The organism is Streptomyces justiciae (assembly GCF_015163075.1).
GTDB classification, from domain to species: domain Bacteria; phylum Actinomycetota; class Actinomycetes; order Streptomycetales; family Streptomycetaceae; genus Streptomyces; species Streptomyces justiciae.
Map to the genome: position 1 here is coordinate 1 of NZ_JADDXU010000022.1, position 57,671 is coordinate 57,671.

Sequence of the window (57,671 nt, forward strand, 5' to 3'; positions counted from 1 at the left end):
TCCAACAGTCCCGTCTCCCGCAGCTCCTGCCAGAAGGCGTCGGGCACCGGCGTCGCGAACTGGTCGGCACAGTCGTGGACTTCGGCCGCCGAGCGGGCGCCGACCAGCACGCTCGTGATGGCGGGGTGGGCGGCGCAGAAGGCCAGGGCGGCCGCGCGCAGACTGATGCCGTGCCGCTCGGCGGCCTCCTTCATGCGCAGGGCCCGGTTCAGCAACTCCTCCGGCGCCCGGGTGTAGTTGTACGTCGCTCCGGGCGTCGGGTCCGCCAGCAGACCGGAGTTGAAGGCGCCGCCGACGACGACGGAGGTGCCCTTCGCGAGCGCGGCGGGGAGCAACTCGGTGCCGGCGCTCTGGTCGAGCAGGGTGTAGCGGCCGGCGCACAGCACCACGTCGACGTCCGTGTCACGGACGAAGCGGGTGAGCATCTCGGCCTGGTTCATGCCGGCGCCGATCGCGCCGACGACGCCCTCCGCGCGGAGCTTCTCCAGGGCCGGGTAGCCCTCGCGGAAGGCCTGTTCAGCGTGGTCGTCGGGGTCGTGGAGATAGACGACGTCGACGCGGTCGAGGCCGAGGCGTTCCAGGCTCGCCTCGAGGGTGCGTCGTATGCCGTCCTCGGTGAAGTCCCAGACCCGGCGGTGGGTGGCGGGGACGGCGAAGCCGTGCGCCAGGTCGTCGCCGCCAGCGGTCGACGGCTCCAGGCGGCGGCCGACCTTCGTCGAGATCAGGTACTCGTCGCGCGGGTGCTCGCGCAGGGCCGCGCCGAGGCGGCGCTCGGACAGGCCGAGGCCGTAGTGGGGGGCGGTGTCGTAGTAGCGGATGCCGCGGTCCCAGGCGGCTGTCACCGCCGCGTGCGCCTGCTCGTCGGAGACCTCCGAGAAGAGGTTGCCCAGGCCGGCGGCTCCGAAGCCGAGCCCTCGCGGGGTCCTCACCGGCCCGCCGGGCGCAGGCGCAGGCCCTGCATGCCGCCGTCGACGGCGAGGGAGGTGCCCGTGGTGGCACCGGAGAGCGGGCTCGCCAAGTAGGCGATGGCCCCCGCGACTTCGTCGGCCGAGACCAGGCGGCCGGTGGGCTGGCGGGCCTCCAGGGCGGCGCGTTCGGCGGCGGGGTCCGGGGCCTTGTCGAGGAGGCGGCCGATCCACGGGGTGTCCGCCGTACCGGGGTTGACGCAGTTGACGCGGATGCCCTCGCGGACGTGGTCGGCGGCCATGGCGAGGGTCAGTGAGTACACCGCGCCCTTGGTCGCGCTGTAGAGGGCGCGTTGCGGGAGGCCCGCGGTGGCGGCGATGGAGCAGGTGTTGACGATCGCCGCGTGCGACGACCGGCGCAGGTGCGGGAGGGCGGCGCGGGCGGCGCGGACCATGCCGACGACGTTGACGTCCAGGACGCGGTGCCATTCGGCGTCGTCGTTGTCCTCGACGGTGCCCTGGGCGCCGATCCCCGCGTTGTTGACCAGGACGTCGAGGCCGCCGAGTTCGGCGACGGCGGCGGCGACCGCCTCGCGGACGGAGGCGTCGTCGGTGACGTCGGCCTGGTAGCCGAGCAGGGGCTTGGTCACGGACGACGGGTCGAGGTCGAGGACGGCGACCTGGGCGCCGCGCGCGGCCAGGAGTTCCGCGGTGGCCCGGCCGATGCCGGAGGCGCCACCGGTCACCAGGGCCCTGAGGCCCTCGAAGTCGGTCATGCCGCGTGTCCCTTCTTGTTCGCTTCGTCGGCGAGATCTTCTGCCCAGAAGGCGCCGTCCGGGAACGTGTAGCGCGCGATCGACTCGGGCCGCATGGCGGCCGAGAAGCCCGGGGCGGTGGGTGCCGTGTAGTGACCCTCCCTGATCACCACCGGGTCAAGGAAGTGGTCGTGCAGATGGTCGACGTACTCGATGACGCGGTCCTCGGTGGTGCCGGTGACGGCTACGTAGTCGAACATCGACAGGTGCTGGACGAGTTCGCACAGGCCGACGCCGCCCGCGTGCGGGCAGACCGGGACGCCGAACTTGGCGGCGAGCAGCAGGATGGCGAGGTTCTCGTGGACGCCGCCGACCCGGGCCGCGTCGATCTGGACGACGTCGAGGGCGCCCGCCTGGAGGAGCTGCTTGAAGACGACCCGGTTCTGGACGTGCTCGCCGGTGGCGACCTTGACCGGGGCGACGGCCCTGCGGACGGCCGCGTGGCCGAGGATGTCGTCGGGGCTGGTGGGCTCCTCGATCCAGTACGGGTCGAACTCGGCGAGGGCCTTGGTCCAGCGGACGGCCTCGTCGACGTCCCAGCGCTGGTTGGCGTCGATCGCGATGCGGATGTCGGGACCGACGACGGCGCGGGCGACCCGGCAGCGCCGGATGTCGTCGTCGAGGTCGGCGCCGACCTTCAGCTTGATCTGCCGGAAGCCGTCGGCGACGGCCTCGGTGGCGAGGCGGGTGAGCTTGGCGTCGTCGTAGCCGAGCCAGCCCGGGGAGGTGGTGTAGGCGGGGTAGCCGCGTTCGAGGAGGCTGCTGATTCGTTCCTGCGCGCCCTCCCGGCCGCGACGGAGAAGGGCCAGCGCCTCCTCGGGCGTCAGCGCGTCCGTGAGGTACCGGAAGTCGATCTGACGGACCAGCCACTCCGGCTCGGCGTCGGCGAGGAACCGCCACAAGGGCTTCTCGGCGCGCTTGGCGGCGAGGTCCCACACGGCGTTGACGACCGCGCCGATCGCCATGTGCATCACGCCCTTCTCGGGCCCGAGCCAGCGCAGTTGGCTGTCGCCGATCAGGTCGCGGTTCAGGGTCCCGGGGTCGGCGCACAGCTCCTCGACGGACCGTCCGACCACGTGGTGCCGCAGCGCGTGGATGGCGGCCACCTGGACCTCGTTGCCCCGCCCGATGGTGAAGCTGAAGCCGTGCCCCTCGTGCCCGTCCCCGGCGTCGGTGCGCAGGACGACGTACGCGGCCGAGTAGTCGGGGTCCGGGTTCATCGCGTCGGAGCCGTCGAGCTCGCGTGAGGTCGGGAAACGGATGTCGTGGGTGTCGACCGCGGTGATGCGGGCGGGGGTCGGTGACACGGAGGGCCTTTCAGTAGGTGACGGGGTCAGTCCTGGGCGCGGCCGGTGGTGACGCGGGCGATCATGAGGGCGAGGAGGATGATTCCGCCGTAGATGGCGTCGATCCAGAAGGACGGCACCTGGGCCATGGTGAGCATCGTCTTGACGACGCCGAGCAGGAGTACGCCGGTCAGGGCGCCGAACATGGTTCCCCGGCCGCCGTCGAGGCTGATGCCTCCGATCACGGCTGCGGCGAACACCGTGAAGATCATGTTCTGGCCCTGGTTGGCGCCGATCGCACCGACGTAGCCCGTGTACATGAGGCCACCGATCGAGGCGAGCACTCCGGCCACGACGTACACCCCGAGCCGGACGCGGTCGACGCGGATGCCGGCCGCGCGGGCGGCCTCCAGGTTGCCGCCGATCGCGTACAGCGCGCGGCCGATCCGGTGGTACTTGAGCACGAGTCCGGCAATGGCGAAGGCCACGGCAGCCACCCACACCGACATCGGGACTCGCAGGAAGGTGGTGGTGGCCAACGAGAAGAACGAGTCCGGCATGCCGAACAGCGTCTTGCCCTTGGTCGCGCCGACCAGAAGACCACGCAGGATGATCAGCATGGCCAGGGTGACGATGAAGGCGTTGAGCTTCACCTTCACCACGAGAATGCCGTTGAACGCCCCGATGACCGCTCCGACCAAGGGGATGGCCAGCAGGGCGACGGCGGCGGGCAGCTCCGTACCCCATCCGGCCTGCGCGGCGGGCAGCACCAGGAGCGCCGCCACCGCCGGAGCGATGCCGACCACCGACTCCAGTGACAGGTCGAACTTGCCGGTGATGAGCACCAGCGACTCGGCGAGCACGACCATCGCCAGCGCGGCGGACGAGGCCAGGATGGAGACCAGGGTGGCTTCGGTGAAGAAGGAGTCGTTGAGCACGGCGCCGAGCACGAGGAGCAGCAACAGCGCCGGTACGAGCGCCAGTTCGCGCGCCCGGCGCAACAGCACCGCACGAGCCGCTCCCGCCTCGGGCAAGCGCACCTGCTTCACCGGCGGAGCCTTGGTGTCAGCCATGGTGGTCCACTCCTTCGATGGAGGCGATGAGCTCGTGGTCGCGCCAGCCGGCCGGGTGCTCGGCGACCACGCGGCCGTGGAAGAGGACGAGGACGCGGTCGCAGCGGCGCAGGTCGTCGAGTTCGTCGGAGACGACGAGGACGGCGGTGCCCTCGTCGCGGGCGCTGTCCACGTGGGCGAGCAGTGACTCCTTGGACTTCACGTCGACGCCCGCGGTGGGGTTGATGAGGACGAGGAGACGGGGGTCGGAGGCGAGGGCGCGGGCCATGACGACCTTCTGCGCGTTGCCGCCGGACAGGTCGGAGACGGGCTGGTCGGGGCCCTCGGTGTGGATGTCGAGGCGGTCGATCAGTTCGGCGGCGAAGCCTCGTTTGCGGTCGCTGCCGACGAAGCCGAAGCGGCCGAGCCGGTCGAGGACGCTCATGGTGGCGTTGTCGCCGATGCTCATGCCGAAGACCAGGCCCTGGCCGTGCCGGTCGCGGGGGACGCAGCCGACGCCGGCCTTCAGGGAGGCCTGCACGTCACCGAACGGCAGCTGCTCGCCGTCGAGTTGAGCGGTACCGCTCGTCGGTGTGTGCAGTCCCGTGAACGACTCGGCGAGCTCGATCTTGCCGCTGCCGCTGATGCCGGCGAGCCCGACGACCTCGCCGCGCCGGACGGTCAGGTCGATGTCCTGGTAGGCGTCGGAGGTGAGGCCGCGGGCGTCGAGCAGGACGGGGGCCTTCTGGTCGACGTCCCTGCCGCGCACGGCCTGTTCGGCGACCGTCTCCCCCGCCATGGCCTCCACCAGCGCGGCCCGCGGAAGGTCCGCCACGGGTGCCGTGGTGATCCAGCGGGCGTCGCGGAGGACGGTGACGGTCTGGCAGACCTCGTAGACCTCCTGGAGGTGGTGGGAGATGAACAGGAAGGTGACGCCGGACTCCTGGAGGGCCCGCATCCGGGTGAAGAGCCGTTCGATCTCCCGGTTGTCGAGCTGGGCGGTCGGCTCGTCGAGGACGATGAAGCGGGCGCCGAAGCTCAACGCCCGGGCGATCTCCACCATTTGGCGGTCCTCGACCTTGAGGTCGGAGGTGCGCGCCTCCGGGTCGACGTGGACGTCCCAGGTGTCGAGGAGTTCGGCGGCATCGGCGCGGAGTCTGCGCCAGCTGATGAAGCCGCGGTGCAGGGGCTGGCGGTTGATGAACAGGTTCTCGGCGACGGTGAGTTCGGGGACGACGGTCGGCTTCTGGTAGACGCAGGCGACTCGGCGCCGCCAGGCGTCCCGGTCGGTGAGCGCGGGCGCCGGTTCGCCGTCGAAGCGGACCGTGCCCTCGTCGGGTGACTGGAGGCCGGTGAGGATGTTCACCAGCGTCGACTTGCCGGCGCCGTTGCGGCCGACGAGGGCGTGCGACTCGCGCGGGAGGACGGTGAGCCGGCCGTCGGCGAGGGCGGTCGTGGGGCCGTACCGCTTGACGATGCCCTGGGCTTCTACGAGTGCCGTGGTCATTTGACGGTGTTGCCCCACAGGTCGGGGTCGTCGACGTTCTCCTTGGTGACCAGCGGCGCGGGCAACTGGTCCTCCAGGATGCCGCTGGGCAGCTTGACGATCGTCGAACCGTGGTCCGTGGGGCCGGGCTTGAACGTCTTCCCCTGCATCGCGGCCTTGATGTAGTACATGCCGTACTTGGCGTAGAGGTCCGCGGGCTGGGAGACGGTGGCGTCGATCTCGCCCTTGCGGATGGCGTCGTACTCCTGCGGGATGCCGTCGTTGGAGACGATCGTGATGTGCCCGGACTGCCCGGCCGTCTTCAGCATGCCCTTGGACTTCAGGGTCTGGAGGGTCGGCGCGAGGTAGACGCCGCCGGCCTGCATGTAGATGCCCTTGATGTCGGGGTTGGCGTTGAGCAGGGTGTCGAGTTTCGAGGCGGCCGCGTCGGACTCCCACTTGGCGGGGATCTCCAGCACCTTGAGCTTGGGGAAGTTCTTCTTCACACAGGCGCGGAACGCCTCCGAGCGGTCACGGCCGTTGACCGAGGCGAGGTCGCCCATGATCTGCACGACCTTGCCGGAGGGGATCTGCTTGCCGAGGTACTGGCAGGCCTTCTCGCCGTACGCGACGTTGTTCGCGCGGACGACCATGGCGACCTTGCCCTTGTCGGGGGCCACGTCGACGGCGACCACGGGCACGCCCTTGCGTTCCGCCTGGTCCAGGCCGGCTTCGATGGCGGCGCTGTCCAGCGGGGCGACGACCAGGCCCTCGACGCCCTGGTTGAGTTCGGTGTTGATGTCGGTGATCTGCTGCGACGGGTCGCTGTTGGAGTTGACGGTCTTGAGCGCGTCGACTCCTTCGGACTTCGCCATCTTGGGGACGTAGTCGTTGTACGACTGCCAGAACGGCGAGGTGAGCAGGGGCAGGATCACCCCGACCTTGCCGTCCCCGTCGCCTCCGGCGCTGGTGGAGCCGCCGGTGTCCTTGGTGCTGCCGCATGCCGTGAGCGCGAGTCCGGCGCAGGCGGCCGCAGCCGCCGTACGCACCGCCCACGCGGATATTCGCCTGTTGTGCCGTCCGTTCCGCACTGTCCAGCCGGCCATCTCTCAGCTCCTCGTCGAGCGTGATCGAGCAGATGCCCGCATATTTATCAGACCACTTCGCCTCCACAACACCCCGCGGAGCCGAATTTCCGCGCACTCTGGCCGTAGTGGTCTGACCACCTCGGTGGTTAGACTGCGGCGCACGGCGAGTGGAGGAGTGGTGGCGTGGAGGAGACCCCGCAGAAGGGCACGGTGACCCAGCGGGCGATCGAGCAGATCAAGGCGATGATCGCCCAGGGCAGCCTGGAGCCCGGGCAGCGGCTGCCCACGGAACGGGATCTGGCCGTGCAGCTGGGGATCTCGCGCAGCTCGATGCGGGAGGCGATCCGCGCGCTGACGGTGCTGGGGGTACTGGAGGCCCGGCACGGTTCGGGCATCTACGTCACCCAGCTGGAGGCGGGGGATCTGCTGGAGACGTTCGGTGTGGTGGCCGATCTGTCCCGGGGGCCGCGGCTGGTGGAGCTGCTGGAGGTGCGGCGCATCCTGGAGTCGACGGCGACGGCACTGGCGGCGGCCCGGATCACCCGGGACCAGCTGGCCGAGGTGGAGAAGCACCTCACGGCGATGAACACCACGGACGACCCCGAGGAGATCCTCGCCCACGACCTCGCCTTCCATCGCGAGATCGCCCTGGCCGCCGGCAACGACACGATGGCCGCGATCCTGGAGGGCCTGTCGTCACGCACCTTCCGGGCCCGGGTGTGGCGGGGCTACCAGGAGGAGGGCGCCTTCGAGCGCACCCGCCGGGAACACGCGGCCATCCATCGCGCCCTGGTCGCCTACGACCCCGAGGCGGCACGGGCCGCGGCGGCGGCGCATGTGGGTGAGGTGGAGCAGTGGCTGCGGTCGCAGATCAGTGAGGCCTGACCACAGGGGCTCAGTCGCCTGAGAAGCCGAATATCCCCAGGTGGGTCGGCTCCGTGCCGGTGTGTAGGACGACATACAGGCCGGTCCATCGCATACGGCACTCGTCGAGGAGCGTGTCGCCGGGGCCGAGCCTCTGTGCGAGGGACGCGTAGGCCCCGGTCACCGCGTCCTGGAACTGGTCGGGCGTGGGGTGCTCGGTGCCGAAGTGGTGTCTGACGCGGTCGGGCGCGAGCGGGCGCAGGGTCCCGTAGTCCTGGACGTCCCGGTCGGACGGGGCGGTGGTCGTGTGGACGACGCGGTCGATGTCCAGGATCGAGTGGGTCCCCTCCTCCCCCATGAACTCCTCGTCCTCCCAGAGCTCCGCGAGGCTCCCGTACGTGTCGTCGTCGCCGTACTCCTCCTCGAAGACCTGCGCGTGCAGCGCCTTCAGCGACTCCTCGACGGTCCCCTTGAACGGGGTGACGTACTCCCAACCGCTGGCACCCATGTGTGCCCCCTCCCGATACGACATCCGCAAGATCGATGCCACTCTAGGGACGGCCACTGACAACGCGGCGAGGACGGTCAGCCAGGGAGCACCCGTGCCTGTCCCGCGGGCAGCTTGGTCCACCAGTGGGCGTAGCGGCTGTAGACCGACGGGTCCCTGTCCGCCAGGAACGCGAGCAGGGCGCGCGCCTCCTCGGCCAAGCCGTCCCACACCGCGTCCGGGAGATCGTGGAAGGCGGTCGCCTCGATGCCGCCCTCCACGGGGCGCCAGACACCGGCCACGTACCCGTCGACCAGCAGCGTCGGCAGGACGTCGCCGTTGACGCGGGTCACCAGCTTGCGGAACTCGGGCGGGATCACCCGGCTGCGGTCGTCGTACGCCAGCAGGACGCTGTCCCACATCGGGAGGAAGCGGGGTGGGGCGGGGGTGTCGGCGGGTGGGCGCGGGCCGCCCTGGACGTCGTACAACGTCCTCCCCTCGGGTCCGGCGATCACCTCCAGCGTCTCCCCCAGCTCCTTCAACGCCGCCCGGACGCGCGCCCGTTGGACCATGGCGAACTGGGCGATGTCCGCCGCCGACGCGGGTCCGAAGCCGTTCAGGTAGCGGAGGACCAGGGTGCGCAGCGCCGCTTCGGGGTCATCGATGAAGCGACCCTCGGGGGCTGCGACGTACGACGGGGAGTACTCGAACGACCAGGGTCCGCCGGTCGGTACGTGCACGAGCGGGGCGTACGACCGCAGTCCCCACCACGCGCCGTCCTTCTTCTCCGCGCCGACCCGCTCCGCCAGCCAGCCCGCAAGGTCGCTGTTCGAGCGGGGCTGGGCCGCGAACTCCAGGAAGCCCGGCTCCAGTTCGGCGGCGTCCGCCGGGGTGAGGCCCGCGGCGGCGAAGCGGTAGCCGAGCCGGGAGGCGTACAGCGTCGGCTGCATCGCCTCCCGGACCGTGCGGTAGTCGTCGCGGTGGACGGTGTGCAGGGTGATCCGCAGCAGGGTCGCCTTGACGAGCGTGCGGTCGGCGAAGGCGGCGTCCAGTTCGGCCGGGTCGAAGCCGTCGAGCCGGTTCCACAGCGCGAGATACGGCGACGCCGGCTGCTGCGCCTGGAGGGCGAGGAGTCGCCGGACGGCATCGGCGACTCCCAGCGGCTCGCGGCGCAGCAGCAGTTGGCGGGCGAGGGTGGCCCGGTTGAGTTCCCGCGCGGTGATCGTGGAGGTGCTCGTCACACCCCGGATTCTGCCCTGCGGAAGCGCAGGGTGACGAGTTGGAAGGGGCGCAGGCGCAGGGGTACGCGGTTGCCGGGCACCGCCTCCTCGATGGGCCGCTCCAGCAGGTCCGTCGCCACGACGTCCGCGGCCTCGAAACCGGCCGTCAGGGTGGCGCGGGCCCGCCCGCCGTGGGCCTCGTGCAGGCGCACCACCACGTCGCCGCTGCCGTCGTCGGCCAGTTTCACCGCGGTGATCACGACGGCGTCCTGGTCGACCGTGACCAGCGGGGTGACCTCGTCGGCACCGGTGAGCCGTCGTTCCGGCAGGTTGATCCGCCAGCCCTCACGGACCGCGTCTCCGATGCCAGCGCCGGGGATCAGGGCGTGCCGGAAGCGATGGACGCCCTGGTCGGTCTCGGGGTCGGGGAAGCGCGGGGCGCGCAGGAGCGAGACGCGGACGGTGGTGGTCGTACCGCCGTCGCCGTCCGTCCGTACGGTGCGGGTCACGTCGTGGCCGTACGTCGAGTCGTTGGCGACGGCGACGCCCCAGCCCGGTTCCTCCAGGTGGACGAAGCGGTGGTTGCAGGCCTCGAACTTGGCGGCCTCCCAACTGGTGTTGGTGTGGGTGGGGCGGTGGAAGTGCCCGAACTGGGTCTCGGACGCGTACCGTTCGGCGTGCACGTCCAGCGGGAACGCCAGCTTCAGGAACTTCTCCGTCTCGTGCCAGTCGACCTCCGTGTCAAGGAGCAGCCGCCGCTCCCCCGGTGCGAGGGACAGCAGTTGGGTGACGCGGGAGGAGCCGAAGGTGCGGACGATCCGCACGCCGGTCTCGCCGTCGGGGACGACCTCGTCCGCGGCCGTCAGATCGGTGACCGTGTTGCGGTAGAACTCGTCGACGTCCCAGGCGTCCCACATGTTCGGGAAATCCGGGTGGAGTTGGAGGAGGTTGGCGGCCGTGCCCGGCGCGATGGTCTCTCGGTCGGCGTCGATGTCGTAGGCCGAGACGACCAGTCCGTCGCCGTCGATCTCGACACGCAGGAGACCGTTGTCGAGGATGTGGCCTCCGGCGGGGCGAGGCGTCAGCCGCGTGCGACCTTCGACCGCCGGTGTGCCGGCGCCGCCCGCCGGGATGCCCGCGCGGGTGTGCGGGGTGGCGTTGAAGACCAGTTCTCGGTCCCCCTCCCCCGCCAGGGCCCGCTGGGCGGCCTCGATGATGCCGGTCAGTTCCTCGGCGATCCGCTCGTACGTCCTCCGCGCCTCGCGGTGCACCCACGCGATGGACGAGCCCGGCAGGATGTCATGGAACTGGTGGAGCAGGACCGTCTTCCAGATGCGGTCCAACTCCTCGTAGGGGTACGGGAATCCGGCCCGCACGGCCGCCGTCGCCGCCCACAGTTCGGCCTCGCGCAGCAGGTGTTCGCTGCGCCGGTTCCCTTGCTTGGTCTTCGCCTGGCTGGTGAGCGTGGCGCGGTGGAGTTCGAGGTACAACTCGCCGACCCACACGGGCGGTTCCGGGTACTCGGCCTCGGCCTTCTCGAAGAACTCCGCCGGGGTCTCCCACACGACGGTCGCCGAGCCTTCCAGGTCACGCAGCCGGGCCGCCTTGGCGATCATCTCGCGGGTCGTGCCGCCGCCCCCGTCACCCCAGCCGGTCGGGGCGAGGGAGTGCCGGGCGACGCCCTTGTCCTTGAAGTTACGGGCCGCGTGGGCGATCTCGCTGCCCTTCATGGAGCAGTTGTAGGTGTCGACGGGCGGGAAGTGCGTGAAGATCCGGGTGCCGTCGATGCCCTCCCAACGGAACGTGTGGTGCGGGAACTTGTTCGTCTGGGACCAGGAGATCTTCTGGGTCAGCAGCCACTTGGAGCCCGCCGCCTTGATGATCTGCGGCAGACCGGCCGCGAAGCCGAAGGTGTCCGGCAGCCACGCCTCGTCGTTCTCGATGCCGAACTCGTCGAGGAAGAACCGCTTGCCGTGCACGAACTGACGGGCCATCGCCTCCGAGCCCGGCATGTTGGTGTCCGACTCCACCCACATGCCGCCGGCCGGCACGAACCGCCCGTCCGCCACCGCCTTCTTGACCCGCGCCCACACCTCGGGCCGGTGGTCGCGCACCCAGGCCCACTGCTGGGCCTGGGACATGGCGAACACGAACTCCGGCTCGTCCTCCAACAGGGCGGTCATGTTGGAGGTCGTACGGGCCACCTTGCGCACCGTCTCGCGCAGCGGCCACAGCCACGCCGAGTCGATGTGCGCGTGGCCGACCGCGCTGATGCGGTGCGCGGAGGGCACTGCGGGCTCGGAGAGGACGGTCTCCAGGCGGACCCGCGCCTGCGCGGCCGTGTCGTTCACGTCCTGGAGGTCGACGGCGTCCAGCGCCCGGTCCACCGCCCGCACGATGTCCCAGCGCCGGGCCGAGTCCATCGGCAGCTCGTGCATCAGCTCGCCGAGCACCTCCAGGTCGAGGACGAGCTGCCAGACGGTCTCGTCGAAGACGGCGAGATCCATGCGGGTGAGCGTGTACTGCGGTTCGCTGCCGGCGGTGTCCTTGTCGCCCAACTGCGTGGGCAGGAAAGGGTGATAGTCGAGGATCACGGGGTTGGAGGCGGCCTCGACGTGCAACCGCACCTCCTCGCCGCCCTCCACGGGCGCACCGATCCTGACCCACTGGTTGCGCGGGTTGAGGCCCTTCACCGGGGTGCCGTCGGGGCGGTAGACCAGGCCCTCGCACTGGAAGCCGGGCATGTTCTCGTCGAAGCCGAGATCGAGGAGTGCCTCGACGGTCTTCCCGGCCCACGCCTCGGGGACGGTCCCTGTGACCCGGAACCAGCTGGTCCCCCATGGAGCGCCCCAGCGGGCGCCGACCTCGATCGGTACGGGCTCGGCCGCCAGCCCTTCGGCGACCGGCACCGGCTCGCCGGGAGCGTGCCAGACCGCCACCTCCAACGGCACGGACTCGGGGTACACGGCGGGGCGGATGCGCTCGTCGAGGACGCGCTTGAGCCGGGCCTCGACCAGACGGCGGTCGTCATGCATGGGGGCACTCCAAGGCTGGGGGGATGGTTACCAGGGGTGAGTCAGGGTCACGGGTGCGGACGACGTGTACAGCTCCCCTACGGCACGCAGTTCGAACCGCGCCGCCCGCTCGCCCTGTTCGGGCTGGAGGCCGCCGAGGAAGTACGCGTTCTGGCAGGTGCCGCCGAGGAAGCGCCGGGTGCTGTCGGGGAGGACGCGATGCAGGGTGTGGTGGCGTACGGTGCCGGGAGCGGGGTTCCAGGCGAGGCGCAGATCGCCGCCGGACGCGGCGGTGACGCGGAGGCCGGTCGGAGGGGCGGGAGTCTCGACCGCGTCCCGCACGGCGATGCCGCCCAGCCGCCATTTCACGGGGCCTTCGGTCGCGGTGAGCCGCACACCGAGCGCGTGGATGGTCCCGGTCAGGCCTGTGAGCCGTACAGTCGCCGTCTGCCAGCCGTTGACCGAGTCGCCGGCCAAGCCGCCGTTGACCGAGTTCACAGGCAGATAGCTGTACGGCGGTGTCGTCCCCGGCACACCCGGCTCACCCGTCGCCACCGCGAGCTCGACGTTCACCGCGCCCGCATCCGTCCGGTGCGTCAGCTCGACAACCGTGTCAACACCGATCGGCAGCCGTGTCGCATACACATCCACCACCGTCGGCGCGTCCAGTTCACCCTCCACCAGCACACTGCTCCCGCCTCGCCACGCGTCCGCGAAGTCGAAGCCGACAGCCGGCCGCGCGCCACCGCCCTCCGTCCGCACGACCCACTGCCGCGACGGCATCCGGTCCTGGAGACCGAGGTGGTTCCATGGCGTGTCCGACGTGACCGCGCCCTCCTCGTACCATCGCAGCCCGTGCCCGGTGTTGAACACGCTCGCGAAGGGAAGCGAGGCGACCGTCGACCGGTCGGCGACGGACACGGCCGGGGCCCGCCAGGAGTCCGTCGCGTCCGGTCGTGACGGGTCCAGCGAACGGCCGCTCCAGAAGTGGTCGTCCGCCGCGTGGAAGTCCTCCGGCGTACGGGGCGAGGGCAGTTGGTTGCGGGTCCACTCCGGCCGGTACAGACCGAGCGAGGTGACGTGGGCGCGCCCGCTCGGCACGATCGCGTCCCAGTTCACGGACTTGTTCCAGCCGCTCGCCTCCACGTCCACACCCGCCCACAACTCGTAGCGACTGCGCCCCAGTTGATCAGCGCGCGTCCCCGAGGAGGCGAGGCTGCTCGCCGTCCAGCGGAAGTCCACGAACATGTCGTCGGCCGCCTCGAAGAAGGCCTGGTTGCTCCCGTTGAGGGCGCCCTGCCAGCTCACCGCCCCGTTCACGGTCATCGAGTCGTACCAGGTGACCCGCTGCCCCCGGGCCGCCGCAAGGGACTTCAGCTCCCGCAGGAAGCCGAGCATGGCGGCCCCGAGCGCACTGTCCCCGCCCCCGGTCTCCGCGTTCACGAACCAGCCGTCGAAGCCGTACGCCGCTGCGACGGCCACGAGTCGCTCGGCCAGCGGATAACGTCCGGCCGCGTCCTTCTGCACCAGATCCCGTGTCCACCGCAACTGCCCGCCGTACGCGACCGGCGGCAGGAAGATGTTGCCGAGGACGGGCACACCGTGCCGATGCGCGGCATCGACGATCGGCGCGTTCGGCGCGAGGATCAGGCCCTCGCCGGAGGAGCCGCCCCAGAAGACGAGTTCGTCGACGTACGCCCAGTGCCCGAACGCGTAATAGTCCGCCGTCGCCGAACCCTGCGAGGGGTTGCTCGACGTCGGCCCGAAGGACACCAGGGACTGGATACGGGCCTGCCCGGAGCGGGCCGTCGCATTCGCCGGGGTCGGGGTGAAGCGGGTGGCGAGCGGGACGGACGCCGCGTTGAAGGCGAGGTCGGGGTCGTCGGCGGCGCGCCAGGACTTCAGGCTGCGCCAGGTGATGCCGGTGCCGGGGCTGCCGGAGGGCAGGGAGTCCGGGTACCAGTAGGAGGCGTACGGCTGGAGGGCGGCCGCCGCCCTGGGGGCCGCCCTGGCGGGTGACGAGGGCAGCATGGTGGCCGCGGCCGCCGCGAGCAGGACCGTGCGTCTGGTGGGGTTCACGAGCGGGTGCCTCCTTGTGGGGTGGGGAGTACCTGATCGGACGTGATGACTTCGGTGATGCCGCGCGCGGCGAGGTGGGTGGCGTCGGCGGCGCGTGTGTCGAGGACGGTGGTGGGGCGGGCCCCGTCGGCGACCAGCCGGAAGAAGGCGTCGTAGACGGGTCCGCCGGGGGCGCACAGTGACCGCCTCGACGGGTGCGCGGGGACGACGAGGGCGGTGGTGCGAGGGGCCGGGGCGTAGGTGTGTTCGCGCGCTGCCTTCGCCAGCACGCGGGCGATGTCCTTGGGTCGGCGGTCGTTGGTCAGCAGGCCCAGCCCGTACTCGAGCGACGGGAAGTCGGCCAGCTCCCGTGACACGTCGTGCGAGCACCACCAGGTGATGCCCCACAGGTCGGGGCAGTCCAGGGCGTGGGCGACGGTCGCCTCGGTGAAGGCGGCGGCGTGCTCCGGCGGGACCAGGGGCGCGGGGGCGCCGACCTCCTGGAGCCAGACGGGGCGGTGCGGGTCGTCGGCCCAGGCCTTGCTCAGTTCGACGAGGTAGGCGGCGTGGTGCTCGGTCGGCACGGAGGTACGGCCGTGCCGTTGGGCGGTGCCGTTGAACACCCAGGAGTGCACGGCCGTGACGGCGCCGAGGCGGGCGGCCTGGGCCGGGGTGAAGGGCTGGTCGTCCTGGTACCAGGTGGCGTCGTACTCGGCGTGCAGATGCAGTCGGCCCGGGGCGCCCTCCTCGCACGCAGCCAGCAGACGCGTCAGCCAGGCGTCGATCTGGTCGGACGTGGCCCGGTCGGGGTCGGGGTGGGGGCCCGCCGAGAACTGGTTGACCTCGTTGCCGAGGGTCATGCCGATGAAGTTGGGCCGGTCGGCCAGCGCCGCGGCGAGCGTCCGCAGATAGGCCGCCTGGCCGTCGACGACGTCCGGGTCGGTGAACAGGTTGCGCCGGTGCCAGGTCCTGGTCCACGCCGGCAGGAAGTCGAAGCTGCTCAAGTGCCCTTGCAGACCGTCGACGTTGACGTCCAGGCCGCGTTCGGCGGCGGCGTCGGCCAACCGCACCAGCTGGTCCACGGCGGCGGGACGGATCAGGGTGCGGTTGGGCTGGAAGTACGGCCACAGCGGGAAGACCCGGATGTGGTCAAGCCCCAGCGCGGCGATCGAGTCGAGGTCGGCCCGGACGGAGTCGAGGTCGAAGTCGAGCCAGTGGTGGAACCACCCTTCGCTGGGGGTGTAGTTGACGCCGAAGCGCACGGCAGAAGGCATGCGGTGTCCTTGTGACTCAGGGGGTGACTCAGCCCTTTACCGCGCCCTCCCCCACCCCGCGGAAGAAGTACCGCTGGAGGCAGGCGAAGAGGGCGATCAGCGGGGCCACGGCGATGACCGTGCCCGCGGCGACGAGGCGTTCGTCGTTGGCGAAGGTGCCGTGCAGATAGTTGAGACCGATGGTGAGCGTGAACTTGGACGGGTCGCTCAGCACGATGAGCGGCCACAGGAAGTCGTCCCAGGCGCCCATGAAGGCGAAGATCGCGACGACGGCGAGGGTGCCCCTGACCGAGGGGACCGCGATCCGCAGGAACCGCTGCCACACGTTGGCGCCGTCGACGTAGGCCGCCTCCTCGATCTCGTACGGCAGGTTGAGGAAGGCGTTGCGCATCAGCAGGACGTTCATCGCGCCGATGCAGCCCGGCAGGACCACCCCGATCAGGGTGTTGTTGAGGCCGAGCTCCCGCATGGTCGTGAACTGGGCGATGATGATGCCCTCCACCGGCACGAGCATCGCCAGGATGAAGGCGAGGGTGGCGACCCGGCGGCCCCGGTAGCGGAGGCGGGCCAGGGCGTACCCGGCGAGGGCGGCGCCGACGCAGTTGGTGACGACGTTGGCGGTGGCGACCTTCAGGGAGTTGAACGCGTAGTCCCAGACAGGGATGGTCTCGGAGACCCGTTCGTAGTTGTGCAGGGTGGGGTGTTGGGGCAGGAAGGTCGGCGGGGAGCTGTAGATGTCCTCGGTGGGACCCTTGAGGGAGGTCGACAGCTGCCACAGGAACGGGCCCACGGTCAGGGCGAGTACGGCGATCAGCAGCACGTACCGCAGGACCAACTCCCCTCTGCGTACTCGGGTCATGACTCGCCCCTGCGGTCGGCCCGCAGCACGAGCAGCATCAGTGCGACGGTGACGACGAAGACGACGACGGAGATCGCGGAGGCGTACCCGACGCGTCCGGTCAGTCCGGTGCCGGTGCGCTGGACGAGCATCACGAGCGTGGTGTCCTCGCCCGCCGGGCCGCCGCTCGGGCCCGCCATCAGGTACACCTCGGAGAACACCTTGAAGGCGGCGACCGAGGACAGCGCCCCGACCAGTGCCATGGTCGAGCGGACGGCGGGCACGGTCACCGTGACGAAGCGGCGCACGGCACCCGCCCCGTCCACGGCCGCGGCCTCGTGCAGTTCGCGCGGGACGTTCGCCAGCGCCGCCAGGTAAATGATCATGTAGTAGCCGAGGCCCTTCCAGACCGTGACGGCCATCGCGCTCATCAGGAGCAGCCACTGGTCGCTCAGGAAGCCGACGCGGCCGACGCCGATCGTCTCCAACAGCGAGTTGACCAGGCCGCGTTCGTCGAGGAGCCACACCCAGATCAGGCCGACCACGACGATGGAGGCGACGACCGGGGTGTAGAAGGCTGACCGGAAGAAGGTGATGCCGGGGATGTTCTTCTGCACGAGCAGGGCGAGCAGCAGCGGCAGGATGACGAGGGCGGGGACGACTCCGAGGACGTACAACGCACTGTTGCGCAGCCCGATCCAGAACATGTCGTCGTGCAGCAGCTCGCGGAAGTTGGCGAGCCCGACGAACTCGCCGGGGATCAGGGTGCGGCGGTCGGTGAAGGCGTTCACGAGGGTCGACACGAACGGGTAGAGGATGAACGCGCCGATGACCAGCAGTCCGGGTGCGGCGAACAGCCAGGGGCTGGTGGGCAGTTGGCGCCGGACACGCACCGCACGTGTCCGGGGCCCGGTCGACGGCATCAGCATGGCTAGCCCTGCCGCTGGAGCAGCGTGTCGCAGGCCTTGACAGCGTTGTCGAGGGCTTCCTTCGGGCTCTCCTTGCCCTGCAACGCCTTGGCGACCTCGTTGCGCAGCGCCGTCTTCATCTGCTCGCTGAACAGCACCGGCGTGTAATTGACCGCGTTCTTCAGCGACTTGGCGGCGGCGACCCGCACTCGCGTCTCGTCGGTCCCGTCCTCCGTGGTGAAGTACGGGTCGTCGAGGGAGCCGGCGGTGCTGGGGAAGATGGCGACCTGCTTGGCGAAGGACATCTGGTGCGCGGCGTCGGTGACGTAGTGCGCGAAGGCGACCGCTGCGGGCTTCTTCTTGGTCTGGGCGTTGACCATCACGCCCATCACGTACATGTTGACGTGGCCGGTGCTGGTGATCTGGTCGGTGATGCCGATGTTCTTGTACAGGTTGGGCGCCTGCTTCTTGAAGTTGCCGAGGTCGAGGGCGCTGCCCGGGTTCATGGCGACGGCCTCGGTGAGGAACTTCTTGCCGGACGACTCGGGGGTGGCGGTCAGCGCCTGCGGGTCGAGGGCCTTGGCGTCGTACAACTCCTTGTACTTGGTGAGGAGTTCGACACCCTTGGCGTCGTTGAAGGCGAAGGCGGTGCCGGCGGGGTTCATGAGCTCGACGCCGTAGCGGCCGAAGTCCTCGATGGTGGGCACGTTGGCGAGGGTGGAGACCTCACCGTCGCTGTTCTTCGCGATCTGGAGGGCGTCGGCGAAGAGTTCGTCGTACGTCTTCGGCGGCTGGTCGGGGTCGAGGCCGGCCTTCTTGAACAGGGACTTGTTGTAGAACAGCGGCCCGGTGTTGAGGTACCAGGGGAAGGCGTACGTGCCGGTCATGCCGGGAATTTGGTGGCTGGCCCAGGCCCCCTCCAGGTACTCCTTCTTGTACTGCCCGGCCGCCTTGTCGAGGTCGAGGGCGAGGCCTGCCTTGGCGAGCGGGGCGACGAGGTCCGGGGAGACGTTGACGACGTCGGGCAGGGTTCCGCCGGCGGCGTCGGCGCTGATCTTGTCGGCGTAGCCCTCGGCGGGCTGGTCGACCCACTTGACCTTGGTGCCGGGGTACTTCTTCTCGAAGTCGGCGATCAGCCCTTCGAAATACGGCTTGAAATTGGCCCTGAGGTTCCAGGTCTGGAAGGTGATGTCACCCTCGACCTTGCCGGAGGCGTCGGTCGAGCCTCCGTCGTCGCCTCCGGAGCCGCAGGCGCTCAGCGGCAGGACGAGACAGACGGCGGCGGCGACCAGGGCTCTACGGGAAACGGGCACGGCGAACGGCCTCCTTGCAACGGTCGGTGCGGCGGAGTGGGTGGAGTGGGTCGGCCCGACGCAGACCCTGCACGCCCCGCGGAGGGCCCGTCAATAACTCTCACGGGGCTAATCTCATTAGTGACTAATGCGGTTTAGCCACTTGAGAGCTGAACCGCATTAGTGCATGCTGGCGCGAAATCGTTCGCGGGAATGGAGAAGCACGTTGTCAGGCAAGCGCTCACCGGCCCGTCGGCCCACGATGAAGGACATCGCGCGGCATGCCGGCGTCTCCCAGAGCGCGGTCTCCTTCGCCCTGAACGGCCGGCCCGGGGTCTCCGAGGACACCCGGGACCGGGTGCGGCAGGTCGCCGAGGAACTGGGCTGGCGGCCCAGCACGGCGGCCCGCGCCCTGTCCGGCGAGGGCGCGGCGACGGTCGGCTTCGTACTCGCCCGCCCCGCGGACACCCTCGGCGTGGACTCGTTCTTCCTCCAACTGGTCTCGGGTATCCAGGAGGTGCTCGCGGAACGCCATCTCGGGCTGCTCTTCCAGGTGGTGGAGGACGTCGCCGACGAGTGCGCGGTCTACCGGCGCTGGTGGGCCGAGCACCGGGTGGACGGCGTGCTGGTGGTCGACCCGCGTACGGCCGACCCGCGCCCCGATCTCCTCGACGAACTCGGCCTGCCCGCGGTGGTGATCGGCGGCGCGCCCGACGAACGCCACCCCGGTCTGTCGACGGTGTGGGCGGACGACGCGGGCGCGATGGCCTCGGTGGTGGACGGGCTCTACTCCCTCGGCCACCGCCGGATCGTGCACATCGCGGGCCTGCCCGGCCTCGCCCACACCGAGCGCCGCATCCGCACGCTGCGCGCCGAGGCCGAGCGGCGCGGTCTCAGCGGGGTGCGGTCGGTGACCACCGACTACTCCGACGCCGAGGGCGCCGCGGTCACCCGCCGGGTCCTGGAGTCCGCCGATCCGCCGACCGCGCTGATCTACGACAACGACGTGATGGCCGTCGCCGGTGCCGCCGCCGCGACCGAGCTGGGCCGGTCCGTGCCGGCGGACGTGTCCGTGGTGTCGTGGGAGGACTCGGCGCTGTGCCGCATGGTCAAGCCGTGGTTGTCCGCGCTGTCCCGGGACAGCGTCGAGTTCGGACGTACGGCGGCCAGGGAACTGACCGCTCTCCTGGACGGCGGCCCGGCGCGGACCGTACGGGTGCCGGTGCCGCGGCTGATCGAACGGGGCAGCACGGGCGCCGCACGCGAGGCCTGACGCCGGACACGACAGGGCGGTCACCAGATCACCGACCTCTGGTGACCGCCCGGCCCAAGTACCCCCTCAGACCTGCGACTTGTACAGCCCGAACGCCGAGATGTGCACCGCGCTCCGGGCCGCCGTGACCCTCAGCCGCCACCGACGCGCCCGAACTGCCGTCTGTAGCAGCAGAATCCGGCTCGCCCCGACCGTTCCGGCCGCCACGACCTCCCGCCAGGCCCCGTCGCGGTACGCCTCCACCACGAAGCCCTCGATCTGCTGACCGTGCCTGATGTCCTCCGCCAACCGGACCCGGTCAACGGCGCGGACGGCACCGAGGTCGACGGTCACCACGCCGTCCGAAGTGGTCGTACGGGCACCCCGCGCCAGATCCTCCGGAAGTTCCCGGTCGATCCGCTCCCGGAACTCACGCAGCCGGGTCACATCCGCGGCGGCCAGCAACCCGTCCGTGTCCGGCGGGACGTTGAGCAGGAGTACCGAGTTGCGGCCGACGGACCCGAAGTAGATGTCCGTCAACTGCTGGACGGACTTGGGCTGTTGGTCGGCGTGGTAGAACCAGCCGTCTCGGATGGACACATCGCACTCCGCGGGCCACCACTGGAGGTAGTCCGTCTTCGGCTGGGCGGCGACCAGCGCGGCCCGGCTTCCCTCGTCGGGGGTGTCGTAGGACAGGGCCCAGTCGGTGCGTCCGTACTGGTTCTCCTTGACCGGGATCACACTCCACTCGTCCTCCCGGGCCAGCCCGCTCTCGTTGCCGACCCAGCGCAGGTCGGGACCGGTGACGGCGATCGCCGCGTCCGGGGCGAGGGCACGGACCAGGGTGTACCAGCTGTCCCAGTCGTAGCTCTCCACCTTGTCCGGCGGGATGTGGCCCTGGGCGCCGTCGAACCACACCTCGTCCACCGGGCCGTACTCGGTGAGCACTTCGTAGATCTGGTTGAGCATGTGGGCGCCGTAGTCGGTGGCGTCCAGCGTGTACGTCGTCGGGGGTGTGCGGTCGTCGCCGTCGACGAGTGTGGGGATCGTACGGGTGGAGCGGGCGCTGCCGTTGGCGTAGACGCCGTGCAGGTACTGGTTCTCGTCGGCGGGCGAGATGTAGACGCCGACCTTGAGTCCGTACCGGCGCATCGAGTCGGCGAACGACCGCAGCACGTCACCCTGCCCGGCACGCCAACTGCTCGCAGCGACACTGTGGTCGGTGTAGCGCGAGGGGTAGAGCACGAAGCCGTCGTGGTGCTTGACGGTGAGGATGGCGAGCTTGAAGCCGCCGTCGCGCAGGGCTCTGGCCCATTGGTCGGTGTCGAGGCCGGTGGGCTGGAAGACGTCCGGGTCCTCGTCCCCGGTGCCCCATTCCAGGCCGGTGAAGGTGTTGACGCCGAAGTGCAGGAACGCGGTGCGTTCCAGCTGCTGCCAGGTGATCTGCCGTGCGGTGGGCCGGACTTGGGAGGCCTTGCGGACGAGATCGTCGGGTGTGTCGTCCGGGCTGACCGGAATGCGGTACGCGGGCTCGGCCGGCAGCGGGGAGCCGTGCGCCGAGGTGGTGGTGAGGCCGGTCGCGACGAGCGCGGAGACCGAGCCGGCGACGAAGGTGCGTCTGGAGACGGTCATGAGGTGGGGGCTCCTCAGGTCAACTGCCATACGGCGGGCGGGTGCTGGTCGGGCGGGTACTGCACGATCCGGCCGTCGTCGGTCACGCTCAGGGCCATCTGCGTGATGACGTTGACGAGGCGGTATCCGCCCGCGACGGGCTGCAACTGCCAGCGCTGCAAGGTGTTCGAGGCGGCGCAGCTGTCCCAGGTCGCCTGGACGCCCGGCTGGAGCGGCACGTTGAGGGTGAGCTTGCCGCCGCTCACCGCGAGACAGCCGGACGGGCCGCGCAGGGTGACATAGCCGTCCGCGGTGCGCGCGAGGCCGGCGTCGAAGGACGCGCCGTCCGTCCGGAAGGTGTACGACCCGTCCGGCACCGGCACCGACGTCAGGTCCCGCCATCCGGGTGCGTGCCCGACGGCCGTGCCGCGCGCGGTGAACCCGGCGTAGCCGGCGTCCGGGTGCGGGTCGCCCCAGGTGGCCTGGGCGATGTGGCGCAGGGCGGGCCAGAGCCGTACGGCGACCTCGTTCTCGGTCTCGCCGCGCCCGTTGTCCGGCCACAGGCTGATCTTCGCGCCGGTGACGCCTCGGGCGGAGGTGAGCTTCTCGCCCTCGAAGCTGCGCGGGTCCCAACTCTGGTCGTACAGACCCTCGGTGTCGCTGTGGAAGCCGCCGCGGATGAGATAGAGGGAGTAAGAGGCGTTCATCAACGGGTAGCCCGCGGCGATGAGTTGGCTGGGTTTGGTCGTCACGTTCAGCCAGTGCTCGACGGTGGTGCCCGCCGTCACCGGGACGGTGTTGGCACCGGTGAGCCCGTCGTTCCAGATGCGCAGCTTCTTGCCCTTGTCGGCCGCGTAGGCGTGGACGCGGTTGACGAAGTCGATGAAGGCGTCCTGCGGGGTGGCGCCGGAACCGTACTTGTCCTGGGCGTACTTGAGGATCTGCGGGTACTTCGCGAAGTCGGAGCCGAGCATGTACTCGTCGGCGCCCATGTGCCAGGCCGGCGCCTTGAAGACCTGCGCGTACTCATCGATGAGGCTCGTGTAGTAGTCGAAGGCGGCGGGCTGGGTGATGTCGAGTCGCGAGGGTTGCTTGGCGCCGTCGGAGTCGGTGAGCTGGAGGTCCGGGCGGTTCTCGATCCACGGGTCCATGTGGCCCGGGGAGTTGATCTCCGGGACGATCTCGACGTGGTACTTCTCGCCGAGGGCGACGAGCCGGCGTATCTCGTCCTTGGTGTAGTAGCCCCAGGTGTTGGCCTCGGGGTGGGCGTCGCTCTTCACCTTCAGCTCCAGGAGCAGCTGGTTGAGCTTGTGGTACGCCATCTCACGGACGAGGTTCTCCAGCCAGGGCAGGGAGACGTGGATGTAGCAGGCGCAGACGCCGACGCCCCGCTCCTTGTAGCGCGGTACGTCGACGGTCCGTCCGGCGGGGACTCGGTCGCCCTGCGCGAGGAGTTGCAGCAGGGTGCGGGTGCCGTAGAAGGCACCGGTCTCGGTCGCGCCGGTCACTGACAGCCGCTTGCCGGCGCGGAGTTCGTACCCCTCGGCGCCGAGCGACTTCCTGGCCGGCTGGATGTCGACAACGATGTCCCCGGTGCGGGCGGTGCCGCCGACCACCGATACGGTGCCGTGCCCGGCCGCCCGCAGATCGTCGGCGAGGGTGTCGGCGACACGGATCTCGGCGGGGGTGTCCGCGACGAGCCGGGCGCCGGGCCCGAAGCCGTAACTTCCGGACTCCGGAGTCCAGTCGGTGAGGGCCGGGACGGTGACGGGCGGCTCCTCGGCCTGCTGCCGGGCGAGGGCCGGGACGGGCGACAGGAGCAGGGCCAGGGCCGCGGCGACACCCACGAACCGGCGTCTGGGAAACGTACTCACACGCCACTCCAATTCATCGGATGGCTGATCATTGGACGGGCCTCAAGAGCTGTCAATGGGACTGGAAATCAGCCAAGTTGAGCCATTGATCGGATGACCTGCGTGTCTTCGGGAGCCGTCGCGCGAAAAGTCCAACAACACCGGCGCGATTGTCCAAGAGCGCCGCCCTCTCGACTCCGCGACCGAGCCGGGGCACAGTTCTCCCTACATACTGGCCAGTACGAGGAGAGACCCGTGACCAGCTGGACCGGCCGGACCGCCGCAGAGATCGCCGCCGCCGTGCGGGAGAAGCGGGCGACGCCCCGCGAGGTGGTGGCCGAGCACCTCGCCCGGATCGAGCGGCTCGACGGCCGGGTCGGCGCCTTCCGGACGGTACGGGCCGAGGCGGCGCTCGCCGAGGCCGACGAGGTGGGTGCCCGTGCCGACCTGGCCGAACTGCCCCTCGCCGGGGTGCCGGTGGCCGTCAAGGACAACCTCGCGGTGCGCGGCGAGTCCAAGCGCGTCGGCTCGGCGGCCACGCCCGACACGCCGTCGACGGAGGATCATGTGACGGTCGCCCGGCTGCGTGCCGCGGGCGCGGTGGTCGTGGGCCTGACGAACGTGCCCGAGCTGTGCGTCTTCGGTACGACCGAGGGCGTCCACGGCACCGCCCGCAACCCGTGGGACACCTCGCGCACGGCGGGCGGCTCCTCCGGCGGCAGCGCGGCCGCGGTCGCCGCCGGCCTGGTCCCGATCGCCCTCGGCAACGACGGCATGGGCTCGCTGCGCATCCCGGCCGCCAACTGCGGCCTCGTCACCATCAAACCGGGCCACGGCGTGGTCCCGGCGCGCGTCAGCGACGGCGACTGGTTCGGCATGTCCGAGAACGGCCCCCTGGCGACAACGGTCGAGGACGCGCGGATGATGCTGGGCATCCTGGCCGACGCGGAGTTCGTACGGCCACCCGAGTCCGGGATGCGCAAGGTCGCCGTCTCCTTGCGCAGCCCGCTCGCCGGCATCGCGATCACCGCGCCCTACAAGGCCGCGGTCCGGGACGCCGCCGAGGTGCTGATGAAGGCCGGCCACCAGGTGCGCCGCGCCGACCCGTCGTACCCGATGTCGCTGAGCCTCACCTCGCTCGCCCACTGGACGGCGGGCACCTCGGAGGACGCTCAGGGCCTGGACCCCGCCCTGCTGACCCGGCGCACCCGGGTGCACGCCGCGGTCGGCCGCCGCTTCGTGAAAGGGGTCGGCACCGGCAAGGCCCGCGAGGAACTCCGCCGCCGCCTGGAGCCGTTCTTCGAGGAGTACGACATCCTGCTCACCCCGGCCCTGGCCCGCCGCTCCCCCGCGTCGGCGCCCTGGCACGAGCGCGGCTGGCTCCGCAACATCCTCGCCAACACCAACTACTCGCCCATGACCCCGCCGTGGAACCTCACCGGCTGGCCCGCGATGGCGGTCCCGTTCGGCACACTGCCGTCCGGCGCCCCCACCGCCGTACAACTGGTCGGCCGCCCGGGCTCGGAGGCGGCCCTGCTGGAAACGGCGGAGCAACTGGAGAAACTGCACCCGTGGCAGCGGACGGCACCACTTGACTGAGGCCGGTCAGCCCCACCCGGCTGGCAGCAGATCCCAGGAGTTGCGGCCCAGCCATGCGGCGAAGGTGATCGGCGGCGTGCCCGGAAGCCGGTCGAGGGAGAGCGGCACGATCAGGCCGCAGGTGGCCCGCCCGTCCCACCACAGGGTGCCGGCGAGCGGGCCGGTCAGGGCCAGGAAAGTGGCGAAGCCGCAGCCGTGCTCCTGGGCGACGATCGCACCGGCCGTCTTGCGATCCTCGAACGCCCCGCACTCTTCGTCCCAGTTCCGCCAGGCGTCCGCGTAGGCGTGCTGATCGGCGAAGTCCTCGGCGCGCGGCTCACGGTCGACCAGCGCGTAGTCCTCGGCGGCGTAGGAGTCGGGGTGCGGGAAGGGCAGCGCGAGCGACTCCGGCGCGAGGGCCTCGTTGTTCTCCCACGCCCACCCGCGCTCGGTCAGCGCCAGCCGGGAGACGGCCCCGCCCGCGCTCACACCCCGCAGGTACGCGCAGTACTCGGCCGGAAAGGCGACGCCCAGTTCCCGTTCGGCGTCGGCCACCTCGGCCTCGGTCAGCGGCGGCGGTATCGGCGCCATCTACGGCGCCTCGTGTCGCGTCCGCGGCCGGTGACCGGCCGCGGTTCCTCTGATCGGCATGGGCGTGAGTGTCGCACGCCCATGCCGTCGGCGATCGCGAAGGGGACTGACCTCGTCAGTCCACGCTGGGCAGGATGTGGGGCTCGGCGAGGTCGTCCTCGTAGCCCGCGAGGCGGATGGGGGCGGAGCGCGCCCACACGTCGAGGCTGCCGAGCTGGCCGGGCCTGCGGCCGGCGCGCTCCGGACGTTCCTTGGGGCGTTGCTCGCGATTCGTCTTCTCCGGTGTCACCGCGCACTCCTTATGTGTCGGGTCACCCTCGGGGCGTACCAGCCAGGATGCGGCCTGGCGCCGGACGCCCGCTCGGGTCTGAGTCGAAATCAGTTCGGACGCGGTGGCGCCGGTAACTCTGGTGAGTACAGGCCGTGGTGACCGGCTTGCCCCAGGACGGACCGTGGGTGTGGGTGGGACCCCGTACTGCTGTCCGTCCGCTACAGGTTAACCAAATGAGCGGGGGCCCGCTCTATGGGGCTGAAAACTTGGGGTAACCATCACAAGTCCCCCGTGTTGATTGGCTCGTTTATGCAGGCATTTGCCCAGAAATACCCTGCCGACGAGCTCACCCGTTCGGCCTACACGTCCGTCGGCTCCCCTGTCATCTGACGGCCCGTCATGAGACGGTTCGCCGATGACGTCGTCGTACGGACTGGACGGGAAGGCCGCCGTCGTCACCGGTGGGACGCGTGGGATCGGGCGCGAGGTCGCCCGGCAGCTGGCCGAGGCCGGGGCGCTGGTGTGCGTGACGGCGCGGGACCCGGCGGACGTCCGGCGGACCGCCGCCGAGCTGGGCGGCGTCGGGGTGGCGGGCAGCGTGGCCGACCCCGCTCATCTGTCGGAGGTGACCGCGCTCGCCCTGGCCGCGTTCGGGCGGATCGACGTCGTCGTCAACAACGCGGCGACCAACCAGCCGTACGGCCCGCTGATGGACGCCGACCCGGACGCCTGGCGCACGGCGTTCGCCGTCAACGTCGAGGCGCCGCTGCGGCTGGTGCAGTGCGCGTGGCGGGCGTGGATGCGGGAGCACGGCGGCTCGGTGATCAACGTCTGCACGGAGGGCGCCACCCATGTCGGACCGCACATCGGCGCCTACGGCACCAGCAAGGCGGCCCTGCTCCATCTGACGCGGCAGCTCGCGGGGGAACTGGCCCCTCGCGTCCGCGTCAACTCCGTCTCGCCCGGACTCGTCCGCACGGAGATGGCCCGTTTCGTGTGGGAGCCGGGCGAGGCGGAGGTCGCCGCGGGGCTGCCGCTCGGGCGGATCGGGGAGCCCGCGGACGTGGCGCGGGCCGTCATGTGGCTGGCCTCCGACGCGGCCGAGTGGATCACCGGAGCGGATCTGCTGGTGGACGGCGGGACGCGGGTCAGGGCGGCGCACCCGGGCGGGTACGCCGTCCATGACCGACTGCGGTCGTACGCGCCGCCGCAGTCCTGAAGAAGCGACTCTTTACGGGAAGAGCGCGATCCCCATGAGGACGATCAGCACGATGAACGCGACGAGCGCGATCGTGCCCCAGGTCCAGGGGTGTTTGTAAGGGTCGTGGGCGCCGCCGCGGGGCCGGTCCTCGGGAAGGACGGCATGGGCCGGGCGGTCGCTCGCGTAGAACTCCTCGTCGGTGGGGTAGTGGTTGCGCGGGTCACCGAGAGCGCGCGGATCGATGTTGTGCGAACTGGCCATGACTCACTCCTGGCGCGGTAGTCACCAGGGTCCGGGTTCCCTTCGGGCGCCGCGTGACACGTCACGGCCGGCGCGTCACCACTTCCCGGGCGCGTAGTCCTTGAGGAAGACGCCGTACAGGTCCTCGCCCTGCTCACCGCGCACAATCGGATCGTAGACCCGGGCCGCGCCGTCGACCAGGTCGAGCGGGGCGTGGAAGCCCTCCTCGGCGAGGCGCAGCTTGTCGAAGTGGGGACGCTCGTCGGTGATCCAGCCGGTGTCGACGGACGTCATGAGGATGCCGTCGGTCTGGAACATCTCCTGGCCGCTGGTCCGCGTGACCATGTTCATGGCGGCCTTGGCGGCGTTGGTGTTGGGGTGGCCGGCGCCCTTGTAGCCGCGGCCGAAGACGCCCTCCATGGCGGAGACGTTGACGACGTAGGCCCGTCCGCTCGCCGCCTTCTTCGCGGCCTCGGCCATGCTCGGGCGGAGCTTGCTGATCAGGATGAACGGCGCCGTGTAGTTGCACAGCTGGGTCTCGAGGAGCTCCACCGGGGAGATCTGCTCGATGGTCTGCACCCAGGTGTTGGTGTCGACGACGTCGGGGACGAGGCCGCCGGCGTCGATCGCGGTGCCGTCGAGGTGCTTGGCGACGCTGGCGTTGCCCGCGACGAGCGCGAGGTCGGCGACCTGCTGGGCGTCGATGCCGGAGATCCCGGCGGGCAGGGACGCGAGGCCGTCGACGGCGCCGGAGCCGAAGGCGCCGATGACGTGGTGGGCGGGCAGCTCGCCGGCGGGCAGCGGGGCGCTCTCGCCGTCGACCAGGGCGGCGTACGCCGAGGGCAGCCGCCGTACCGTCTGGGTCGCGTTGTTGACGAGGATGTCGAGCGGACCGGCCTCGGCGACCTGGTCGGCGAGGGCGACGGCCTGGGCCGGGTCGCGCAGGTCGATGCCGACGACTTCCAGGCGGTGCATCCAGTCCCCGGAGTCGTCCATGGCCTTGAAGCGGCGGATGGCGTCCTTGGGGAAGCGCGTGGTGATGGTGGTGTGGGCGCCGTCGCGCAGCAGCCTGAGCGCGATGTACATGCCGATCTTGGCGCGGCCGCCGGTGAGCAGGGCGCGCTTGCCGGTGAGGTCGGCGCGGACGTCCCGCTTGGCGCGGTTCAGGGCGGCGCAGTCCGGACAGAGCTGGTGGTAGAAGTAGTCGACTTCCACGTACCGGGTCTTGCAGGTGTAGCAGGAGCGGGGGCGCTGGAGTATCCCCGCGATCCGGCCCTCCTCGGTGATCGACGACGGCAGGATGCCCTCGGTCTCGTCGTCGATGCGCTGGGCGGAGCCGGTCGCGGTGGCCTCGGTGACCGCCTTGTCGTGGGCGGTCTTGGCGGCCCGGCGCTCCTGGCGGCGGCGCTGCTTGACGGTGCGGTAGATGCCGGCGGTGGCCCGGCGCACGGCGATCGCGTCGGGGTGGTCGACCTCCAGCTTGTCGAGCTCGTCGAGCACGCTGAGGCAGACGGCCAGCCGCTCGGGGTCGATCCCGGGGCCGTACACGACCTCGTCCACGGCCTCGTCCGTGATCGCCGAGCCGTCCTCTGTCACCGTCATCGCGCTGCCGTTCCCTGCTGCCCCGTGCGGCGCTCCGACCGCGTCCGCTTTCGAACGGGGAATTCTACGGAGCGCCGGGCCGGTCCTCCAAAAAACGGCAGGGTCAAGCCTCGCAGGCGGTGATGAGCGTCTCCACCTCCTCGGTGAGGGCCCTGGCCAGGACGTCCAGGTCCGGCACGGCTTCCGCGTCGGCGACGAGGCCGTAGTGGACATGGCCGCGGTACGTCGAGACGGCGATCGCGAGGGACTGGCCGCGGGCCAGCGGGGCGAACGGGAAGACGTGGGTGACCGGGTTGCCGCCGAGCTTCAGGCCGAGGCTGGGCAGGGGCACGCTGGTGACGAGGATGTCGAACCAGAGCCGGGCGGCCTGGCTGACCAGGGGCCCGCCGAGCCGGTGGCCGAGCGCGGGGACGTGGTCGGCGAGCAGGGCGACGGCACCGGCGCCCCGGTTGGGTCCGGCGTCCTTGTTGCGGTCCATGGCCGTGCGGACCGTGTCGAGGCGGGCGAGCGGGTCGGGGTCGTCGACCGGGAGCCGTATCAGGTAGCCGGAGAGCCGGTTGCCCTGTGGGTGGGCGGTGCGCGGGCGGCGCTTGGAGACGGGGATGAGGGCGCGGGGGGCGACGCCGTCGCTGCCGTCGCCGCGCTCGTCGAGCCACCGGCGCAGGGCGCCCGCGACGACCGCGATGAGGACGTCGTTGACGGTGCCGCCCTGGGCCTTGCGGACGCGGTGGACGTCGTCGAGGTCGATGACCACGCCGGCGGTACGACGGGTGCCGCTGGGCTCGGCGGTGAGGGCGGCGGACGAGCGCACGCCGACCGTGGAGAGCGCGACGGACGCCCCGATGTCCAGCGCCCGGCCCACGTCCGAGACGGCGCCGCGGACCAGCCCGGGCAGCTTGCGCACGTCCGGGAAGAAGCCCTTCGACGGCTCCTCGGGGCGCGGCTTGCGGGCCGGCAGGTCCATCGGGTCCAGGATCGCCGCCGCCAGCGTCAGGGCACGCAGACCGTCGGCCAGGGCGTGGTGGAACTTGAAGAGCACGGCGAAGGAGACGCCGTCCTCCCCCGGCAGGACATGCGCCTCCCACGGCGGCCGGCCGCGTTCCAGCGGGCGTTCCATGAGCCGGCCGGCGTCGGCGTGGAAGTCGGCGGTGGGCGCGTGCAGCCGGACGTGGTCCAGGGGGTCGAAGTCGGGGGCGGGCTCGCGCGTCGCCCCTCCGAAGGACAGCGGCTGCCAGACGTCCCGGATGCGCATCCGCAGGCCGGGCACCGCGGCGGCCCGGGCCGCGAGCAGGTCGGCCGCGTGGGCGCCCGCGGTGGGCGAGTGCGCCGAGAAGACGCCGAGGGCGCCCAGGTGCATCGGGTGTTCGGCGGACTCGATGTTCCAGAACGCCAGGTCGAGAGGGGCGAGCAGGTCAGAAGTCAATGGCTTGCCTCGCGTCGACGACGGGTGAGCAAGCAGTCAACCGCCCTCGGGCGATTACGGTCAAGTACGATCAAGCTACGCACAGTTAACAGCAGATTAAGTCCAGCCTTCCGTACCCCAGGGTTCACTGGTGCACCGGAGGCGGAGTTCAGGACACCTGCTGGCCCTTCCCGAGTGCGATCACCCCGCCCTTGGAGACCGTGTAGAGCTCGGCGTCGCGCTCCGGGTTCACCCCGATCGTGGCACCCGGTGGCACCTCCACGTTCTTGTCGAGGACCGCGCCGCGCACCACCGCGCCCCGCCCGATCTTGACGTTGTCGTGCAGCACCGACCCCTGCACGACCGCCCCCGGGTCGACCACCACCCCCGGCGACAGCACCGACCGGGTGACCTGCCCCCGGATGAGGCAGCCCGCGCTGATGATGGACTCGCTCGCCATGCCGCCGGCGTTGAAGCGGGCCGGGGACAGCTGGCCGGAGTGGGTGTAGATGGGCCACTGCCGGTTGTAGAGGTTGAAGGCGGGGCGCTCGGCGATGAGGTCCATGTGGGCGTCGTAGTACGCGTCCAGGGTGCCGACGTCCCGCCAGTAGCCGCGGTCGCGGTTGGTCTCGCCGGGGACGTGGTTGGCGCTGAAGTCGTACAGCTGGGCCTCGCCGCGCTCGGTGAGCTGGGGCAGGATAGAGCCGCCCATGTCGTGCACGGAGCGCTCGTCCTCGGCGTCCCGCTGGAGGGCCTCTATCAGGGCCTTGGTGGTGAAGATGTAGTTGCCCATGGAGGCGAACACGCACTCCGGGTCGTCGGCGAGACCGGGCGGGTCGGCGGGCTTCTCCAGGAAGCGGTCCACCGTGAGCCCATCCGAGCCGGGGGTGATCACCCCGAACTGCGAGGACTCCGAGCGCGGAACGCGTATCCCGGCCACCGTCACGCCCGCGCCGCCCTCGATGTGCTGGGCGAGCATCTGGCGCGGGTCCATGCGGTACACGTGGTCGGCGCCGAACACCGCGACATACTCGGGCCGTTCGTCGTAGACGAGGTTGAGGGACTGCAGGATCGCGTCCGCGCTGCCCAGGTACCAGCGGGGGCCGAGCCGCTGCTGGGCCGGGACGGGGGTGACGTAGTTGCCGAGCAGGCTGGACATCCGCCAGGTCGTGGTGATGTGCCGGTCGAGCGAGTGCGACTTGTACTGCGTCAGCACGCAGATGCGCAGGATGTCTCCGTTGACGAGGTTGGACAGGACGAAGTCCACCAAGCGATACGTTCCGCCGAAGGTGACCGCGGGTTTCGCGCGGTCCCCGGTCAGGGGCATCAGGCGCTTGCCCTCTCCGCCCGCCAGTACGATCCCGAGCACCGAAGGTCCGCCACGACGCATGGTCGCTCCCCTCACCCTGGTTGTGACCCATGCCTGCCCCTGCCCGGGGCGCACTACGCCTGTTTGAGGATCTCCTCGTAGAGCCCCACCGTCCGCCGGGCGACCGCGTCCCAGCCGAACTCCCCGACCGCGCGCTCCCGTCCGGCCTCGCCCATCCGCCGGGCGCCCTCCGGATCACCGAGAATCGAGTCCAGCGCGCGGGCGAGGGCGGGCTCGAAGTCGTCGTCGACCGGGACGAGCAGCCCGGTCTTGCCGTCGTCGACGACCTCCGGGATGCCGCCGACCCGCGAGGCCACCACGGGAGTTCCGCACGCCATGGCCTCGAGGTTGACGATGCCGAGGGGTTCGTACACCGAGGGACAGACGAACACGGCCGCGTGCGTGAGGAGTTGGATCACGTCCGGGCGCGGCAGCATCTGCGGGATCCAGTGCACGCCCTCGCGGACCCGGCTCAACTCCTCGTACAGCTCCCGGAATTCACGGTCGATCTCCGGGGTGTCCGGCGCTCCGGCACACAGCACGACCTGGGCGGCGGGGTCGATGTCCCGTACCGCGCGCAGCAGATGGGGGACGCCCTTCTGGCGGGTGATGCGGCCGACGAAGAGCACGAAGGGCCGGTCGGGGTCGAGGCCGACGCGGGTGAGGGCCTCGGTGCCGTGGTCGGGGCGGTAGAGGGTGGTGTCGATGCCGTTGTGCACGATGTGCACCCGGGCCGGGTCGAGGGTCGGGTAGCAGGCGAGGATGTCCTCGCGCATGGCTCCCGACACGGCGATCACCGCGTCGGCGGACTCGATCGCGGTGCGCTCGGCCCAGCTCGACAGGGCGTATCCGCCGCCGAGTTGCTCGGCCTTCCAGGGGCGCAGCGGCTCCAGGGAGTGGGCGGTCATCACGTGCGGGATGCCGTACAGGAGCTTGCCGAGGTGGCCGGCGAGGTTGGCGTACCAGGTGTGGGAGTGCACGAGTTCGCGCCCCTCCAGCCCCGCGGTCATCGCGAGGTCCACGGAGAAGGTGCGCAGCGCGTCGTTGGCGGTGTCGAGCACGGACCAGGGGCGGTGGCGGACCACGCCCACTCCGCGGCCCTCGCCCCAGCAGTGCACCTCGACGTCGACCAGGGCGGCCAACTCCCGGGCGAGGAACTCGACATGGACGCCCGCGCCGCCGTACACGTCCGGCGGGTACTCCCGGGTCAGCAGTCCCACTCGCACCCGGAACCCCCTGTTCTCAGCGGCTGGTTGCCCTTCATGGTCACCCAGATGCGGCGCGCGGGGAAGACCGCGGGGGTCGTGTGAAGCAACAGTCGCCGCACACGCCTCCGCCGGGGACGCGGTAGTAGAGGCAGCAGCTGCGGCGCCGGAAGGCGGTGCCGGTGAGGGTGCCGGTGCCGGCGAGGAGGGGGTGGGCGAGGAGTTCCGTGGTGAGGGCGCGGGTGCGGGCGGCCACCTCGGTACGGCCGTGCGCGCGGGCCCAGCCGGACAGCTGCCGGGCGGCTCCGGCGAGCGCGGAGGCGGCGTTGCCGCGCAGGAGGCCGGGGGCGAGGCGGTGGTGGACGCGCAGCGCCGCCGCCAGCGGCTCCAGATGCCCTTCGAGTACGACCGCGGCGAGGGTTCCCGCGTCGCCGGGCAGGGCGTGCACCTCGGTGAGCCACAGATCGTCGGGGGCGCTGCCGTCGGCGTCCCAGCGCAGCAGACGGGCGTCGAGGTCGGGGACGTGGCCGTAGAGCACGGCGCAGCCCAGGGCCGCGGACCAGAGGCGGGCGGCGAGGCCCTGCTGGGCGATCGAGGCGGCGATCCGCAACTCCGGCGCCCGAAGAGAATCGGCCACCTTCCGGACACGAAAAGTCACGGATTCTCCGCAAACGTCCGACTTTTCGATGTCGTACGCCCGTGCGAGCGTGGGCAGCGTTGAACGCGGCGGCGCACCCGTGCGTAGTAGGAAGAAGCCGCCGAGCGGGCGGAGCGCGGCGAGATCGGCGTCGAGGTCCACGAAGAGCAGTAGTACCAAGGCCCCTAGGGGGCGGCATCAGGGGGGCGCGGGGCAGTGTCACCCACCCTGGGGAGGACTGACCCTCCGTAGTACTCCATCGGCAGTAGGACCCATTGCCTGCTCAGGTACGACGACGGGAATGTCTTTTCACGGCATCGTGTTGGACATGGAAGCCGACCGTTCGCCGCGCCGGGGTACCCACCCCTGCTTCACGCAGAGGAGCTGCTGATGAGCGCCCTCGCGTTGTCCGTCGTCCTGTCGCTCGTCTCTGCCGTCGCCTACGCCGGCGGGGCGATCGTCCAGGAGCAGGTCGCGGTGTCCTCCCCCGAGCAGCAGTTCGCGCCGCTGCGCCGGCCCAGCTGGTGGGCGGCGGTCGCGCTGAACGGCCTCGGCGGACTGCTGCACGTGGTGGCGCTGGCGTTCGGCCCCCTCAGCCTGGTCCAGCCCCTCGGCGCCCTGACCATCGTGTTCGCCCTGCCCATGGCCGCGCTGTTCGTCGGCCGCAAGGCCGGGGCGACCGCGTGGCGCGGCGCGATCATGGCGACCGTCGGCCTCGCCGGCCTGCTCTCCCTGGTCGGCGCGTCCGACGCGCAGTCCCTCGACACCGCCCAGCGGGTGGCCGTCGCGACGGTCACCGGCATCGCGGTCGTCGCCCTGATGATCGCGGGCCGGGCGGCCCACCGGCACCCGGCGGTGCGCAGCATCCTGCTCGCCACCGCGTCCGGTATCGCGTTCGGTATGTCCTCGGTGTTCACCAAGACCGTCGCGGTCGACTGGACCGGCGGCGTCTCGGCGGCCGACGTGCCCTCCCTCGCCGTGATCGGTGTCCTGGCCACGGCCGGCATGCTGCTCTCCCAGGCCTCCTACCGGGGCGCCGGCCTCGCGGCCCCGCTGGCCACGCTGACCGTCGTGAACCCGGTGGTCGCGGCCGTCGTCGGCATCACGATGTTCGGCGAGACCTTCCGCTACGGCACCACGGGCACCGCGCTCGCCCTGAGCTGCGGTGTGGTGGCGGCGGGCGGCCTGATCCTCCTCACCTCGGAGCGGATCGCTCGCACCGAGTCCGCGCCGCAGGAGCCGGTGCGGCTGCCGGCGCAGTCCGGCGACCCGGAGCCGGTGCGGGACCCGCAGGAGGACGAGCTGCGGGTGCAGGTGCCCGCCTCGGCCGCGGAGCTGCTCGCGGCCCTGCCCGGGCAGGCCCGCGAAGAGGTCCTGGTGGCGGCGGCCGACTCGGCGGTACGCGAGGACGTACTGGTGGCAGCGGCCGACTCTGCGGTACGGGAGGACGTCCTCGTCGCGACGGCCGAGGCGGCCCTGGAGGACGTCCTCGTACCGGCACCCCAGCAGGACGACGCCGAAGCCCTGGACACCGAGGAGCGCCCGATCTTCTACGTCGGCCCGCTCTACGGCGCCTCCTACATCCCGATGCCAGTCCTCGACCGACACCGCATGAGGGTCAAATCCTGAGGGGGCAGGCCTCCTGGTCCCTGGATCAGACCCTGACCCCTCCGGCCCGGAGATAGGCGACCGGGTCGACATCGGTACCGAAGCCGGGCCCCGTCCGCACCTCGAAGTGCAGATGCGGGCCCGTGCTGTTGCCCGTGGACCCCGAGCGCCCGATGCGCTGGCCGGCGCTCACGCTCTGCCCGGTCTTCACCGAGATCGCGGAGAGGTGGGCGTACTGGGTGTAGCGGCCGTCGGAGTGCCGGATCACCACCTGGTACCCGAACGACCCGGCCCACCCGGAGGCGACCACCCGCCCGGCGGCGACCGCCTTCACGGAGGTGCCCGTGGGGACGGCGAAGTCGACGCCGGTGTGATAGCCCTTCGACCAGGCGGAACCGGCCTTGTGGTACGGGGTGCCGGTGGGGGCGTCGACCGGGGCGACGAGGGTGTGACCGGTTTCCTCGGTCTCCTTCGACTTCTTCTTCTCGGTGGCCGGCTTGGTGGACGTCTGGGTCGTGACCGTGGCCGCCTTGCCGCGCAGGCTGAGCCGCTGCCCCGGCAGGATGAGGTCCGGATCGGCGCCGATGGTCTTCCGGTTGGCGGCGTACAGGCCGCGCCAGCCGCCCTTGACGTCCTCCCGGTCGGCGATGCCGGAGAGGGTGTCGCCGTGGACCACGGTGTACATCTCGGCGGAACCGGCCCTGGACTGGGGCGTGGTCTGCGGCTGCACGTCCGGCACGGCGGCCTTGGTGCCCCCGGCCGGGTGGACGTCGGGGGTGTCCCCGCCCCGGGTGAGCCCGGCCCGCACCGAGCACGTCGGCCAGGCGCCGGGCCCCTGTCCGTCGAGCACCTTCTCGGCCACGGCGATCTGCTGGTCCTTGGTGGCGAGATCGGCGCGCGGCGCGTACCGGGTGCCGCCGAAGGCCTCCCAGGTGGACTGGGTGAACTGGAGGCCGCCGTAATAGCCGTTGCCGGTGTTGATGCTCCAGTTGTTGCTCGACTCGCACGCGGCGACCTTGTTCCAGGTGTCCACGTCGGCCGCCTGGGCGGTGCCGGCGCCGATGAGCGGGATCGCCATTCCGGCGCCGCCCGCCGTGACGGTGAGCGAGGCGCGGTTGATCCTGTTCGGCTGATACCGGCGGTGCCGGCCGCGTACGGCCATGGAGCTCCCCCTACGACGTACGTCAGGAGGGCCAAAAGTAAGCGCCCCGAACAGGCCATGACAAGACGGCAATCGGCCGCCTCTTGCCGAATACCGTTCCCGCAAAGGGGCGTTGAGAGCCGCCCCGGCGACTACACTCCGTCCCGTCCGGGGGACTGCGCAGGTGAACGGGGCGGCGGTGGAGTACGAGTTCGACGTGTTCGTCAGCTACAGCAGAAGTGCGGGGAACGTCTGCGAGTGGGTCTGGAACCACTTCTATCCGGCCCTCAAACGCTGCCTCGAGGACGAGATCGGCAAGGCCGAGATATTCATCGACCGTCAGCTGGACGAGCACATCGGCAAGCCGTGGCCCGACCAGCTCGCGCACTCGCTCGGCAGGAGCAAGCTGCTCGTTCCGGTGCTGTCCGCGCCCTATTTCCGCTCGCCCTGGTGCACGGCGGAATGGGCGACGATGGAGAAGCGGGAGGAACGGGCGAACGACAGCGGACTGATCTTCCCGGTGGTCTTCGCGGACGGCACGAGTTTCCCGGCCGAGGTGCAGCGGCGCCAACTCCACAAGCAATTCAAGAACTACAACGTGCCCTACCCCAAGTACCAGGATTCCGAGGCGTATCCGTACTTCCATCAGGAGGTGCAGCGTCTCGCGGAGCTCATCGCCGTCCGCCTGCGGGAGGTTCCCGAGTGGCGCGCCGACTGGCCGGCCCTGAGACCTCCGCTGCCCGACACGCCCGTCCGCGGCCGACTCCCCCGCTTTGGAGCGTGATGAACACCGGACAGATCGTGACGTTCTACTCCTACAAGGGTGGAGTGGGCCGCAGCTTCGCGCTCGCCAACACGGCGGTGGTGCTGGCGCGTTGGGGCTATCGCGTGCTGTGCGTGGACTGGGACCTGGAAGCGCCCGGGCTGTCGTACTACTTCGACGAGCATCTGGCCGAGCCGCCCCGGGCGGGCCTGCTGGAGATGATCGAAGAGGCCCGCACAACACCGGAAACGGCCCACGCGACCGCCCTGCGGCACCGCACCTCGGTGCGGCTCCCGGAGGGCGCGCGCCTGGATCTGATCGCGGCGGGCCGGAAGGGCGACGACTCGTACATCTCGCGGCTCCAACAGGTCGACTGGGAGGCGTTGTACGAGAAGTACGACTTCGGCGCGACGCTGGAGACGTGGCGCGAGGAGTGGATGCGGGAGTACGACCTCGTCCTGGTCGACAGCCGCACCGGCATCACCGACTCCGGCGGCATCTGCACCGCGCAGGTCCCCGATGTCCTGGTCTTCGCCTACACGGCGAACGACCAGAACGTGGACGGGGTGCTGGAGATCGTCGACCGTGCCATGAAGGCGCGGGACGGGCTGCCGTACGACCGCCCCCGGCTGCTGACCGTGCCGCTGCTGAGCCGGTTCGACGCGCAGCCCGAGTACAAGGAGGGGGAGAGGTGGCGGCGCGAACTGGCCCGCCGGATGGAGCCACGGCTGCGGGACTGGGCGCCGCGCGGCAGCTCCCCCGGGGAACTGCTCCAGCGGGTGACGATCCCCTACTTCCCCGTCTGGTCCTTCGGTGAGCTGCTGCCCGCGCTCAGCGAGAGCCCTCGCAACGCCGAGCAGGTCACCTACAGCATCGCGAGCCTCGCCGCGCTGCTGGCGCGCCGGCTGGAGGACGTGGGCCTTCTGATCGAGAACCGCGACTCCTATGTGGAGGGCGCCGAGCAGGCCGCGCGGCGGGACTTCGAGGTCGACGTGTTCATCAGCCACTCCGTGGCGCAGTACCGACTGGCGCGGCAGTTGCAGCAGCTGTTCCTGGAGAACGGGGTGACGAGCTGGGTCGCGGGCGAGAACCCCGAGCACCGCGCGGAGTTCGTCGACCGGTGCCGTCACCTCGTCATGATCGTGGACGAGGGGGGCGAGGACCCGACCCAGAACCACGACACCAGCCTCTTCCTGCGGCGCTCCGTCAACGCGGCCACCGAGCGGCTCACCCTGCCCGTGGTCACCTCGTCGGCGGCCATTCGCCAACTGCCGCGCCTCGCCCAGTCCTTGCAGGCGTTCAACCTGGAGGACGGCACCCTGTCGCAAGCCGCCCGCGCCATCGCCGCGCGCCTTCGGCAGGAGTCCCGCAGCCTGCGGCCGCACACTTCCCGGGGCGGCGGCTACGACGTCTATCTGTCCTACGCCCACGCGGACGAGAACTGGACGCTGGCGCTGGCGGAGAACCTCAAACGGCTCGGTCTCACCGTGTTCGTGGACGCGTGGGAGGTGCAGGCGGGCGACCACTGGCCGTCGCGGCTGGATGCCGGTCTGCGAGGCGCCGACACCGTGGTGGCGGTGGTGAGCACGGCCTGGAGCCGGTCGGAGTACACCATGCACGAGTTCGAACTGGCCGCCCAGCGGACGGGACGCCAGCAGCTGATCCCCGTGCTGGTGGGTGACGTCGTCCCCCCGCCGCCCGTGGCCGAGCGGGACCTCGTCGACTTCCGCGACGCCATGACACCGAGGGAGTACCTGGGACGGGTCCAGGCGCTGGCCCGCAGGATCCTCCACCTGCGCGGCGAGGAACCCCTCCCGCCCAGCGGGTCGGTCGTCCTCCCGGACAGCATGTTCTAGCCGAAGGTTCCGGCTGAACACGACAGGGCTCCCGATCCGTATCTGCGTAGGCTGCTAACCAGCACGACCGGCACCACCGATAACGACCTACGCGATCCACTGGATCTTTGGGAGCAGACGGTATGAGCACTACAGCGCAGATCGGCGTCACGGGCCTCGCGGTCATGGGCAGTAACCTCGCCCGCAACTTCGCCCGCAACGGCTATACGGTCGCGGTGCACAACCGGACGGCGTCCCGTACGCACGCCCTCGTCGAGGAGCACGGGAGCGAGGGCGACTTCATCGCCGCCGAGACCGCCAAGGAGTTCGTCGCCGCCCTGGAGCGGCCGCGTCGGCTGGTCATCATGGTCAAGGCCGGCGACCCGACCGACGCGGTGATCCAGGAGTTCGCCCCGCTCCTGGAGCCCGGCGACATGATCATCGACGGTGGCAACGCGCACTTCGCCGACACCCGGCGCCGCGAGCGCGAACTCCGCGAGAAGGGCATCCACTTCGTCGGCACCGGCATCTCCGGCGGCGAGGAGGGCGCGCTCAACGGGCCCAGCATCATGCCCGGCGGCTCCAAGGAGTCGTACGACTCCCTCGGCCCCATGCTGGAGAAGATCTCGGCGAAGGCGAAGGACGGGGCGCCCTGTGTGACGCACGTCGGTGCCGACGGTGCCGGGCACTTCGTGAAGATGGTGCACAACGGCATCGAGTACGCCGACATGCAGCTCATCGGTGAGGCGTACCAGCTGCTGCGCGATGTCGCCGGCTACTCGCCCGCGCAGATCGCGGAGATCTTCCGGACCTGGAACACCGGCCGCCTCGACTCCTACCTGATCGAGATCACCGCCGAGGTGCTGTCCCACGTGGACGCGGCCACCGGCAAGCCCTTCGTGGACGTGGTGGTGGACCAGGCCGAGCAGAAGGGCACCGGCCGCTGGACCGTGCAGATCGCCCTCGACCTCGGTGTCCCGGTGTCCGGCATCGCCGAGGCCGTCTTCGCCCGCTCGCTGTCCGGCCACGCGGCCCTCCGAGACGCCTCCCGAGGCCTCGCCGGGCCCTCGGCCACGCCGCTGAGCGAGGCCGAGGCGGGCGCGTTCGCCGACCGGGTCGAGCAGGCGCTGTACGCCTCGAAGATCGTGTCGTACACGCAGGGCTTCCACGAGATCGCGGCCGCGCGCGAGGAGTACGACTGGAACATCGACCTCGGTGCCGTCTCCGCGATCTGGCGCGGCGGCTGCATCATCCGGGCCGCGTTCCTCGACCGCATCCGCGCCGCGTACGACGCCCGCGCCGACCTGCCGAGCCTGCTGTCCGACGAGACGTTCGCCCGGGAGATCGCCGACGCGCAGGACGACTGGCGCGAAGTGATCGTCGCGGCGACGCGCCAGGGGGTACCGACGCCGGGCTTCTCGGCGGCGCTCGCGTACTACGACGCGCTGCGCGCGGAGCGGTTGCCCGCGGCCCTCACGCAGGGGCAGCGGGACTTCTTCGGGGCGCACACGTATCGGAGGACCGACCGGGACGGGTCGTTCCACACGTTGTGGGGCGGGGACCGGTCCGAGGTGTCCGCCTGAGGGGTGGGGCGGTTTCGGCGGTACGGCGGGAGCGGCTGAGTGGGGGTTGATCGCGCAGTTCCTCGCGCCCCTGGGGGCGTTCAGCCGCCCACCGTCGTCAAGTGCCGTTCCTCAGCTCAACGGCGGGCCGGGCTCCGGGTTCGGGACCGGCTCGGGGCCCGGCGGGATCGGTGACGGGTCCGGAGTCGGACCCGGGCCCGGGCCCGGCGGTGGCGTCGGGGCCGGGGGCTGCGGTGGTTCCGGAGTCGGGCCCGGTGTCGGCGCGGGGCCCGGGGTCGGGTCCGGGTGTACCGGGTCGGGGTACGGGGTCGGGGGGTTGGTCATCGTGTCCTCCAGCCAGGTGTGACGTCGGCTCTGGACTTCTCCCCCGCCTACCCGGTCCGCGGCGGGGCAGTCACCCGTACGGCGGGGTCAGAAGCGGTCGGGGTGGGCCTTCAGCCACTCCTTCGCCGCACGGAGCAGTTCGGGGGCGGCGGCCGGGGCCTCGTCGGGGTGGCGTTCGGCCCACTTGACGACGTACGGGCACAGGGGTGCCACGACCACGCCTTCGCGCGCGGCGATGGTGTAGAGCTCGCGGGCCAGGGAGCCCGCGATGCCCTTTCCCTCGTGGGCCGGTTCCACGATCGTGTGGACGGGGACCAGGGCGCGCCCGGGTGTCTCGAGGACGAAGTACTCGATGTGGCCCACGACTTCGCCGCCGCCGATCGCCTCCAGGCGGCCGGCCGGTCGGTCGTCGCGGATCTCGATGTCGTCGCTCATGGGCACGCTCCTGGTGTCGGCCGTCTCTGACTCAGGCCGGTACGGCCTGCGGGCTGCGCTCCTGGTCCGAGCCCGGCACCGGCTCCGAGGGGTCCGCGCCCAGGGCCACGATGCGGTTGTCGTGGTCCACGTGCACGACCCGGGGTTCCAGTGCCCGCGCCTCGGCGTCGGTCACCTGAGCGTAACTGATGATGATCACCAGATCACCGGGGTGGACGAGATGGGCGGCGGCCCCGTTGATACCGATCACCCCCGAACCGCGCTCGCCCTCGATGACGTACGTCTCCAGACGGGCGCCGTTGGTGATGTCGACGATGTGGACGAGTTCGCCGGGCAGCAGGTCGGCGGCGTCGAGCAGGTCCGCGTCGATGGTCACCGATCCCACGTAGTGCAGGTCGGCCTGGGTGACGGTGGCGCGGTGGATCTTCGATTTGAACATGGTGCGCAGCACTGTGGACTCCTGGAAGTCGGCTCCCTGCCTGCTTTGTGCAGGTCAAAGGCGGTCGTCACTGTACACGCGGGTGCGGCGGACTCGAAGGGGGCGAGGAACGTCGGTTCCCTCACATGACACGAGCCAGCCGCCCGTGCGGCCGGGTCTCTGCCGCACGGGCGGTCGCGGTTCTCAGAGGTGCTGTTCCGTGGCCCTGATGCGGTCGTACTCGTCCTGGCGCTCGTCGGTGATGTACGCCGGGATCGGGAAGTCCCACCAGCCGGGGACCCAGGGGCCCGCGGCGTCGCGGTCCGTGGGGACCTCGATCACGGCGGGTGCGCCGGACTGGACGGCCTTGCGCAGGGTCGGCTCCAAGGACGCGGCGTCGCTGACCTTCCATGACTCGAGCCCGAAGGCCCGGCCCATGGCAGCGAAGTCGGGGCTGTACGGCGAGCCGTCGGGGTGGGAGAACTCGGTGCCGATGTGGCGCGAGGTCTGCTTGCGCTGGCCGCCGCGGATCGACATGTAGCCCGCGTTGTTCTGGACGACGAAGATCACCGGTGCGCCGGCGGTGACGCTCAGGGCGATCTCCTGGGCGGTCATGAGGAAGTCGCCGTCGCCGAGGACGCACACCACAGGGCTCTCGGGGCGGGCGAGCTTGGCGCCGACCGCGGCCGGGATCGCCCAGCCCATCGAGGAGAAGCCGCCGGAGGTGAGGTGGGTGCGCGGTGAGTAGACCGGGAACGTCTGCTTGACCGCCCCCTGGGTGTTGCCCGAGCCGGCGACGATGATCGCGTCGCGCGGGAGGACGGAGCGCAGGGCGCCCAGCGGGCGTTGGGACGTGAACGGGAAGCGGTCGCTGTCGCGGCGGCCGGCGAGCTTCTCCTCCCAGTCCTGCTTCAGCGTGGCGAGTTCGGCCAGGTACTCGGACCGGTCGACGCCCTTCGAGGGGAGCGAGTCGACGATGGCGGCCACGGCGCGCTGTGCGTCGGCGACGATGCCCACCTCGGCCGGGTAGTTCTTGCCGATCTCGTGCGGGTCGATGTCGATGTGGATGAGCTTCGCGGGCGGGATGGAGAAGCTGATGCCCTTGGCGTAGCTGGAGGCCGACCAGTCGGTGAAGCGGCAGCCGACCGAGATCACGACGTCGGCGGAGCTCGCGATCGCGTTGCCGGTCATCGTGCCGGTCTGGCCGACGCTGCCCGCGAACAGCTCGTGGTCCTCGGGGAAGGCGCTCTTGCCGTTCCACGTGGTGACGACCGGGATCTGCCACCGCTCGGCGAGCGCGAGGACCTGGTCGGACGCCTCGGAGGTGATCGCGCCGCCGCCGACCACGATGACCGGCCGGGTGGCCGCGCGCAGCACGTCGACCGCACGGTCCACGGCCTCCGGGTCGGGGTGCTGACGGCCGACCGGGATACGCCGCTCCAGGTCGTGGAGCTCGACGTCGGCGGCCTCGGCCTGGACGTCCATGGGGACTTCGAGGTGCACCGGGCCGGGGCGGCCGGTCAGCATGGAGTTGAAACAGCGGTGCAGGACGAAGGGGAGCTCCTCGACCCGGGTGACGACCCAGTGCCGTTTGCTGACGGCCTCGGCCACCTTGGGGAAGTCGTTGGCCGTGTAGCGGTCGAGTTCCTGGAGGAGTCCGTGGCCGCGCATATGGGTCGGCGGGCCGCCCGTGACGACCAGGACGCTGGTGGAGTCGGTGAACGCGGTGCCCATGCCGATAACGGTGTTGCTCGCGCCGGCGCCGATGGAGGTCACCGCGGCCTGCGGGCGGCCGGTGACGCGGTAGTAGCCGTCGGCGAGGTGGACGGCGCTCTGCTCGTGGAAGGTCTGGACGAAGGGGATCCTGGACTCGTCGTCGAGGAAGGCGTCGGTCAGTGACCAGATGCCGTGGCCGGGGATGCCGGCGACGACGTCGACCCCGTAGTTGCGCAGGGTCCGCGCGACGATCTGGCCTCCGGTGAGGACGGGCATGGTGGGTTTCCTTTCGGCGGCAGCTCAGTCGGAGGTGCGGGCGGCCCAGGCGAAGCCCTGGGTGCACAGGCGGGTGACGTCCGGGTTCTGGAGGTCGTCGAGGTCGTGTCCGACCGCGCTGTAGAAGACGCGGCCCCGTCCCCAGGTGCGGGTCCACGCCTGGGGGATCGTCTTTCCCTCCAGCCACGGCAGGTGTTCGCCGGTGAAGGTGGTCTTGGCCAGGACGTGGTTGTTGGGGTCGACGGACATGTAGTACTGCTCCGACGCGACCCGGAAGTCCTTCACACCGGCGGTGATGGGGTGGCCGGGGTCCGTGACGGTGACCTCGTAGGGGTGCTTCACGCCTTCGCCAGCGGGGTGTTCGAGGAAGCTGCCGCCGATCAGCCAGTGGTACTTGAGGCTCGTGCGGAACGCGGCGGCGGCGCCGTGCCAGGCGGCGATCCCGGTGCCGTTCTCCACCGCCCCCAGCAGGTTCGACTCCTGAGCGGCCGTCAGCCCCTCCGACAGCAGGGCGTTGTTCCAGTTGAGGGCGATGAGGTCGTAGTCGGTGAGGTCGGCGTCGAGGGAGAAGATGTCGTGGGTCTCGTCGACGTCGTATCCGAGGTTCTTGAAGATCGGCAGGGCCCATTCCTCGGCCACCTGGTAGGGCTTGTGCCCCGGCCAGCCTCCGTACAGATACAGAACGCGGGTCATGCGGTGCTCCCTCGGGTTGTACGGGTCAGGGCTTCGGCGCGGCTGCGCAGCCGCTCGGCGACCACGATCGCGTCGCCTTCCGGCGCGGTGGACTTGCGCTCGGGCTTCATGGTCAGCAGATACACCAGGCCCACGGCCGAGACGACGAGGAATCCGATGAGGGCGATCCACCGGTCCACGAACGGGGTCGCGGAGTCACCGGTGGGCCAGGCGAGCAGCACCATCCCGAGCACGCCGTAGACCAGGGCCGCCACGTTGACGACGAAGCCCCAGCGGCCGAGGGTCCAGGCTCCGGCGGGGCGCCAGCCTTTCAGACGCATCCGCAGCGCGGCGAGTACGACCATCATGAAGGCCGCGTATCCGGCGAGCATCTGGAACGCCACGATCTTGGTCAGCGAGTCGGGCGAGTAGTAGACGAAGACGAAGATCAGCAGCGGAAGGACGTTCACGGCCAGCAGCGCGTTCATGGGGACGCGGTGCCTGCGGGTGATCTGCGAGAAGACGCGGGAGCCCGGGAACATGTCGTCGCGGGCGAAGGAGAAGACGATCCGGCTCGCGGCGGCCTGCTGGCTCATCACCCCGGCGATGAAGGATGTGATGGTGACCGCGAGGACCAGCTTGGTGCCGACGATGCCGAGCGAGCTCTGCAGGATCGAGGGGATCGGGTTGGCGTCCTTGCCCGAGAGGATCGAGGCGAGGTCCGGAGCCGCGAGGGCGTAGCCGACGAAGGCGAGGAGGGCGGCCAGTCCGCCGACGGCCACGGTCAGCTGCATCGCCCGCGGGATGCTGCGGGAGGGGTTGGGGACCTCCTCCGCGATCTCGCCGCACGCCTCGAAGCCGTAGAAGAGGAAGAGGCCGACGAGTGAGGCGGCGATGAAGGCCATGAAGTAGCTGTCGTGGTTCGAGCTGCTGGTCTGGAAGAAGATCGAGACGGAGTTGTGCCGTTCGAAGATCAGCAGGTAGAGACCCACGAGGACGATGCCGATCAGTTCCGCGGCGAGGCCGATCTTCGAGATCAGGGCCAGGGTCCTGGTGCCGAAGCAGTTGCAGATCAGGCAGACGACGGTCATGCCGATCGCGATCCACAGCCGCTGGGTGGGGGTGGAGCTGATGCCGGGCTCGTCGGCGGTGCCGGCGACGAGGCTGGCCACGAAGTCCGAGCTGAACAGCGCGGTGCTGGTGATGCCGATGGTGATGCAACAGATGTACGTCCAAGCGTTGAACCAGGCGTAGCGCCCGTTCCACAGCCGGCGGACCCACTGGTAGAGCCCGCCCGCGAGCGGGAACTGCGAGACGACCTCCCCGAAGACGAGCGCGACCAGGAACTGACCGGCCCCGACGATGCCTATCCAGAAGACGGACGGTCCGCCGGCGGTCGCCAGACCGACCGCGAAGAGGGACACGACACCCACGAGGGGTGAGAGGTAGACGAAGCCCAGGGCGAAGTTCGCCCACAGGCTGACCTTTCTGTCGAACTTCTGCTCGTAGCCGAGTACGGCGAGCATGTCCGCGTCCTCGGCCGATGATGCGGGGCGTGCGGTCCCGCCCGAGAGACTTACGGGGGTTGGTGTGTGCGCCTCGTTGTCCGTGGCTGACATGACGATCTCCGTGGGTCGAGGGGGAATTGCTCCTTGCCGGACGGCTGCCGGGCTGCTTCGGCGGTCCGGCATAAGTCGCGATCCGTCATCGCGGATCAGCTCTGCTCGAAGGTGTGGTCGGTCCAGTCGAGACGGGCCGATCCGTGGCGCGCGGCGCGGACGTCTCCCGAGCGCGCGTGTCCCTCGAAGTTCTCGATGCGTGAGGCCCTGCCGCAGATCTCGCCGAGCTGCGCGCTGGACGCGGCCTCCCTGATCTCCTGGTAGGTGACGGTCTTGAGGTACTTGCCGACCCAGAGACCGCCGGTGTAGCGGGCCGCTCCGAGGGTGGGCAGCACATGGTTGGTGCCGATGACCTTGTCGCCGTACGCGACGCAGGTCTTGTCCCCGAGGAACAGGGCGCCGTAGTTGCGCATCCGGTGCAGGGCCTCGCGGGGCTCGGCGGTGAGGATCTGGACGTGCTCACTGGCGTAGTCGTCGGCGAGTTCGTAGGCGGCGTCCAGGGTCGGGACCACGACCACCTCGCCGTGGTCGCGCCAGGCACGCCCTGCGACGTCTCCCGTGGGCAGGTCGGGCAGCAGCTTGTCCACCCAGGCGATGGTCTGCCTGCCCACCTCCTCGGACGTTGTGATGAGGACCGTCGGGGAGTCGGGTCCGTGCTCGGCCTGGGACAGCAGGTCCGTCGCCACCACGAAAGGGTCCGCGGTGTCGTCGGCGACGATCAGTACTTCCGTCGGTCCGGCGAAGAGATCGATGCCGACCTCGCCGAACAGCTGGCGCTTGGCCTCCGCCACGTAGGCGTTGCCGGGGCCGGCGAGCATGTCGACCGCGTCGATCGTCTCGGTGCCGAGGGCCAGGGCGGCCACGGCCTGGACGCCGCCCATGACGTGGATCTCGTCGGCCCCGGCCAGGTGCATCGCGGCGATGCTGACGGGCGGCGGGGCGCCCCGGTCCGGCGGGGTCGTCGCGGCGACGCGTTCGACACCGGCGACCTTGGCCGTCAGGACGGTCATGTGGGCTGACGCGGTGAGGGGATAGCGGCCGCCGGGGACGTAGGCGCCGGCCGCGCCGATGGGGATGTTGCGCTGGCCCAGGAACACTCCGGGCAGGGTCTCCACCTCGAAGGCGGTGAGCGAGTCCCGCTGCGCCTGGGCGAAGCCGCGGACCTGCCGCTGGACGAACCGCAGGTCGTCGAGGACCGTCTCGGGGACGGAGGAGACGACGGCGGCGATCTGGTCGGGACCGAGCCGATAGGACTCCGGGCTCCAGTCGTCGAACTTCTGCGACCAGCGGCGTACGGCCGCGTCGCCGTTGGCCCGTACGTCGGCTATCACGTCCGCGACGGTCTCGACGATTTCCGGACGGCTGGTCCGCGCCGTCTTCACGGCGACAGGCGCCTTGATGGTCTTGTGCTGTGCTGACACTCTGCGCTCCTTGCAGGGGTCGTGCCTGCGGGCTTGACCTGAAGTCTGGGGAAACGGGAGGTGGGACGACAGGCACAGTGTGTGCAATATTGGCCGCCGGTCCTGCACACACCGAGGTAGTGGCTCATGGCTGAAGTCCTGACGGTTCGCACCGCCCTGGAGCTCGAGGTGTTCACCCGCACCACCGTGCGGGTGTACGCCGGGGAGCGGAATCTGGACCGCCCCGTGCGCTGGGTGCACACCGGCGAGATCCCTGACATCCACCGCTTTCTCACCGGTCAGGAGATGCTGCTGACGGCAGGGCTGGGCATGGGCGCGACGCCTCTTGAGCAGCGTGCCTTCATCCGGCGGCTCGCGGACGCCCACGCGGCCGTCCTCGTCATCGAGCTGGCCGGGCGCGTGTTCGACGCCATGCCGGAGGCGGTGATCGAGGAGGCGGAGGCGGTCGGTCTGCCCCTGGTGGGACTCGCCGACGAGATCCCCTTCGTCGAGACGTCGGCCCAGGTCCACGAGGTCCTGGTCGGGATGCGCGTCAAGCAGCTCATCGCCGAGGAGGCCACCAGTCAGGCGTTCATGGATCTGCTCCTGGCGGACGAGGACTACGTCGGCGTGGTCAGGGAGCTGGCCCGGCGCACCGGGCATCCCGTGGTGCTGGAGGACGTCGCCCATCAGATGCTGGCGTACGGGGGCGCGACGCCGGAGGCCGACCGGGTCGTGGACGAGTGGAGCGCGCACTCCCGGGCGATCCACGAACGCCACCCGTCGCTCCTGGCGCAGGGGCCCGGCGTGCCCACCGCCTCGCCGGCTTCGTTCCGCGAGGTCGCGCCGTGCGCCCGCCAGCCGGTGGTGCTCCGGGGCGAGTCATGGGGCTGGCTTCATCTTCTGCACGGCGACCAGCGGCCGAGCCCGCCCGAACTGCGCACCCTGGAGCGGGCTGCCGCAGCCGTGGCGATCTCGCTGCTGAGCGAGCGGGAGAGCGGCGCCCGCGCCTCCCAGCGCCAGACCGCGCTGCTCAACCGGCTGCTCCTCGGCGACATCACGGGAGAGCGGTTCGTGACCCTCAGCCTGGCGCTCGGCCAGGACCTGCGCGGACGGGACCTGATCGTCGTCACGGCTTGGGCAGGCGACGAGGAGCCACTCAAGGACCACCTCCTCGCCCGCCTTCTGCAAGAGGCGGGCTGGCCCGCCGTCGTGGGCGACACCGGGGACTTCGACGTGGCGGTCGTGGGCCTGCCCACCCGCACCGACGCCGGCCATGTCCAGACGCTGCTGGCCGATCACGGGGTACGGGCCGGCGTCAGCCGGATCGTGGAGCCGGCGGCCCTGCCGCTGGCACTGCGCCAGAGCCGCAGCGCGGCGTCCGTCGCCGCGGTGGCATCGACCACCGAAGTCCGTCACTTCGACGACCTGGGGGCTCTGCGCCTGCTCGTCGCGCTCTCGGAAGGTCCCGAGCTCAGGCGGTACGTCGAGGACGAACTCGGCCCGCTCCTCAAGCACGACGCTCTGGTGAAGAACCCTCTGCTGCCCACCCTGCGCACGTTCCTCGACTGCGGTGGCAACAAGGCACGGGCCGCGGAGGAACTCTTCATCCAGCGCCGCACCCTCTACCACCGCCTCGACAAGCTCTCCGAGATCCTCGGCCTCGACCTCACGCAGGTCAGCAACCAGCAGCGGCTCCAACTGGCCGTGCGCGGGCATGACTTGCTGCGCAAGCCGACACTGCGGCGGACCTGACCGCTACGACGCCTTCGTCGTCCTGGCCAGGGAAGGCGCGACGCGCAGGGCGTTCGCCCCGATCGTCAGGGCCGGATTGAGCGCGGCGGAGGACGGGAAGAACGACGAGTCCGTCACCCAGAGGTTGTCGACGTCGTGGCTACGGCACAGCGGATCGAGCACGCTCTCCGCCGGGTCGTGACCGGCCACGGCCGTTCCGCACATGTGGGAGTTGGTCTCGATGCCCATGCGCTGGGTGAAGATCAGCGGATAGCCGGCCTTGCGCACCGCGCGGGTCACCCGGCGCACGAGTTCGTGGTGGGGCGCGAGGTTGGTCGGCGTCCAGTCGATGAGGATGCGGTCGCCGTCCACGCGGACCCGGTTGTCCCGGGAGGGAAGGTCCTCGGTCGTCAAATAGATGTCGAGGCTCCTGGCCGCCATGAGCTTCAGGGCCCAGGTCGGTGCCCACGGGCGGGCGGGCTTGAGCATGGGTGCCTGCAGCTTGCCCAGCATCTGAAGGTTCCCGAGCGGGAAACGCGTGCCCGGTCCGGCTTCGTAGAAGTCGTTCAGACCGAGGGTCTTCTGCCACTTCGTGGGGTTGGTCCGCAGCGGGTTCACCCCGACGAAGAACGTGCTGTTGTGGACCATGTAGTTGCGGCCGAGCAGCCCTGACGAGTTGGCGAGACCCTGGGGGTGCGCGTCGTCGGCCGAACGCAGCAGCAGCGCGGCCGAGTTGACGGCGCCTCCGGCGAGGGCGAAGGACTTGGCGTTGATCCGGAGAACGCGGCCCTCGTACCGCGCCTCGGCGGCGACGACCCTCCGGCCGTCGGGCGAGGTGATCAGGCGCGTGATCTCCGCACCCGCGAGGATCTTCACGCCGTCGCGCAGCGCGGGGAGGAGGAGCCGGTTCTCGGCGTCGGACTTCATGCCCGTCTCGTCCGGACAGCCGTCGGCGGTCGTCACGGCGGCGCGATCGGCCTGCGTGCTGATGTTCAGGGCGTTCGGGGTGTGGAACGGGTGCAGGCCCTGCCCGCGCAGCGACCGGGCGAACCGCTCGATCTCCGGTTCGTGCTGGAGCGCCGGATACGGATAGGGCTTGGAGCGCGGCGGCTCGGTCGGGTCCTCGCCGGTCTGCCCATGCACCTGGAGCAGCTGCTCCATGGCGGTGTAGAAGGGCTCCAGGTCGTCGTACCCGAAAGGCCAGGCCCGCGAGACACCGTCGTGGTGTTCCACCTCGGTGAAGTCACTGCGCCGGAAACGCGGCAGCATGGCGCCGTAGAAACGGGTGTTCCCGCCCACCCAGTAATACACACCAGGCGCGAACGGCTTTCCGGTGCGGCCGTCGTACCAATAACCGGCGTTCTTGTAACGGCCTTTGAGATACATCTCGGCGGGCTGCGAGTTCTCGGGCTCACGCGGAAGGAAATGGCCGCGTTCCGCGACGAGTACGTCCAGACCGGAGTCCTTCAGGGCCCAGGCCAGCGAGGACCCGCCCATGCCGGAGCCGATGATCAGGACGTCAGTGCTGATCTCCTCGGCGGTGCCGGGTGAAACGAGGGCATCGGGCCGAAGCTCCGGGGGCGTGTAATCCATACGGACCGGGTCGGACATGAGTCGGGGTCCCCTCTTCGGCGCGGGTATTTCAAGCGGTATTTCAAGCGGCATTTCGAAGAGAGCCTACGCAGCGGCACGGACGCGGCACATGCACGGAATGGGTAACGGCTGCCGCGCGCATTGCTCACTTCGTGCATGTGCCGGGCAGGTCCCGCGTCCCTAGCCTCTCCGGAAACCAGCTCTGTGGAGGCGAAATGGACAGGGAATCGTACGACTACGTCGTCGTCGGGGCCGGCTCGGCCGGCTGTGCGGTGGCGGCCCGGCTGTCCGAGGATCCGGAGGTCACGGTCGCGCTGATCGAGGCGGGGCCGCCGGCCCGGGGCCGCCTGTTCGAGATACCCGCCCTGTTCTCGCAGCAGCTCAAGACGGCGTACGACTGGGACTTCGAGACGGAGCCCGAGCCGCGACTCGCCGGGCGCCGCGCCTACCTGCCCCGCGGCCGGGCGATCGGCGGGACCAGCTCGATGAACACGATGCTGTACGTCCGCGGGCACCGCTACGACTACGACACCTGGGAGCGGCTCGGCAACCCGGGCTGGGGCTACGACGACGTCCTGCCGTTCTTCAGGAAGTCCGAGGACAACGAGCGCGGGGCCGACGACTTCCACGGCGTCGGCGGCCCCCTCACCGTCAGCGACCCCCGCTCCGTCCACCCACTGCTGACGGCGTGGGTCGAGGCGGCTCAGGACGCGGGCCACAAGTACAACGCGGACTTCAACGGAGCCGAGCAGGAGGGCGTGGGCTATCACCAGGTCACGCAGCGCAACGGCCTGCGGTGCAGCAGCGCGATCGCGTTCCTGGAGCCGGCCGCGGGACGTCCGAACCTCACCGTCCTTCCCTCGACGACCGCCCTGCGTCTGAGCTTCGACGGCTCGCGCGCCGCCGGCGTGGAGGTCGACCACCTCGGGGCCGTCCGGACGATCCATGTCGACCGCGAGATCGTACTGTCCCTCGGCGCCTACAACTCGCCCCATCTGCTCCTCCAGTCCGGCGTCGGGCCGGCCGGTGAACTGGCCGCGGGAGGGATCATCCCGCTGCACGACCTGCCGGACGTCGGCAGGAACATGCAGGACCACACCGGGTGCTTCATCAGCTTCTTCAGTGACACCGAGCCGCTGCTGGGACCGGACACCTCCGCGGAGGAGCGGCTGCTGCGCGGGCAGGGCACCGGCCCGATGGCCTGGAACGAGACCGGCGGGTTCTTCAGCTCCGGCGACGACGTGCCCGCCCCCGACATCCAGGTGCACGCCGCGCTGGGCATCGTCCGCGACGAGGGTCTCGCCGCGCCGCTGGAGCCGGGCATGTCGTTCGGGCCGTACGTGGCAAGGCCCGCGAGCCGCGGCTCGGTGCGGCTGCGGCATTCCCACCCCTACGCCAAGCCGCGCATCTTCCACAACTACCTCGACGACCCCGACGACCGGCGCCGACTGCGTGAGGGTGTCCGCCTGTGCATGCGCATCGCCCGGGAGCAGCGGCTGACGTCCTTGTTGAAGTCGGATCTGCGGAGTGCCGCCGACGCCGGGCTCGCCCCGCTGTCGGACCGCGACCAGGACATCGACGAGTTCATCCGCACGCAGTCGTTCTCCTTCTACCACCCGTCGGGCACCTGCATGATGGGCAAGGTCGTCGACCACGAACTGCGGGTGCACGGGCTGGAGAACGTCCGCGTGGCGGACACGTCGATCATGCCGACGCTCGTCACCGGGAACACGAACGCCCCCGCGATCATGATCGGCGAGAGGGCCGCCTCCTTCATCCGGACGTCGGCGGGCTGACGCCGAGGGGGCGAGGTCAGACGGTCCGGACGACGGTTCCGCCCGCCTCGAGTGCGGTGACTTCCTCGGTGGGTGCGGTGGTGTCGGTGACGAGGGTGTGCACGAGGCCCGCGGGACCGACGTGGGCGTGGGCGGTGTGGCCGAGTTTGCTGCCGTCGGCGGCGGCGATGACGCGGCGGGCGGAGGCGATCGCTGCCTTCTTCACGGCGGCGTCGTCGAGGTCGTAGGCGGTCAGGCCGTCCGCCGTGCTCAGTCCGCAGCAGCCGATGATCGCGGTGTCGAAGCGCAGCGCGGCCAGGGAGGCGAGGGTGAGGGGGCCGGTGAGCGCTCCCTCGGCGGCCCGGGGTCGGCCGCCGGGCACGATCAGGGTGGCGGGTCCGGGGGGCTCGGCGAGCAGGTGGATGGCCTGCAGGGACAGGGGCATCACGGTGACGGGCCGCTCGCGCAGCAGGCGGGCGGCCTCCAGGCAGGTGGTGCCGCTGTCGAGCACGACGGTCTCGCCGTCGGCGATGAGGGCGCAGATCTCGGCGGCGATGCGCTGCTTGGCGGCGACCGCCTCGTGGGCGCGCAGTGCGAAGGGGGGTTCCTCGCCCCTCAGCAGCAGCGTGCGGGCGCCGCCGCGGACGCGTTCGAGGACGCCCTGGGCAGCGAGGGTGTCGAGGTCACGCCGGATGGTCATCTCGGAGGCGCCGGTCAGCTCGGCGAGTTCCTGGACGGTGGCGCGGCCGGAGTCCCTGACGGTCTTCGCGATCAGCCCGTGCCGGTCTGCGTTGCTCATGCCGCGATTGAACACCACCGAGAAACGAACATTCAACTTGTTCATTTACTAGGTTTTCAAACATAGCCAGTGTTCGTTACGGTGGTCGGCATGGAACGTCCCCTGCGAGCCGCCCGCGCGGCCACCTACGTCTATTTCGTCTTGTGCGGCACTTTGATGGGCACCTGGGTGGTGCAGATCCCCGCGATCGAGGAACGCGTGGGCATCAGCCACGCCACGCTCGGCGGGCTGCTGGTGGTGCTCGGGCTCGGGGCCTTCGTCGGCATGCAGGTGGCGGGCCCGCTGACCGACCGACTGGGCGCGCGCATCGTGGTGCCCGCCGGAGGTGTCCTGTGCGGCGCGACGCTGATCCTGCCCGGCCTCGCCCACGATCCGTGGACGCTGGGTGGTGCGCTGCTGGTCTTCGGGCTCTGCAACGGCTGTCTGGACGTGAGCATGAACGCCCACGCCGTGCACGTGGAGAAGGCGTACGGACGCCCCGTCATGTCCGGCTTCCACGCCACGTTCTCCGTCGGCGGCGTCCTCGCCGCACTCGCTGGAGCGGGCGCGGCGAGCGCGGGCCTGCACCCTGCCGCGGCCATGACCGCCATGGGAGCGGTGGGCATCGCGATCGCGCTCATGGCCGCGCGGGCCCTACTGCCCGCCGCCCAAAGGACCGAGGCGCCCGCTGAGAGCGGCCGCGCCACGGGCCGGGTCTGGCTGCTGGCCGTCCTCGCGCTCATGGTCATGTTGTGCGAGGGCGCCGCGAACGACTGGGGCGCCCTGCATCTCAAGGACGTCCTGGGCGCGTCCGCCGGTACGGCCGCCTTCGCGTACGGCACCTTCGCCGCGGCCATGACCATCGGCAGGCTGCTCGCCGACCGTCTCGCGGCCCGGTTCGGTTCCCTGGCGATCCTGCGGCACGGCGCGGCCATGGCCGCCGTCGGCATCACGCTGGTGGCCCTCGGCCCGTGGCTGTGGGCCGCCTTCACCGGCTGGGCCCTGTTCGGCCTGGGCCTGTCGGGCTGTGTCCCGCAGCTGTTCAGCGCCGCCGGGCACGCCGACCCCGCGGCCGCCGGCGCCAACGTCTCCCGGGTCGCCGGACTCGGCTATGTCGGCATGCTGGCCGGTCCCGCCGTCATCGGCTGGCTGACCCACCTCCTCGCCCTCAACCACACCTTCATCCTGCTCACCCTGCTGTGCGCCACCACCGCCGTGGGCGCCGGCGTCCTGCGCACCGGACCCGACCGCGCCCGCCGGCCCGCGATGGCGGCCGACAGCCACTGACCGCTTGTGCGGCACGGCCCCTGACAACCGTGCCGCACAAGCTCTCCTCTCCCCCGGTCACCACGGCCGGGGGCGCTCAGCGACCGACCGAAGGAGCCCCCGATGTCCGAGTCCCACGCCCACCCCTCCCGCGGCCGGGTCGGTGTCATGCTGCCCCGCGACCTCCCCGTCCGTGACGTGCTGCCCTTCGCCCGGCGCGCCGAGGAGTTGGGGTTCGACCAGGTCTGGGTGGTGGAGGACCTCGGCTGGCGCGGCGGTGTCGCCCAGGCCGCCACCGTGCTGGCCTCGACCTCGCGCCTCACCGTCGGGATCGGCATCATGCCCGCCGGTGCCCGCAACGTGGGCTTCGCCGCGATGGAACTGGCCACCCTCGCCCAGCTCCACCCCGGCCGGCTCATCGCAGGGATCGGCCACGGCATGCCCGGCTGGATGCGCCAGGCCGGTTGCTGGCCCGCCAGCCCGCTGACGCTGATCAAGGAGTACGCGCAAGCGCTGCGGCTGCTCATCGCCGGAAAGCCCGGCCCCACCAACGGCCGTTACGTACGCTGCGAGGGCGTCGTCCTCACCGAGGTCCCGGACGTCGTCCCCCCGGTCGTGCTGGGCGTCCGCGGCCCCAAGTCGCAGACAATCGCGGGCGAGTTCGCCGACGGACTCCTCCTGGCCGAGCCCGCTGCCCCCGCGTACATCACCGCCTCGTTGGACAACCTGGGCTCCGCAGACCCTCGGGAGATCGTCACCTACGACGCCGCCGCCGTCGACGACGACGAGGAAGCCGCCCTCGCCCGGGTCCGCACCGCCCTGGAGGTGGTCGGCGAGCCCGAGTGGGCCGCGCACCTCGCGCCCCTGCCCTTCGCCGAGGAACTGCGCGCCCACCGCGAGGCCGGCCCCGACGCCCGTCAGTTCGCCCGGACGATGCCCGCTGCCTGGGTCCGTGAGTTGAGCATCGCCGGCACCCCCGCCCAGGCCCGCGCGGCGATCGACGCCCGCCATGCGGCCGGCGCCACCAGCGTCGTACTCGCCCCGGCGGGCCCGGACGCGCTGTCCGCCCTCGACTCACTCGCTCGCGCCCTGCCCCACCGGCACTGAGCCCGCAAGGATCCGCGTCATGGCCACAGCCCGCCACCGCATCGTGCTCTTCGACCTCTTCGGGGTCATAGCCCGCCACCAACGCCCGGGCGCCCTGGAGAAGATGGCCGCCCGCTGCCACGCCTCCCCCGACGCCTTCACCACGGCCTACTGGACCCACCGCCCGCCCTACGACGCCGGCCTGCACACCGCGTCCGCGTACTGGACCGACGTACTGCACGCGCTGTCCCGCCCCGCCGAGGCCGACACGATCGAGGAGCTACGGCTCACCGACATCGACAGCTGGTCCCGCGTCGACGACCGCATGGTCACCTACGTACGGAACCTGCGGGACCGCGCCCGGGTCGCCCTGCTGTCCAACATCCCGGCGGACCACGCGGACGCCTTCCTCGCCGCCCAGCCCTGGCTGCGCGACCTCGACCACGTCGCCTTCTCCGGGAAGATCGGCGCGGCCAAGCCGGGCCCGGCCGCCTTCCGGCACTGCGTCATCGCCCTGCGGGCGGCCCCCGCCGACTTCCTCTTCGTCGACGACCGCGAGGAGAACGTCCGCGCGGCGCAGGCCGTCGGCATGAACGGACACCTGTTCAACGGCCAGGACGACCTCGCGGCCGTCATCGACGGCTGGCTGCCCACGGACTCATGAACAGCCTGACCACCGACAAGACTCGCTCACGTTCCGGCCGGGGTGAAGGTCACTCCGCCGCAGTCGGCCTCCGGGACAGCTCCGTCGCCGCGTCCACGTCCATGATCGGGCGCAGCCGGTAGGTGTAGGTGTAGTCCCGGTCGGCGAAGAGCTTGTACTCGTCGTGCGTGTGGGCGCCCCAGCTGTTGTCGCCGCCAACTCCCATCTGCCGGTGGTTCACCCGCAGAACGACCTCCTTGCGCGGGGTGAGCTGGTAGTCGTGGCGGGCGCCGACCGAGAGGTCCTCCGGGGTGAAGTGGGAGGCGTTGACCTCCAGCAGCGGCTCGCCGCTCACCAGCAGTCCGGTGCCGTCGCGGCCGGTGAGGGCGGCCCAGCGGACGTCGGTCTTGTTGCCGTTCTCCTGCGGGCGGATGTAGGAGGTCCACTGGTCGGCGACCGAGCCGGAGTACAGTCCGACGTCGGTGCCGTTGTTGCGGTCCCAGTGGTTCTCCTCGGGGCCCCGGCCGTAGTAGTGGATGCGGTCCAGGCGGGCGGGGAGGAAGAGGAGCGTGCCGACCTCCGGGATGTACGGCAGTGAACTCGCCCCCGGGTGCAGGGTGTTGTCGACCTTGATCTCGCCGTTGCCGAAGACCGTGTAGGTGGTCGTGTACGTCGATTCCGTGGTCGTGGGGAGGGTGCCACTGACCTTGATCCTGACCGCTCTGTCGCGTACGGCATCCACCGTCACGTCGGTGACCTTGCGGCGGGCGCCCGCGTCGCGCCAGGTCTGGTTGCGGGTGTGCTGGCCGTTGCCGTGGTCGTTGTCGGTGGGCGCCCGCCAGAAGTTGGGGGCGGGACCGGAGGCGATGAGCTGGACGCCCGCCGCCTCGTAGGAGGTGATCACGCCGCTGCTCTTGTCGACGGTGACCGTGAAGTCCTCGCCGGTGACGGTGACTTGCGCCGCGCCGTCCTCGTACGTCACGGCCGGCACGTCGTCCAGGGGGACCGGCGTGACCGCGGGGCTGCCCGCGTCCAGCGGGAGTTGGACCTTGGCCACCTCGAAACCGGGCCCGGCCCACGGCGTGCGTTCCTTGGTCGTGAAGGACAGCTCCAGGAAGTACTCCGTGCCGGGCGCCGGGTCGGACGGCAGTCGTACGGGGAGGGTGATCTCCTTGCTGGACAAGGGTGCCACGTCCAGCTGGTCGCGGGTCAGCCTGCCGCGGCGGACCGGCTTTCCGTCCGCCACCAGCGTCCAACCAGCCGCGAATTCCCGGAGGTTGGTGAACAGGTACTCATTGGTCAGGGTCACCGCGGCCGCGTCGCCGGTGGCGTTGATCGCCTGGTAGATCCGCTTGATCTCGGCCGCCTTGCCGGTGTGACCCCGGTCGGCGGTGACGATGCCGTCGGCGACGAAGTTGCCGTCGTTGGGGTTGTCGCCCCAGTCGCCGCCGTAGGCCAGGAAGGTCTTCTCGCGCGGGCGTTGGGCCGTGCGGCCGACGCTCGCCGCGTCGAACCAGAACCGGACGCCCTCGTCACCGGGGCCCCGGCTTTCGGAGGCCAACTCGGCGGCGCTCAGGGCCCGGGCGTAGACCCGCGCCCTGCGGATG

At 70.7% G+C, this 57,671-nt stretch carries 47 protein-coding genes (1 of these 47 running past the window's edge); 13 read left to right on the top strand and 34 right to left on the bottom strand.

Annotated elements, in window-relative coordinates:
* The 6 genes from IQ210_RS40150 to IQ210_RS40175 all read right to left on the bottom strand — a co-directional run.
* On the bottom strand, positions 1-929 hold a 929-nt coding region (locus IQ210_RS40150), incomplete at its 3' end, for an aldo/keto reductase (RefSeq protein WP_194084227.1).
* The gene (locus IQ210_RS40155) at positions 926-1,681 is read right to left on the bottom strand and encodes an SDR family NAD(P)-dependent oxidoreductase (RefSeq protein ID WP_194084228.1); all 756 of its coding nucleotides are present in this window, start codon (positions 1,679-1,681) and stop codon (positions 926-928) included. The genes IQ210_RS40150 and IQ210_RS40155, both read right to left, overlap by 4 nt.
* Positions 1,678-3,027: an L-fuconate dehydratase gene (locus IQ210_RS40160; protein ID WP_194084229.1), complete on the bottom strand. Its 1,350-nt coding sequence runs from the start codon at positions 3,025-3,027 to the stop codon at positions 1,678-1,680. Before IQ210_RS40160 ends, IQ210_RS40155 begins: the two co-directional genes overlap by 4 nt.
* A gap of 26 nt (positions 3,028-3,053) precedes the next feature.
* Positions 3,054-4,079 (bottom strand): ABC transporter permease, encoded by a 1,026-nt coding sequence (locus IQ210_RS40165; protein WP_194084230.1) that lies wholly within the window; start codon positions 4,077-4,079, stop codon positions 3,054-3,056.
* Positions 4,072-5,565, bottom strand: coding sequence for a sugar ABC transporter ATP-binding protein (locus IQ210_RS40170; protein ID WP_194084231.1), 1,494 nt, complete (start codon positions 5,563-5,565; stop codon positions 4,072-4,074). The genes IQ210_RS40165 and IQ210_RS40170 overlap by 8 nt, the downstream gene beginning before the upstream one ends.
* Positions 5,562-6,650 (bottom strand): sugar ABC transporter substrate-binding protein, encoded by a 1,089-nt coding sequence (locus IQ210_RS40175; protein WP_194084232.1) that lies wholly within the window; start codon positions 6,648-6,650, stop codon positions 5,562-5,564. Before IQ210_RS40175 ends, IQ210_RS40170 begins: the two co-directional genes overlap by 4 nt.
* Before the next feature lie 165 nt (positions 6,651-6,815).
* Between IQ210_RS40175 and IQ210_RS40180 the strand changes: the two genes are divergently transcribed.
* The gene (locus IQ210_RS40180; RefSeq protein ID WP_194084233.1) at positions 6,816-7,517 is read left to right on the top strand and encodes a FadR/GntR family transcriptional regulator; all 702 of its coding nucleotides are present in this window, start codon (positions 6,816-6,818) and stop codon (positions 7,515-7,517) included.
* A gap of 10 nt (positions 7,518-7,527) precedes the next feature.
* On the opposite strand, the gene IQ210_RS40185 is transcribed toward IQ210_RS40180, so the two are convergent.
* The 8 genes from IQ210_RS40185 to IQ210_RS40220 form a co-directional block, all read right to left on the bottom strand.
* A complete protein-coding gene (locus tag IQ210_RS40185; RefSeq protein ID WP_194084234.1) occupies positions 7,528-8,004 on the bottom strand; it encodes a hypothetical protein in 477 nt (158 codons plus the stop codon).
* Between the two features lie 77 nt (positions 8,005-8,081).
* Positions 8,082-9,224 (bottom strand): winged helix DNA-binding domain-containing protein, encoded by a 1,143-nt coding sequence (locus tag IQ210_RS40190; protein WP_194084235.1) that lies wholly within the window; start codon positions 9,222-9,224, stop codon positions 8,082-8,084.
* The gene (locus IQ210_RS40195) at positions 9,221-12,238 is read right to left on the bottom strand and encodes an alpha-mannosidase (protein ID WP_194084236.1); all 3,018 of its coding nucleotides are present in this window, start codon (positions 12,236-12,238) and stop codon (positions 9,221-9,223) included. The genes IQ210_RS40190 and IQ210_RS40195 overlap by 4 nt, the downstream gene beginning before the upstream one ends.
* Before the next feature lie 27 nt (positions 12,239-12,265).
* A complete protein-coding gene (locus IQ210_RS40200) occupies positions 12,266-14,296 on the bottom strand; it encodes an endo-beta-N-acetylglucosaminidase (protein WP_194084237.1) in 2,031 nt (676 codons plus the stop codon).
* Complete coding sequence (locus IQ210_RS40205) at positions 14,293-15,549, bottom strand: glycoside hydrolase 5 family protein (protein WP_194084238.1); 1,257 nt, start codon at positions 15,547-15,549, stop codon at positions 14,293-14,295. The genes IQ210_RS40200 and IQ210_RS40205 overlap by 4 nt, the downstream gene beginning before the upstream one ends.
* A 28-nt stretch (positions 15,550-15,577) precedes the next feature.
* On the bottom strand, positions 15,578-16,408 hold the full coding sequence (locus IQ210_RS40210) for a carbohydrate ABC transporter permease (RefSeq protein ID WP_194084239.1): 831 nt from the start codon (positions 16,406-16,408) through the stop codon (positions 15,578-15,580).
* Positions 16,405-17,310 carry a carbohydrate ABC transporter permease gene (locus IQ210_RS40215; protein ID WP_194084345.1) on the bottom strand — a complete coding sequence of 302 codons (906 nt, stop codon included), beginning with the start codon at positions 17,308-17,310 and terminating at the stop codon, positions 16,405-16,407. The genes IQ210_RS40210 and IQ210_RS40215 overlap by 4 nt, the downstream gene beginning before the upstream one ends.
* An 8-nt stretch (positions 17,311-17,318) precedes the next feature.
* Positions 17,319-18,608 carry an ABC transporter substrate-binding protein gene (locus tag IQ210_RS40220; RefSeq protein WP_194084240.1) on the bottom strand — a complete coding sequence of 430 codons (1,290 nt, stop codon included), beginning with the start codon at positions 18,606-18,608 and terminating at the stop codon, positions 17,319-17,321.
* A 241-nt stretch (positions 18,609-18,849) separates the two neighbouring features.
* Here IQ210_RS40220 and IQ210_RS40225 point away from each other — a divergent pair, with 241 nt between their 5' ends.
* Positions 18,850-19,860: a LacI family DNA-binding transcriptional regulator gene (locus tag IQ210_RS40225; protein ID WP_194084346.1), complete on the top strand. Its 1,011-nt coding sequence runs from the start codon at positions 18,850-18,852 to the stop codon at positions 19,858-19,860.
* Positions 19,861-19,926: 66 nt separating this feature from the next.
* On the opposite strand, the gene IQ210_RS40230 is transcribed toward IQ210_RS40225, so the two are convergent.
* Together IQ210_RS40230 and IQ210_RS40235 are read right to left on the bottom strand one after the other, a co-directional pair.
* Complete coding sequence (locus tag IQ210_RS40230) at positions 19,927-21,471, bottom strand: alpha-L-fucosidase (RefSeq protein ID WP_194084241.1); 1,545 nt, start codon at positions 21,469-21,471, stop codon at positions 19,927-19,929.
* A gap of 14 nt (positions 21,472-21,485) precedes the next feature.
* Positions 21,486-23,324 carry a family 20 glycosylhydrolase gene (locus tag IQ210_RS40235; RefSeq protein WP_194084242.1) on the bottom strand — a complete coding sequence of 613 codons (1,839 nt, stop codon included), beginning with the start codon at positions 23,322-23,324 and terminating at the stop codon, positions 21,486-21,488.
* Between the two features lie 234 nt (positions 23,325-23,558).
* Between IQ210_RS40235 and IQ210_RS40240 the strand changes: the two genes are divergently transcribed.
* Complete coding sequence (locus IQ210_RS40240; protein ID WP_194084243.1) at positions 23,559-24,902, top strand: amidase; 1,344 nt, start codon at positions 23,559-23,561, stop codon at positions 24,900-24,902.
* A 6-nt stretch (positions 24,903-24,908) separates the two neighbouring features.
* Here the strand turns inward: IQ210_RS40240 and IQ210_RS40245 are convergent, their stop codons facing one another.
* Together IQ210_RS40245 and IQ210_RS40250 are read right to left on the bottom strand one after the other, a co-directional pair.
* Positions 24,909-25,472, bottom strand: a complete 564-nt coding sequence (locus tag IQ210_RS40245) for an SMI1/KNR4 family protein (protein WP_228049362.1) — start codon at positions 25,470-25,472, stop codon at positions 24,909-24,911.
* A 115-nt stretch (positions 25,473-25,587) separates the two neighbouring features.
* Positions 25,588-25,761 carry a hypothetical protein gene (locus tag IQ210_RS40250; protein ID WP_101924606.1) on the bottom strand — a complete coding sequence of 58 codons (174 nt, stop codon included), beginning with the start codon at positions 25,759-25,761 and terminating at the stop codon, positions 25,588-25,590.
* Between the two features lie 397 nt (positions 25,762-26,158).
* Between IQ210_RS40250 and IQ210_RS40255 the strand changes: the two genes are divergently transcribed.
* Complete coding sequence (locus IQ210_RS40255) at positions 26,159-26,962, top strand: SDR family oxidoreductase (RefSeq protein ID WP_194084244.1); 804 nt, start codon at positions 26,159-26,161, stop codon at positions 26,960-26,962.
* Between the two features lie 12 nt (positions 26,963-26,974).
* Here IQ210_RS40255 and IQ210_RS40260 read toward each other — a convergent pair whose 3' ends face one another.
* From IQ210_RS40260 to IQ210_RS40285, 6 genes are all read right to left on the bottom strand, one after another.
* Complete coding sequence (locus IQ210_RS40260; RefSeq protein ID WP_194084245.1) at positions 26,975-27,205, bottom strand: hypothetical protein; 231 nt, start codon at positions 27,203-27,205, stop codon at positions 26,975-26,977.
* A gap of 75 nt (positions 27,206-27,280) precedes the next feature.
* Entirely contained in the window at positions 27,281-28,786 is a 1,506-nt protein-coding gene (locus IQ210_RS40265; protein ID WP_194084246.1) for an SDR family NAD(P)-dependent oxidoreductase, read from the bottom strand.
* Positions 28,787-28,889: 103 nt separating this feature from the next.
* Entirely contained in the window at positions 28,890-30,209 is a 1,320-nt protein-coding gene (locus tag IQ210_RS40270; RefSeq protein WP_194084247.1) for a wax ester/triacylglycerol synthase family O-acyltransferase, read from the bottom strand.
* 148 nt (positions 30,210-30,357) lie between these two features.
* Entirely contained in the window at positions 30,358-31,578 is a 1,221-nt protein-coding gene (gene glgC / locus IQ210_RS40275; protein ID WP_194084248.1) for a glucose-1-phosphate adenylyltransferase, read from the bottom strand.
* A 53-nt stretch (positions 31,579-31,631) separates the two neighbouring features.
* Positions 31,632-32,783 (bottom strand): glycogen synthase, encoded by a 1,152-nt coding sequence (gene glgA / locus IQ210_RS40280; RefSeq protein ID WP_194084249.1) that lies wholly within the window; start codon positions 32,781-32,783, stop codon positions 31,632-31,634.
* A gap of 40 nt (positions 32,784-32,823) precedes the next feature.
* Positions 32,824-33,579 (bottom strand): (2Fe-2S)-binding protein, encoded by a 756-nt coding sequence (locus IQ210_RS40285; RefSeq protein WP_194084250.1) that lies wholly within the window; start codon positions 33,577-33,579, stop codon positions 32,824-32,826.
* Between the two features lie 210 nt (positions 33,580-33,789).
* Here IQ210_RS40285 and IQ210_RS40290 point away from each other — a divergent pair, with 210 nt between their 5' ends.
* Positions 33,790-35,028, top strand: a complete 1,239-nt coding sequence (locus IQ210_RS40290) for a DMT family transporter (RefSeq protein ID WP_194084251.1) — start codon at positions 33,790-33,792, stop codon at positions 35,026-35,028.
* Between the two features lie 25 nt (positions 35,029-35,053).
* Here IQ210_RS40290 and IQ210_RS40295 read toward each other — a convergent pair whose 3' ends face one another.
* Complete coding sequence (locus IQ210_RS40295) at positions 35,054-36,169, bottom strand: transglycosylase family protein (protein ID WP_194084252.1); 1,116 nt, start codon at positions 36,167-36,169, stop codon at positions 35,054-35,056.
* Positions 36,170-36,332: 163 nt separating this feature from the next.
* On the opposite strand from IQ210_RS40295, the gene IQ210_RS40300 reads away from it, so the two are divergent.
* The 3 genes from IQ210_RS40300 (at position 36,333) to gndA (ending at position 40,329) form a co-directional block, all read left to right on the top strand.
* The gene (locus IQ210_RS40300) at positions 36,333-36,932 is read left to right on the top strand and encodes a toll/interleukin-1 receptor domain-containing protein (RefSeq protein ID WP_194084253.1); all 600 of its coding nucleotides are present in this window, start codon (positions 36,333-36,335) and stop codon (positions 36,930-36,932) included.
* Positions 36,932-38,767: a KGGVGR-motif variant AAA ATPase gene (locus IQ210_RS40305; RefSeq protein ID WP_194084254.1), complete on the top strand. Its 1,836-nt coding sequence runs from the start codon at positions 36,932-36,934 to the stop codon at positions 38,765-38,767. Before IQ210_RS40300 ends, IQ210_RS40305 begins: the two co-directional genes overlap by 1 nt.
* Positions 38,768-38,889: 122 nt before the next feature.
* The gene (gene gndA, locus IQ210_RS40310; protein WP_194084255.1) at positions 38,890-40,329 is read left to right on the top strand and encodes an NADP-dependent phosphogluconate dehydrogenase; all 1,440 of its coding nucleotides are present in this window, start codon (positions 38,890-38,892) and stop codon (positions 40,327-40,329) included.
* Positions 40,330-40,740: 411 nt separating this feature from the next.
* Here the strand turns inward: gndA and IQ210_RS40315 are convergent, their stop codons facing one another.
* The 6 genes from IQ210_RS40315 to hisD all read right to left on the bottom strand — a co-directional run bounded on the left by IQ210_RS40315 (position 40,741) and on the right by hisD (position 47,210).
* Positions 40,741-41,088, bottom strand: coding sequence for a GNAT family N-acetyltransferase (locus tag IQ210_RS40315; RefSeq protein WP_194084256.1), 348 nt, complete (start codon positions 41,086-41,088; stop codon positions 40,741-40,743).
* A 31-nt stretch (positions 41,089-41,119) separates the two neighbouring features.
* Positions 41,120-41,539 carry an aspartate 1-decarboxylase gene (panD, locus tag IQ210_RS40320; RefSeq protein WP_126275611.1) on the bottom strand — a complete coding sequence of 140 codons (420 nt, stop codon included), beginning with the start codon at positions 41,537-41,539 and terminating at the stop codon, positions 41,120-41,122.
* Positions 41,540-41,710: 171 nt separating this feature from the next.
* Complete coding sequence (locus tag IQ210_RS40325; RefSeq protein ID WP_194084257.1) at positions 41,711-43,498, bottom strand: thiamine pyrophosphate-binding protein; 1,788 nt, start codon at positions 43,496-43,498, stop codon at positions 41,711-41,713.
* Positions 43,499-43,522: 24 nt separating this feature from the next.
* Entirely contained in the window at positions 43,523-44,191 is a 669-nt protein-coding gene (locus IQ210_RS40330) for a ThuA domain-containing protein (RefSeq protein ID WP_194084258.1), read from the bottom strand.
* On the bottom strand, positions 44,188-45,789 hold the full coding sequence (locus IQ210_RS40335; protein WP_194084259.1) for an APC family permease: 1,602 nt from the start codon (positions 45,787-45,789) through the stop codon (positions 44,188-44,190). Before IQ210_RS40335 ends, IQ210_RS40330 begins: the two co-directional genes overlap by 4 nt.
* A gap of 95 nt (positions 45,790-45,884) precedes the next feature.
* Positions 45,885-47,210 (bottom strand): histidinol dehydrogenase, encoded by a 1,326-nt coding sequence (gene hisD, locus IQ210_RS40340; RefSeq protein ID WP_194084260.1) that lies wholly within the window; start codon positions 47,208-47,210, stop codon positions 45,885-45,887.
* 126 nt (positions 47,211-47,336) lie between these two features.
* Between hisD and IQ210_RS40345 the strand changes: the two genes are divergently transcribed.
* On the top strand, positions 47,337-48,944 hold the full coding sequence (locus tag IQ210_RS40345; protein WP_194084261.1) for a PucR family transcriptional regulator: 1,608 nt from the start codon (positions 47,337-47,339) through the stop codon (positions 48,942-48,944).
* Between the two features lie 3 nt (positions 48,945-48,947).
* Here the strand turns inward: IQ210_RS40345 and IQ210_RS40350 are convergent, their stop codons facing one another.
* Entirely contained in the window at positions 48,948-50,534 is a 1,587-nt protein-coding gene (locus IQ210_RS40350) for a GMC oxidoreductase (protein ID WP_194084262.1), read from the bottom strand.
* Positions 50,535-50,731: 197 nt separating this feature from the next.
* On the opposite strand from IQ210_RS40350, the gene IQ210_RS40355 reads away from it, so the two are divergent.
* Positions 50,732-52,312, top strand: a complete 1,581-nt coding sequence (locus IQ210_RS40355; RefSeq protein ID WP_194084263.1) for a GMC family oxidoreductase — start codon at positions 50,732-50,734, stop codon at positions 52,310-52,312.
* Between the two features lie 16 nt (positions 52,313-52,328).
* Here IQ210_RS40355 and IQ210_RS40360 read toward each other — a convergent pair whose 3' ends face one another.
* Positions 52,329-53,090, bottom strand: coding sequence for a DeoR/GlpR family DNA-binding transcription regulator (locus IQ210_RS40360; protein ID WP_194084264.1), 762 nt, complete (start codon positions 53,088-53,090; stop codon positions 52,329-52,331).
* Positions 53,091-53,180: 90 nt separating this feature from the next.
* Here IQ210_RS40360 and IQ210_RS40365 point away from each other — a divergent pair, with 90 nt between their 5' ends.
* The 3 genes from IQ210_RS40365 to IQ210_RS40375 all read left to right on the top strand — a co-directional run bounded on the left by IQ210_RS40365 (position 53,181) and on the right by IQ210_RS40375 (position 56,085).
* Positions 53,181-54,356, top strand: coding sequence for an MFS transporter (locus tag IQ210_RS40365; protein ID WP_194084265.1), 1,176 nt, complete (start codon positions 53,181-53,183; stop codon positions 54,354-54,356).
* A 102-nt stretch (positions 54,357-54,458) separates the two neighbouring features.
* Positions 54,459-55,442, top strand: coding sequence for an LLM class flavin-dependent oxidoreductase (locus tag IQ210_RS40370; protein WP_194084266.1), 984 nt, complete (start codon positions 54,459-54,461; stop codon positions 55,440-55,442).
* A gap of 19 nt (positions 55,443-55,461) precedes the next feature.
* Positions 55,462-56,085 (top strand): HAD family hydrolase, encoded by a 624-nt coding sequence (locus tag IQ210_RS40375; RefSeq protein ID WP_194084267.1) that lies wholly within the window; start codon positions 55,462-55,464, stop codon positions 56,083-56,085.
* Between the two features lie 49 nt (positions 56,086-56,134).
* Here IQ210_RS40375 and IQ210_RS40380 read toward each other — a convergent pair whose 3' ends face one another.
* Positions 56,135-57,671, bottom strand: partial view of a glycoside hydrolase family 2 TIM barrel-domain containing protein gene (locus IQ210_RS40380; protein ID WP_194084268.1) — the 3' end only. Its footprint extends 2,327 nt past the window's final position; 1,537 of the gene's 3,864 nt are visible here — the last part of the coding sequence; its start codon lies beyond the right edge, outside the window; the stop codon is at positions 56,135-56,137.

Bases quoted from the DNA above. Each gene is read 5' to 3' on its own strand.
- IQ210_RS40155 (WP_194084228.1), bottom strand. From the start codon at position 1,681: ATGACCGACTTCGAGGGCCTCAGGGCCCTGGTGACCGGTGGCGCCTCC.
- IQ210_RS40165 (WP_194084230.1), bottom strand. From the start codon at position 4,079: ATGGCTGACACCAAGGCTCCGCCGGTGAAGCAGGTGCGCTTGCCCGAG.
- IQ210_RS40170 (WP_194084231.1), bottom strand. From the start codon at position 5,565: ATGACCACGGCACTCGTAGAAGCCCAGGGCATCGTCAAGCGGTACGGC.
- IQ210_RS40175 (WP_194084232.1), bottom strand. From the start codon at position 6,650: ATGGCCGGCTGGACAGTGCGGAACGGACGGCACAACAGGCGAATATCC.
- IQ210_RS40185 (WP_194084234.1), bottom strand. From the start codon at position 8,004: ATGGGTGCCAGCGGTTGGGAGTACGTCACCCCGTTCAAGGGGACCGTC.
- IQ210_RS40195 (WP_194084236.1), bottom strand. From the start codon at position 12,238: ATGCATGACGACCGCCGTCTGGTCGAGGCCCGGCTCAAGCGCGTCCTC.
- IQ210_RS40205 (WP_194084238.1), bottom strand. From the start codon at position 15,549: ATGCCTTCTGCCGTGCGCTTCGGCGTCAACTACACCCCCAGCGAAGGG.
- IQ210_RS40210 (WP_194084239.1), bottom strand. From the start codon at position 16,408: ATGACCCGAGTACGCAGAGGGGAGTTGGTCCTGCGGTACGTGCTGCTG.
- IQ210_RS40215 (WP_194084345.1), bottom strand. From the start codon at position 17,310: ATGCCGTCGACCGGGCCCCGGACACGTGCGGTGCGTGTCCGGCGCCAA.
- IQ210_RS40225 (WP_194084346.1), top strand. From the start codon at position 18,850: ATGAAGGACATCGCGCGGCATGCCGGCGTCTCCCAGAGCGCGGTCTCC.
- IQ210_RS40230 (WP_194084241.1), bottom strand. From the start codon at position 21,471: ATGACCGTCTCCAGACGCACCTTCGTCGCCGGCTCGGTCTCCGCGCTC.
- IQ210_RS40245 (WP_228049362.1), bottom strand. From the start codon at position 25,472: ATGGCGCCGATACCGCCGCCGCTGACCGAGGCCGAGGTGGCCGACGCC.
- IQ210_RS40255 (WP_194084244.1), top strand. From the start codon at position 26,159: ATGACGTCGTCGTACGGACTGGACGGGAAGGCCGCCGTCGTCACCGGT.
- IQ210_RS40260 (WP_194084245.1), bottom strand. From the start codon at position 27,205: ATGGCCAGTTCGCACAACATCGATCCGCGCGCTCTCGGTGACCCGCGC.
- IQ210_RS40265 (WP_194084246.1), bottom strand. From the start codon at position 28,786: ATGACGGTGACAGAGGACGGCTCGGCGATCACGGACGAGGCCGTGGAC.
- glgC (WP_194084248.1), bottom strand. From the start codon at position 31,578: ATGCGTCGTGGCGGACCTTCGGTGCTCGGGATCGTACTGGCGGGCGGA.
- IQ210_RS40290 (WP_194084251.1), top strand. From the start codon at position 33,790: ATGAGCGCCCTCGCGTTGTCCGTCGTCCTGTCGCTCGTCTCTGCCGTC.
- IQ210_RS40295 (WP_194084252.1), bottom strand. From the start codon at position 36,169: ATGGCCGTACGCGGCCGGCACCGCCGGTATCAGCCGAACAGGATCAAC.
- IQ210_RS40305 (WP_194084254.1), top strand. From the start codon at position 36,932: ATGAACACCGGACAGATCGTGACGTTCTACTCCTACAAGGGTGGAGTG.
- gndA (WP_194084255.1), top strand. From the start codon at position 38,890: ATGAGCACTACAGCGCAGATCGGCGTCACGGGCCTCGCGGTCATGGGC.
- IQ210_RS40315 (WP_194084256.1), bottom strand. From the start codon at position 41,088: ATGAGCGACGACATCGAGATCCGCGACGACCGACCGGCCGGCCGCCTG.
- IQ210_RS40325 (WP_194084257.1), bottom strand. From the start codon at position 43,498: ATGCCCGTCCTCACCGGAGGCCAGATCGTCGCGCGGACCCTGCGCAAC.
- IQ210_RS40330 (WP_194084258.1), bottom strand. From the start codon at position 44,191: ATGACCCGCGTTCTGTATCTGTACGGAGGCTGGCCGGGGCACAAGCCC.
- IQ210_RS40335 (WP_194084259.1), bottom strand. From the start codon at position 45,789: ATGTCAGCCACGGACAACGAGGCGCACACACCAACCCCCGTAAGTCTC.
- IQ210_RS40345 (WP_194084261.1), top strand. From the start codon at position 47,337: ATGGCTGAAGTCCTGACGGTTCGCACCGCCCTGGAGCTCGAGGTGTTC.
- IQ210_RS40350 (WP_194084262.1), bottom strand. From the start codon at position 50,534: ATGTCCGACCCGGTCCGTATGGATTACACGCCCCCGGAGCTTCGGCCC.
- IQ210_RS40355 (WP_194084263.1), top strand. From the start codon at position 50,732: ATGGACAGGGAATCGTACGACTACGTCGTCGTCGGGGCCGGCTCGGCC.
- IQ210_RS40360 (WP_194084264.1), bottom strand. From the start codon at position 53,090: ATGAGCAACGCAGACCGGCACGGGCTGATCGCGAAGACCGTCAGGGAC.
- IQ210_RS40365 (WP_194084265.1), top strand. From the start codon at position 53,181: ATGGAACGTCCCCTGCGAGCCGCCCGCGCGGCCACCTACGTCTATTTC.
- IQ210_RS40370 (WP_194084266.1), top strand. From the start codon at position 54,459: ATGTCCGAGTCCCACGCCCACCCCTCCCGCGGCCGGGTCGGTGTCATG.
- IQ210_RS40375 (WP_194084267.1), top strand. From the start codon at position 55,462: ATGGCCACAGCCCGCCACCGCATCGTGCTCTTCGACCTCTTCGGGGTC.